65 protein-coding genes (2 of these 65 only partly in view) are annotated in these 52,576 nt (G+C 62.2%); 29 read left to right on the top strand and 36 right to left on the bottom strand.

Annotated features, from left to right (window positions below):
• Together GOX53_RS16170 and rpsU are read right to left on the bottom strand one after the other, a co-directional pair.
• Nucleotides 1-807, bottom strand: partial view of a M4 family metallopeptidase gene (locus GOX53_RS16170; protein WP_171178108.1) — the 5' portion only. Its footprint begins 282 nt before the window's first position; only the first 807 of its 1,089 coding nucleotides appear in the window; its start codon is at nucleotides 805-807; its stop codon lies off the left edge, out of view.
• 161 nt (nucleotides 808-968) lie between these two features.
• On the bottom strand, nucleotides 969-1,175 hold the full coding sequence (gene rpsU, locus GOX53_RS16165) for a 30S ribosomal protein S21 (protein WP_005614280.1): 207 nt from the start codon (nucleotides 1,173-1,175) through the stop codon (nucleotides 969-971).
• Between the two features lie 114 nt (nucleotides 1,176-1,289).
• On the opposite strand from rpsU, the gene GOX53_RS16160 reads away from it, so the two are divergent.
• Both GOX53_RS16160 and GOX53_RS16155 read left to right on the top strand, forming a co-directional pair.
• A complete protein-coding gene (locus GOX53_RS16160) occupies nucleotides 1,290-1,979 on the top strand; it encodes a COQ9 family protein (protein WP_171178106.1) in 690 nt (229 codons plus the stop codon).
• A gap of 65 nt (nucleotides 1,980-2,044) precedes the next feature.
• On the top strand, nucleotides 2,045-3,031 hold the full coding sequence (locus GOX53_RS16155) for an NAD(P)H-quinone oxidoreductase (RefSeq protein WP_171178104.1): 987 nt from the start codon (nucleotides 2,045-2,047) through the stop codon (nucleotides 3,029-3,031).
• Between the two features lie 75 nt (nucleotides 3,032-3,106).
• Here the strand turns inward: GOX53_RS16155 and GOX53_RS16150 are convergent, their stop codons facing one another.
• A complete protein-coding gene (locus GOX53_RS16150; RefSeq protein ID WP_171178102.1) occupies nucleotides 3,107-3,964 on the bottom strand; it encodes a DUF2189 domain-containing protein in 858 nt (285 codons plus the stop codon).
• 298 nt (nucleotides 3,965-4,262) lie between these two features.
• On the opposite strand from GOX53_RS16150, the gene GOX53_RS16145 reads away from it, so the two are divergent.
• Nucleotides 4,263-5,246 (top strand): quinone oxidoreductase, encoded by a 984-nt coding sequence (locus GOX53_RS16145; protein ID WP_171178100.1) that lies wholly within the window; start codon nucleotides 4,263-4,265, stop codon nucleotides 5,244-5,246.
• A gap of 47 nt (nucleotides 5,247-5,293) precedes the next feature.
• On the opposite strand, the gene GOX53_RS16140 is transcribed toward GOX53_RS16145, so the two are convergent.
• Together GOX53_RS16140 and GOX53_RS16135 are read right to left on the bottom strand one after the other, a co-directional pair.
• A complete protein-coding gene (locus GOX53_RS16140) occupies nucleotides 5,294-5,884 on the bottom strand; it encodes a GNAT family N-acetyltransferase (protein ID WP_171178098.1) in 591 nt (196 codons plus the stop codon).
• Between the two features lie 98 nt (nucleotides 5,885-5,982).
• Nucleotides 5,983-7,380, bottom strand: a complete 1,398-nt coding sequence (locus GOX53_RS16135; RefSeq protein ID WP_171178096.1) for an aspartate aminotransferase family protein — start codon at nucleotides 7,378-7,380, stop codon at nucleotides 5,983-5,985.
• Nucleotides 7,381-7,600: 220 nt separating this feature from the next.
• Here GOX53_RS16135 and GOX53_RS16130 point away from each other — a divergent pair, with 220 nt between their 5' ends.
• Entirely contained in the window at nucleotides 7,601-9,229 is a 1,629-nt protein-coding gene (locus GOX53_RS16130) for an acyl-CoA synthetase (protein ID WP_171178094.1), read from the top strand.
• Between the two features lie 175 nt (nucleotides 9,230-9,404).
• Here the strand turns inward: GOX53_RS16130 and GOX53_RS16125 are convergent, their stop codons facing one another.
• The 9 genes from GOX53_RS16125 to hmgA form a co-directional block, all read right to left on the bottom strand.
• Nucleotides 9,405-9,740, bottom strand: a complete 336-nt coding sequence (locus tag GOX53_RS16125) for a DOPA 4,5-dioxygenase family protein (RefSeq protein WP_171178092.1) — start codon at nucleotides 9,738-9,740, stop codon at nucleotides 9,405-9,407.
• Nucleotides 9,741-9,833: 93 nt separating this feature from the next.
• Nucleotides 9,834-10,472 carry a maleylacetoacetate isomerase gene (maiA, locus tag GOX53_RS16120; RefSeq protein ID WP_171178090.1) on the bottom strand — a complete coding sequence of 213 codons (639 nt, stop codon included), beginning with the start codon at nucleotides 10,470-10,472 and terminating at the stop codon, nucleotides 9,834-9,836.
• 68 nt (nucleotides 10,473-10,540) lie between these two features.
• The gene (locus tag GOX53_RS16115; RefSeq protein ID WP_171178088.1) at nucleotides 10,541-11,083 is read right to left on the bottom strand and encodes a VOC family protein; all 543 of its coding nucleotides are present in this window, start codon (nucleotides 11,081-11,083) and stop codon (nucleotides 10,541-10,543) included.
• Between the two features lie 5 nt (nucleotides 11,084-11,088).
• Entirely contained in the window at nucleotides 11,089-11,286 is a 198-nt protein-coding gene (locus GOX53_RS16110) for a DUF2783 domain-containing protein (protein ID WP_171178086.1), read from the bottom strand.
• Nucleotides 11,287-11,291: 5 nt separating this feature from the next.
• Nucleotides 11,292-12,902 carry an FAD-dependent oxidoreductase gene (locus GOX53_RS16105; protein ID WP_171178084.1) on the bottom strand — a complete coding sequence of 537 codons (1,611 nt, stop codon included), beginning with the start codon at nucleotides 12,900-12,902 and terminating at the stop codon, nucleotides 11,292-11,294.
• Between the two features lie 153 nt (nucleotides 12,903-13,055).
• On the bottom strand, nucleotides 13,056-14,006 hold the full coding sequence (locus tag GOX53_RS16100) for an MBL fold metallo-hydrolase (RefSeq protein ID WP_171178082.1): 951 nt from the start codon (nucleotides 14,004-14,006) through the stop codon (nucleotides 13,056-13,058).
• A complete protein-coding gene (locus GOX53_RS16095) occupies nucleotides 14,006-14,482 on the bottom strand; it encodes a DUF2059 domain-containing protein (RefSeq protein ID WP_171178080.1) in 477 nt (158 codons plus the stop codon). The genes GOX53_RS16100 and GOX53_RS16095 overlap by 1 nt, the downstream gene beginning before the upstream one ends.
• 37 nt (nucleotides 14,483-14,519) lie before the next feature.
• Nucleotides 14,520-15,776 carry a fumarylacetoacetase gene (gene fahA / locus GOX53_RS16090; RefSeq protein WP_171178078.1) on the bottom strand — a complete coding sequence of 419 codons (1,257 nt, stop codon included), beginning with the start codon at nucleotides 15,774-15,776 and terminating at the stop codon, nucleotides 14,520-14,522.
• Nucleotides 15,777-15,881: 105 nt separating this feature from the next.
• A complete protein-coding gene (gene hmgA / locus GOX53_RS16085) occupies nucleotides 15,882-17,237 on the bottom strand; it encodes a homogentisate 1,2-dioxygenase (protein WP_171178076.1) in 1,356 nt (451 codons plus the stop codon).
• Nucleotides 17,238-17,309: 72 nt separating this feature from the next.
• Between hmgA and GOX53_RS16080 the strand changes: the two genes are divergently transcribed.
• The 10 genes from GOX53_RS16080 to GOX53_RS16035 all read left to right on the top strand — a co-directional run bounded on the left by GOX53_RS16080 (nucleotide 17,310) and on the right by GOX53_RS16035 (nucleotide 28,022).
• Nucleotides 17,310-17,747, top strand: coding sequence for a MarR family winged helix-turn-helix transcriptional regulator (locus GOX53_RS16080; protein WP_171178073.1), 438 nt, complete (start codon nucleotides 17,310-17,312; stop codon nucleotides 17,745-17,747).
• 59 nt (nucleotides 17,748-17,806) lie between these two features.
• Nucleotides 17,807-19,042 carry an adenylate/guanylate cyclase domain-containing protein gene (locus GOX53_RS16075; protein WP_171178071.1) on the top strand — a complete coding sequence of 412 codons (1,236 nt, stop codon included), beginning with the start codon at nucleotides 17,807-17,809 and terminating at the stop codon, nucleotides 19,040-19,042.
• A 347-nt stretch (nucleotides 19,043-19,389) separates the two neighbouring features.
• Nucleotides 19,390-20,418, top strand: coding sequence for a GlxA family transcriptional regulator (locus GOX53_RS16070; protein ID WP_171178069.1), 1,029 nt, complete (start codon nucleotides 19,390-19,392; stop codon nucleotides 20,416-20,418).
• Between the two features lie 90 nt (nucleotides 20,419-20,508).
• Nucleotides 20,509-21,648 (top strand): SRPBCC family protein, encoded by a 1,140-nt coding sequence (locus GOX53_RS16065; RefSeq protein WP_171178067.1) that lies wholly within the window; start codon nucleotides 20,509-20,511, stop codon nucleotides 21,646-21,648.
• Nucleotides 21,645-23,186 (top strand): choline-sulfatase, encoded by a 1,542-nt coding sequence (gene betC, locus GOX53_RS16060; protein ID WP_171178065.1) that lies wholly within the window; start codon nucleotides 21,645-21,647, stop codon nucleotides 23,184-23,186. The genes GOX53_RS16065 and betC overlap by 4 nt, the downstream gene beginning before the upstream one ends.
• Entirely contained in the window at nucleotides 23,170-23,970 is an 801-nt protein-coding gene (locus tag GOX53_RS16055; protein ID WP_171178063.1) for an SDR family NAD(P)-dependent oxidoreductase, read from the top strand. The genes betC and GOX53_RS16055 overlap by 17 nt, the downstream gene beginning before the upstream one ends.
• 10 nt (nucleotides 23,971-23,980) lie before the next feature.
• Entirely contained in the window at nucleotides 23,981-24,916 is a 936-nt protein-coding gene (locus tag GOX53_RS16050) for a 3-keto-5-aminohexanoate cleavage protein (RefSeq protein WP_171178061.1), read from the top strand.
• A 12-nt stretch (nucleotides 24,917-24,928) separates the two neighbouring features.
• Nucleotides 24,929-26,347, top strand: coding sequence for an aminobutyraldehyde dehydrogenase (locus GOX53_RS16045; protein WP_171178059.1), 1,419 nt, complete (start codon nucleotides 24,929-24,931; stop codon nucleotides 26,345-26,347).
• Nucleotides 26,347-27,087 carry an SDR family NAD(P)-dependent oxidoreductase gene (locus GOX53_RS16040; protein WP_171178057.1) on the top strand — a complete coding sequence of 247 codons (741 nt, stop codon included), beginning with the start codon at nucleotides 26,347-26,349 and terminating at the stop codon, nucleotides 27,085-27,087. The genes GOX53_RS16045 and GOX53_RS16040 overlap by 1 nt, the downstream gene beginning before the upstream one ends.
• A complete protein-coding gene (locus tag GOX53_RS16035; RefSeq protein WP_171178055.1) occupies nucleotides 27,087-28,022 on the top strand; it encodes a 3-hydroxyacyl-CoA dehydrogenase NAD-binding domain-containing protein in 936 nt (311 codons plus the stop codon). The genes GOX53_RS16040 and GOX53_RS16035 overlap by 1 nt, the downstream gene beginning before the upstream one ends.
• Nucleotides 28,023-28,224: 202 nt before the next feature.
• Here the strand turns inward: GOX53_RS16035 and GOX53_RS16030 are convergent, their stop codons facing one another.
• A complete protein-coding gene (locus tag GOX53_RS16030; RefSeq protein WP_171178053.1) occupies nucleotides 28,225-29,034 on the bottom strand; it encodes a division plane positioning ATPase MipZ in 810 nt (269 codons plus the stop codon).
• A 295-nt stretch (nucleotides 29,035-29,329) separates the two neighbouring features.
• Here GOX53_RS16030 and GOX53_RS16025 point away from each other — a divergent pair, with 295 nt between their 5' ends.
• On the top strand, nucleotides 29,330-29,662 hold the full coding sequence (locus GOX53_RS16025; protein WP_171178050.1) for a YegP family protein: 333 nt from the start codon (nucleotides 29,330-29,332) through the stop codon (nucleotides 29,660-29,662).
• A 112-nt stretch (nucleotides 29,663-29,774) separates the two neighbouring features.
• Here GOX53_RS16025 and rpmE read toward each other — a convergent pair whose 3' ends face one another.
• Together rpmE and rplS are read right to left on the bottom strand one after the other, a co-directional pair.
• Nucleotides 29,775-29,996, bottom strand: coding sequence for a 50S ribosomal protein L31 (rpmE, locus tag GOX53_RS16020; protein WP_171178049.1), 222 nt, complete (start codon nucleotides 29,994-29,996; stop codon nucleotides 29,775-29,777).
• Nucleotides 29,997-30,007: 11 nt separating this feature from the next.
• Nucleotides 30,008-30,391, bottom strand: a complete 384-nt coding sequence (rplS, locus tag GOX53_RS16015) for a 50S ribosomal protein L19 (protein ID WP_171178047.1) — start codon at nucleotides 30,389-30,391, stop codon at nucleotides 30,008-30,010.
• A 409-nt stretch (nucleotides 30,392-30,800) separates the two neighbouring features.
• Here rplS and GOX53_RS16010 point away from each other — a divergent pair, with 409 nt between their 5' ends.
• On the top strand, nucleotides 30,801-31,607 hold the full coding sequence (locus GOX53_RS16010) for a glycoside hydrolase family 25 protein (RefSeq protein WP_171178046.1): 807 nt from the start codon (nucleotides 30,801-30,803) through the stop codon (nucleotides 31,605-31,607).
• A gap of 21 nt (nucleotides 31,608-31,628) precedes the next feature.
• Here GOX53_RS16010 and GOX53_RS16005 read toward each other — a convergent pair whose 3' ends face one another.
• From GOX53_RS16005 to GOX53_RS15935, 15 genes are all read right to left on the bottom strand, one after another.
• On the bottom strand, nucleotides 31,629-32,051 hold the full coding sequence (locus GOX53_RS16005) for a hypothetical protein (RefSeq protein ID WP_171178044.1): 423 nt from the start codon (nucleotides 32,049-32,051) through the stop codon (nucleotides 31,629-31,631).
• A gap of 172 nt (nucleotides 32,052-32,223) precedes the next feature.
• A complete protein-coding gene (gene trmD, locus GOX53_RS16000; RefSeq protein WP_171178042.1) occupies nucleotides 32,224-33,033 on the bottom strand; it encodes a tRNA (guanosine(37)-N1)-methyltransferase TrmD in 810 nt (269 codons plus the stop codon).
• Nucleotides 33,034-33,036: 3 nt separating this feature from the next.
• Nucleotides 33,037-33,540: a ribosome maturation factor RimM gene (rimM, locus tag GOX53_RS15995; protein ID WP_171178040.1), complete on the bottom strand. Its 504-nt coding sequence runs from the start codon at nucleotides 33,538-33,540 to the stop codon at nucleotides 33,037-33,039.
• On the bottom strand, nucleotides 33,537-33,680 hold the full coding sequence (locus tag GOX53_RS15990) for a hypothetical protein (RefSeq protein WP_171178038.1): 144 nt from the start codon (nucleotides 33,678-33,680) through the stop codon (nucleotides 33,537-33,539). The genes rimM and GOX53_RS15990 overlap by 4 nt, the downstream gene beginning before the upstream one ends.
• A gap of 6 nt (nucleotides 33,681-33,686) precedes the next feature.
• A complete protein-coding gene (bluB, locus tag GOX53_RS15985) occupies nucleotides 33,687-34,322 on the bottom strand; it encodes a 5,6-dimethylbenzimidazole synthase (RefSeq protein ID WP_171178036.1) in 636 nt (211 codons plus the stop codon).
• 11 nt (nucleotides 34,323-34,333) lie between these two features.
• Nucleotides 34,334-34,720: a 30S ribosomal protein S16 gene (rpsP, locus tag GOX53_RS15980; RefSeq protein ID WP_171178034.1), complete on the bottom strand. Its 387-nt coding sequence runs from the start codon at nucleotides 34,718-34,720 to the stop codon at nucleotides 34,334-34,336.
• A 40-nt stretch (nucleotides 34,721-34,760) separates the two neighbouring features.
• On the bottom strand, nucleotides 34,761-35,105 hold the full coding sequence (locus GOX53_RS15975; protein WP_171178032.1) for a chorismate mutase: 345 nt from the start codon (nucleotides 35,103-35,105) through the stop codon (nucleotides 34,761-34,763).
• Nucleotides 35,062-35,667 carry a GNAT family N-acetyltransferase gene (locus GOX53_RS15970; RefSeq protein ID WP_171178030.1) on the bottom strand — a complete coding sequence of 202 codons (606 nt, stop codon included), beginning with the start codon at nucleotides 35,665-35,667 and terminating at the stop codon, nucleotides 35,062-35,064. The genes GOX53_RS15975 and GOX53_RS15970 overlap by 44 nt, the downstream gene beginning before the upstream one ends.
• A gap of 1 nt (nucleotide 35,668) precedes the next feature.
• On the bottom strand, nucleotides 35,669-36,238 hold the full coding sequence (locus GOX53_RS15965; protein WP_171178028.1) for a GNAT family N-acetyltransferase: 570 nt from the start codon (nucleotides 36,236-36,238) through the stop codon (nucleotides 35,669-35,671).
• Nucleotides 36,235-36,774 carry a GNAT family N-acetyltransferase gene (locus GOX53_RS15960; RefSeq protein ID WP_171178026.1) on the bottom strand — a complete coding sequence of 180 codons (540 nt, stop codon included), beginning with the start codon at nucleotides 36,772-36,774 and terminating at the stop codon, nucleotides 36,235-36,237. The genes GOX53_RS15965 and GOX53_RS15960 overlap by 4 nt, the downstream gene beginning before the upstream one ends.
• Nucleotides 36,771-37,307, bottom strand: a complete 537-nt coding sequence (locus tag GOX53_RS15955) for a GNAT family N-acetyltransferase (RefSeq protein ID WP_171178024.1) — start codon at nucleotides 37,305-37,307, stop codon at nucleotides 36,771-36,773. Before GOX53_RS15955 ends, GOX53_RS15960 begins: the two co-directional genes overlap by 4 nt.
• Nucleotides 37,304-37,858, bottom strand: a complete 555-nt coding sequence (locus GOX53_RS15950; protein WP_171178022.1) for a GNAT family N-acetyltransferase — start codon at nucleotides 37,856-37,858, stop codon at nucleotides 37,304-37,306. Before GOX53_RS15950 ends, GOX53_RS15955 begins: the two co-directional genes overlap by 4 nt.
• Nucleotides 37,855-38,355, bottom strand: coding sequence for a GNAT family N-acetyltransferase (locus GOX53_RS15945; RefSeq protein ID WP_171178020.1), 501 nt, complete (start codon nucleotides 38,353-38,355; stop codon nucleotides 37,855-37,857). Before GOX53_RS15945 ends, GOX53_RS15950 begins: the two co-directional genes overlap by 4 nt.
• 36 nt (nucleotides 38,356-38,391) lie before the next feature.
• Nucleotides 38,392-39,912, bottom strand: a complete 1,521-nt coding sequence (ffh, locus tag GOX53_RS15940) for a signal recognition particle protein (RefSeq protein WP_171178018.1) — start codon at nucleotides 39,910-39,912, stop codon at nucleotides 38,392-38,394.
• Between the two features lie 162 nt (nucleotides 39,913-40,074).
• The gene (locus tag GOX53_RS15935) at nucleotides 40,075-40,635 is read right to left on the bottom strand and encodes a hypothetical protein (protein ID WP_171178016.1); all 561 of its coding nucleotides are present in this window, start codon (nucleotides 40,633-40,635) and stop codon (nucleotides 40,075-40,077) included.
• Between the two features lie 48 nt (nucleotides 40,636-40,683).
• Between GOX53_RS15935 and GOX53_RS15930 the strand changes: the two genes are divergently transcribed.
• Nucleotides 40,684-41,214, top strand: a complete 531-nt coding sequence (locus tag GOX53_RS15930) for a prolyl-tRNA synthetase associated domain-containing protein (RefSeq protein ID WP_171178014.1) — start codon at nucleotides 40,684-40,686, stop codon at nucleotides 41,212-41,214.
• A 71-nt stretch (nucleotides 41,215-41,285) separates the two neighbouring features.
• Here GOX53_RS15930 and GOX53_RS15925 read toward each other — a convergent pair whose 3' ends face one another.
• A complete protein-coding gene (locus GOX53_RS15925) occupies nucleotides 41,286-42,047 on the bottom strand; it encodes an aspartate/glutamate racemase family protein (RefSeq protein WP_171178012.1) in 762 nt (253 codons plus the stop codon).
• A 120-nt stretch (nucleotides 42,048-42,167) separates the two neighbouring features.
• Nucleotides 42,168-42,749: an FMN-dependent NADH-azoreductase gene (locus tag GOX53_RS15920; RefSeq protein ID WP_171178010.1), complete on the bottom strand. Its 582-nt coding sequence runs from the start codon at nucleotides 42,747-42,749 to the stop codon at nucleotides 42,168-42,170.
• 120 nt (nucleotides 42,750-42,869) lie between these two features.
• Here GOX53_RS15920 and GOX53_RS15915 point away from each other — a divergent pair, with 120 nt between their 5' ends.
• Nucleotides 42,870-43,748: a LysR family transcriptional regulator gene (locus tag GOX53_RS15915; protein WP_171178009.1), complete on the top strand. Its 879-nt coding sequence runs from the start codon at nucleotides 42,870-42,872 to the stop codon at nucleotides 43,746-43,748.
• Nucleotides 43,745-44,653 (top strand): DMT family transporter, encoded by a 909-nt coding sequence (locus GOX53_RS15910; protein ID WP_171178007.1) that lies wholly within the window; start codon nucleotides 43,745-43,747, stop codon nucleotides 44,651-44,653. Before GOX53_RS15915 ends, GOX53_RS15910 begins: the two co-directional genes overlap by 4 nt.
• Nucleotides 44,654-44,658: 5 nt before the next feature.
• On the opposite strand, the gene GOX53_RS15905 is transcribed toward GOX53_RS15910, so the two are convergent.
• Nucleotides 44,659-45,009 carry a helix-turn-helix transcriptional regulator gene (locus tag GOX53_RS15905; protein WP_171178005.1) on the bottom strand — a complete coding sequence of 117 codons (351 nt, stop codon included), beginning with the start codon at nucleotides 45,007-45,009 and terminating at the stop codon, nucleotides 44,659-44,661.
• 231 nt (nucleotides 45,010-45,240) lie between these two features.
• Between GOX53_RS15905 and GOX53_RS15900 the strand changes: the two genes are divergently transcribed.
• The 7 genes from GOX53_RS15900 to GOX53_RS15870 all read left to right on the top strand — a co-directional run bounded on the left by GOX53_RS15900 (nucleotide 45,241) and on the right by GOX53_RS15870 (nucleotide 49,536).
• Nucleotides 45,241-45,573 carry an AtpZ/AtpI family protein gene (locus GOX53_RS15900; protein ID WP_171178003.1) on the top strand — a complete coding sequence of 111 codons (333 nt, stop codon included), beginning with the start codon at nucleotides 45,241-45,243 and terminating at the stop codon, nucleotides 45,571-45,573.
• Nucleotides 45,574-45,575: 2 nt separating this feature from the next.
• Entirely contained in the window at nucleotides 45,576-46,355 is a 780-nt protein-coding gene (locus GOX53_RS15895) for a F0F1 ATP synthase subunit A (RefSeq protein WP_367936657.1), read from the top strand.
• A gap of 48 nt (nucleotides 46,356-46,403) precedes the next feature.
• A complete protein-coding gene (locus GOX53_RS15890; RefSeq protein ID WP_005981269.1) occupies nucleotides 46,404-46,628 on the top strand; it encodes a F0F1 ATP synthase subunit C in 225 nt (74 codons plus the stop codon).
• 86 nt (nucleotides 46,629-46,714) lie between these two features.
• Nucleotides 46,715-47,260 carry a F0F1 ATP synthase subunit B' gene (locus GOX53_RS15885; protein ID WP_171178001.1) on the top strand — a complete coding sequence of 182 codons (546 nt, stop codon included), beginning with the start codon at nucleotides 46,715-46,717 and terminating at the stop codon, nucleotides 47,258-47,260.
• 5 nt (nucleotides 47,261-47,265) lie between these two features.
• Nucleotides 47,266-47,826 (top strand): F0F1 ATP synthase subunit B, encoded by a 561-nt coding sequence (locus GOX53_RS15880; protein ID WP_171177999.1) that lies wholly within the window; start codon nucleotides 47,266-47,268, stop codon nucleotides 47,824-47,826.
• Between the two features lie 75 nt (nucleotides 47,827-47,901).
• Nucleotides 47,902-48,750: a hypothetical protein gene (locus GOX53_RS15875; RefSeq protein ID WP_171177997.1), complete on the top strand. Its 849-nt coding sequence runs from the start codon at nucleotides 47,902-47,904 to the stop codon at nucleotides 48,748-48,750.
• Nucleotides 48,751-48,753: 3 nt separating this feature from the next.
• Nucleotides 48,754-49,536, top strand: a complete 783-nt coding sequence (locus tag GOX53_RS15870; RefSeq protein ID WP_171177995.1) for a class I SAM-dependent methyltransferase — start codon at nucleotides 48,754-48,756, stop codon at nucleotides 49,534-49,536.
• 3 nt (nucleotides 49,537-49,539) lie between these two features.
• Here GOX53_RS15870 and GOX53_RS15865 read toward each other — a convergent pair whose 3' ends face one another.
• Entirely contained in the window at nucleotides 49,540-50,310 is a 771-nt protein-coding gene (locus GOX53_RS15865; protein WP_171177993.1) for a FadR/GntR family transcriptional regulator, read from the bottom strand.
• Between the two features lie 159 nt (nucleotides 50,311-50,469).
• On the opposite strand from GOX53_RS15865, the gene GOX53_RS15860 reads away from it, so the two are divergent.
• The 3 genes from GOX53_RS15860 to GOX53_RS15850 all read left to right on the top strand — a co-directional run.
• A complete protein-coding gene (locus tag GOX53_RS15860; protein ID WP_171177991.1) occupies nucleotides 50,470-51,693 on the top strand; it encodes a PLP-dependent aminotransferase family protein in 1,224 nt (407 codons plus the stop codon).
• 23 nt (nucleotides 51,694-51,716) lie between these two features.
• Entirely contained in the window at nucleotides 51,717-52,124 is a 408-nt protein-coding gene (locus GOX53_RS15855) for a hypothetical protein (protein WP_254446588.1), read from the top strand.
• 139 nt (nucleotides 52,125-52,263) lie between these two features.
• Nucleotides 52,264-52,576 carry the 5' end (the start) of a chromosome segregation SMC family protein gene (locus GOX53_RS15850; RefSeq protein WP_171177989.1) on the top strand. The gene runs 3,143 nt beyond the window's last position, so the window shows 313 of its 3,456 coding nt (coding positions 1-313); the start codon lies at nucleotides 52,264-52,266; the stop codon falls past the right edge of the window.

The raw sequence follows: 52,576 nt of genomic DNA, 5'->3' as shown, positions 1-52,576 counted from the left end.
CATGTGATAGGGCTGCGGGTCCTGACCCAGCAAGCCGTCGGAATAGGCGGTGCCCGGGGCCTTGAGGCTGCGCAGTGCGACACCGTTGACGCCTGAACCCAGGATGCCCTTGCCCACCAGCCAATCGGCCTCATACACATTCTGTCCCAGCTTGCGCTGAACCGTCATCGAGCCAAAGACATCGGCCACGCTTTCATTCAGTGCACCAGACTGCCCCTGATAGACCAGCCCGCCCGAGAACTGCACCACGCCATGGGCCATCTCATGCCCGATGACCGACAGTTCGGTGAAGGTCTGGAAAATCTGCCCATCCCCGTCGCCATAGGCCATCTGATTTCCATTCCAGAAGGCGTTGTTGTAGTTGCGGCGGTGATGCACGGTTGCGATCAGCGGCAGGCCCTGACCATCCAGCGAGTTGCGATTGAATTCGGTGGAAAACAGGTCGAAAACCTCGCCTGCCCCATCATAGGCCTCATCTGCGGCTGAATCGCCGGTGGCCGGGTCGCCCTCGGCCCTCACCAGAGTGCCGGGCAGCGCGGCTCTGTTGCCCCCGTCGTGGATGCGCCGGTCGCACACATGCGCGGCTGCGGCGGGTTGGGCCAGCGCCGAAGTGACAAAGGCCCCGACCCGGCCCTCGTTCGGCACCATCACGCCGGTGCTCTGGTCGGCACGGTCCTTCCGAACCTGCTTGTTCTGCTTCAGCATCGAGCGGGCCATTTTCTGAACGGAGGCATCGCCACGCATGGCCATGACGCGCAGCATGTGAGGTGGCACGATGCAGTTGATGGGGTTGTGAGAGGTACACATGATAAAATTCCTTCGTGTTAAAGAAGGAAATTATACCACAAAACGACAGATTCGGGCAGGCGCGGCACCGCTCTCGGCAATCCGGTCCCTAAACGACAAACCCCCGGGCGTGGCCTCGGGGGTCGTCAAATAGTGTCATCCAAAGCTGGACGAGCGAGATCTTAGAGCAGACCTTCGCGCTGGGCTTTCTTGCGTGCCAGCTTACGGGCACGGCGGATCGCTTCAGCTTTCTCGCGCGCTTTCTTCTCGGACGGCTTCTCGAAATGTTGCTTGAGCTTCATTTCACGGAACACGCCTTCGCGCTGCAGCTTCTTCTTCAGGGCACGGAGCGCCTGATCGACATTGTTGTCGCGAACACTAACCTGCATGTGGTTGTCACCACCTTTCTAAGTTTCGAGTTGCAAGGAAGTTTGCAGGAGTTGGCCGTATAGCAAAGCCCCGGTAAGTTGTCTAGTACTGGGGCCGAGATCGGGAGATTTGCCATGACGACGCCATACGAAGACGCCAAGGTTCAGTTGCTGGACGCCGCCCTTGCCCATGTTCCCTTTGACGGCTGGTCCGAGGCGACGTTCCGCGCGGCGATCACCGACAGCGATCTGGACGAGGGGCTGGCCCGCGCCGTCTGCCCGCGCGGCGCGGTCGATCTGGCGCTGGCCTATCACGCGCGCGGCGATGCGTTGATGCTGGAACGTTTGACCTCCGAGGACCTGTCGCATCTAAAATTCCGCGAAAAGGTCGCCACTGCCGTGCGCTTTCGGCTTGAGGCCGCCTGCGACCGCGAGGCGGTTCGGCGCGGCACCACGCTGTTTTCGCTGCCCGCCTATGCCGCTGACGGGATCAAGGCGATCTGGGGCACCTGCGATGCGATCTGGACCGCGCTGGGCGACACCTCGGACGATGTGAACTGGTACACCAAGCGGGCGACGCTGTCGGGGGTCTATTCTTCGACCGTGCTGTTCTGGCTGGGCGACGATTCGCCTGACCATCAGGCCACGTGGGACTTCCTCGACCGCCGGATCGAGAACGTGATGCAGTTCGAGAAGTTCAAGGCGGCGGTGCAGAAGAATCCGCTGCTGAAACCCTTCCTTGCCGGACCGAACTGGCTGGCCGGTCAGATTAAGGCGCCATCCGGCATGCCAGACCTGCCCGGGTCGCTTTCCCCACGCCGCTGACCGCGCCCGGGCTTTGCGCCTGGGAATGCACCTGCTAGGCATGGGGCACATCAACAGGAGGTCCCATGTCCCAGGAAATGCGCGCCGTCGAGATCAGCCAGCCCGGCGGACCCGAAATCCTGCAACTCACCACCCGTCCCGTGCCCGAGGCAGCCACCGGCCAGGTGGTGCTCAAGGTGGCCTATGCCGGGGTGAACCGCCCCGACGCGTTGCAGCGCGCAGGCGCCTATGATCCGCCGCCCGGTGCAAGCGATTTGCCGGGGCTGGAATGCTCGGGCGAGGTCGTGGCGGTCGGCGCCGGTGCCGAAGGGCTGTCGGTGGGCGACAAGGTTTGTGCCCTGCTGCCGGGCGGAGGTTATGCCGAATACGTCTCCACCCCCGCCGCGCATTGCCTGCCGGTGCCCAACGGGATGGGGATGAAACAGGCCGCCTGTCTGCCCGAGACCTTCTATACCGTCTGGTCCAATGTCTTCACTCGCGGCGGGTTGAAGGCGGGGGAGCGGTTTCTGGTTCATGGCGGTTCCAGCGGTATCGGCACCACGGCAATCCAGTTGGCCCATGCCTTTGGCGCGCGTGTCTTTGCCACCGCCGGATCGGATGAGAAATGTCAGGCCTGCCTCGATCTGGGGGCCGAAAAGGCGATCAATTATCGCGACGAGGATTTCGTCAAGGCGATGCGCGCCGAGGGCGGGGCGAACCTGATCCTCGATATGGTGGGCGGCGACTACATTCCGCGCAACGTCAAGGCGCTGGCCGAGGATGGGCGACTGGTGCAGATCGCCTTCCTTCAGGGTCCAGTGGTCGAACTGAACTTTGCCCTGATGATGGTCAAGCGCCTGACCCTCACGGGCAGCACCCTGCGCCCGCAGAGCGATCTGGCCAAGGCGCGGATCGCGCAGGATCTGCGCGAGGCGGTCTGGCCGCTGCTTGAGGCGGGCAAGGTTGCGCCGGTGATGGACAGTGAGTTCGAACTGGCGGATGCGGCGGCGGCCCATGCGCGGATGGAAAGCTCGGGCCATATAGGCAAGATCGTTCTGAAGGTTTCTGGCTGACGCGAAAAGCCCCGGGAACGAGCCCGGGGCTTTTTGAGTGGCGGCAATGGACCTCCAAGGATACTCGGGGATCTGTCAGGCGACGGCCCGGCGATAGAGATGCCAGGTTGCGTGCCCCAAAACCGGCACCACCACGATCAGCCCCAACAGCAGCGGTATGGAGCCTACGACCAGCAGACCCACCACGATGGCGCCCCAGCTCAGGATGACCACCGGATTGTGCCGCAGCACCCGTACCGAGGTCACCACCGCCACCGGCACCCCGACCTTGCGGTCGAGCAGCAGCGGAAAGCTGACAACGCTGATGGCCAGTGCGGCCAGAGCAAACAGGAACCCTACAAGAGTGCCGACAACAATCATGGTCCAGCCTGCGGGCGTGGTCAGCGTGTCCCGGACAAAGGCAGTGAGCGAAGCCGGCGGCTCGGGGCCGAGGGTCTGGACATAGACGCTCTGCGCCATCATCAGCCAGATCAGAAACAGCATCGTCAGGTAGAACCCCAGCACCAGGATTGCCCCGAACGAGGGTGATCGGAAAACGCCGAAGGCGTCCAGCCAAGACACTTCCGCCCCCTGTTCTCGACGGCGGCTGATCTCGTAGAGGCCAACTGCGGCGACGGGACCCAGCAGCGCGAACCCGGCCACCAGCGGCGCCAGCAGCGGGATCATGTCCATCTGCATGCTGAACCCGAACAAAACCAGCCCCGCCAGCGGATAGACGATTGCAATGAATATCGCGTCGGCACGGATTGCGAGAAAATCCTGATACCCCGCCCTCAGGCAGTCGGTCAGATCCTGCATCGTCAGCGTCTGCACCATCGGAAGCTCGCGCGTGTCCGAACTGCCGATCTGGCTGACACTATCCGAGACATGTTCGCCGGTGGCGCCCAGATTGCGGGCGGCCCACGAGATTGGGTTTCCGATTGTCTTTGCCATGGTCATTCCCTTCCTTGGCGTGAGCGGTGCGCCGCGGAACGGGTCCGGCATCCGGAAAGCGTCAGACCGGACCGACCGGCAACGCCTGAGCCAAGTATAGCACAGATCGGTAAATGGACGAATCACCTCTGTGCGACAGGGCATTGCGTAGCCGGACAGGATCGCTTCAGCCTTTCGAGAAATCGATGCGCCACGTCTATCGCAAATATCACGTGAACGCCGAAGCTACGGCAGGGTATTGGAGATTCAACTTTTACCCGAAACGCTATAGCTTGGCTGCAAACCGGAGGAGCACATCATGAGCGACACTGCACGTACCGTTGTCATTCACGAGGTTGGCGGGCCCGAGGTTCTGCGCCTTGAGGACCGCCCGTTGGGCGAGCCGGGGCCCGGCGAGGTCCGCATCCGCCATCACGCCTGCGGGCTGAACTTCATCGACATCTACCAGCGCACCGGTCTCTATCCGATGGAGCTGCCCCATGCGCTGGGCATGGAGGCGGCGGGCGTGATCGAGGCGGTGGGCGAGGGGGTCACTCACCTGCAACCCGGCGATCGTGCCGCCTATGCCGCAGCCCCATCTGGGGCCTATGCCGAGGCGCGGCTGATGCCCGGCGCGCAAGTCTGCCCGTTGCCCGAGGGGATCGAGTTCGAAACCGCCGCCGCCGCGATGCTCAAGGGGATGACTGTCGAGTATCTCTTTCACCGCACCACCTCGCTGCACCGGGGCGATACGGTGCTGTTCCACGCCGCGGCGGGCGGCGTCGGGCTGATCGCCTGCCAATGGGCGAAATCCGAGGGGATCAGGCTGATCGGCACGGCAGGCACGGATGAGAAATGCGATCTGGCGCTGGCTCATGGCGCCGCCCATTGCATCAACTATCAGACCGAGGATTTCACCGCGCGTGTGCGTGACCTGACCAAGGGCGAGGGTGTGGATGCGGTGATGGACGCGGTGGGGGCCGACACCTTCGAAGGCTCGCTCGACAGTCTCAAGCCGCTGGGCATGATGATCTCATTCGGCAATGCCTCGGGCCCGGTGCCGCCCGTCAATATCGGTATTCTGGGGCAGAAGGGTTCGCTCAAGATCACCCGGCCCACGCTGTTCACCCATATCTCCCGGCATGAGACCTGTCAGGCCATGGCACGGCGGCTGTTTGGTAAGATCACAGGCAGCGAGGTCAAGATCCGCATCGACCAGCGCTTCCCGCTTGAGGATGTGGCGGATGCTCACCGCGCGCTTGAGGCGCGGCAAACCACCGGCAGCACGGTGCTGACACCGTAAACGCAGACCAAGCTTTGAACCGAGCACCGAGCGCGTCGCCCGAACCCTCAGCCGCGCGGCTTCTCCAACTGCCATTGCAGATTTGCCTTCACCGTCGGCCATTCGGGCGTCGTGATCGAGTAGACCGCCGTATCACGCAGGGTGCCGTTGGCCATGATCATGTGCGTTCGCAGAACCCCATCCAGCTTGGCGCCAAGCCGTTCGATGGCGCGGCGGCTCTGGTGATTGATGAAATGGGTGCGGAACTCGACCGCAATGGCATCCAGTGTCTCGAAGGCATGGCGCAGCAAGAGCAGCTTGCACTCGGTATTGAGCGGCGTGCGCTGCACCGCCTTCCGGTACCAGGTTGAGCCTATCTCCAGCCGCCGGTTGGGGTGGTCGATATTCATGTAGGTGGTCATGCCAACCGCCTTGCCCGAGGCATCGAGCACCGCAAAAGGCACCATGCTACCGCTTTCCAGCAAGTCCAGACGTCGGGCGATTTCATCTTCGACGCCTTCTGGGGCAGGCACCGTCGTGTACCAAAGGCGGTGCAGCTCGCCATCGGCCGCCGCCTCGCGCAGCTCGCCCGCATGTGCAGAGGACAAGGGAACAGCGGCGCAGTGCTGGCCGGTCAGGGAAACGGATGTGGCCCACATGGAAAAACCCTCCACAAAAGACAGGACCGGCGCGGTGAGCGCGCCGGTCCCGGTAAACCTGTCATGATCGGGGAGAAACAGACAGGTAAATAAACAGCTTACCCGAACACGCGGCCCAGAGCGCCGTCCACGGCGTCGGTGATCTGGTCGATATCGTCGGGGGTCGCGATCAGCGCGGGTGAGAAGCACAGCGTGTTGTTGCGGCCCGGCAGCGAGCGGTTGGTCACGCCGATGATCACGCCCTGGTTCATACAGTCGGCCACGACCGCCTGCGCCAGTTTCTCGTCCACCGGTTCCTTGGTCGAACGGTCCGCAACCAGTTCGGCGCCCAGGAACAGACCCTTGCCACGTACGTCGCCCACGACCTTGTGCTTTTCCATCAGAGCCTGCAGATTGCCCATCATCCGCTCGCCCATTGCGGTGCAGTTACCCAACAGGTTCTCATCCTCGATGATCCGCATGTTCTCGATCGCCGCAGCCGGACCGGCGGTGCAGCCGCCAAAGGTCGAGATGTCGCGGAAATAATTCAGCGGGTCCGAGGTGTCGTCCTTGAACATCTCAAAGACCTCCTCGGTGGTCACCATGCAGGCAATTGCCGCATAGCCCGAGGCGACACCCTTGGCCATGGTCACGAAGTCCGGCTTGATGCCATATTGCTGATAGCCGAACCAGGTGCCGGTCCGGCCCACCCCGCAGACAACCTCGTCGATATGCAGCAGCACGTCGTATTTCTTGCAGATCTCCTGCACCCGCTCCCAATAGCCGGCGGGTGCCTCGATCACGCCGCCGCCTGCGGTTACTGGCTCAAGGCACAGCGCGCCGACGGTTTCGGGACCTTCGCGCAGGATCACCTCTTCGATGGCGTCGGCTGCGGCCTGACCGAAGGCTTCGCCCGACAGGTCCTCCTTGCCCAGCTCATGCTTGCGGTATTCCATGCAATGCGGCACGCGCACGAAATCGGGCGCAAAGGGGCCGTACTGCGCGTTGCGCTCGTCCTGACCGCCTGCCGACATGGTGGCAAGGGTCGAGCCGTGATAGTCGCGGTCGCGATAGAGGATCTTGGTCTTCTTGCCGCCATAGCGCTTATGCGCGATCTGGCGGACCATCTTGAAGGCCTTCTCGTTCGCCTCGGAGCCCGAGTTGGTGTAGTAGACCCGGCTCATGCCCGGCATCTTGTCGATCAGCATCTCGGCAAAGTTCGAGCCTGGGATCGAGCCTGCGGTATTGGCGAAATAGCACAGCTTCATCAGCTGGTCGTAAACCGCCTTGGCAATGGATTCGCGGCCATAGCCGACGTTGACGGTCCAGACACCGCCCGAGACGGCATCCAGATGTTCCTTGCCCTTCTGATCCCAGACGCGCATGCCCTTGCCCTCGACAATGATGCGCGGATCGTTGGTTTCAAAGGGTTTGTGCTGGATCAGGTGATGCCAGATATGGGCGCGGTCGGCCTCGACCACACGGGAAAGATCGTTTTCGTTGAACGTGCCGTCCATGACATGCCCTTTCAGAGTGAAGCGGTGCGCGGGAATCGGGATTGGTCCCGTCCGGGCAGGTTGTTTTCCATGTTTCAGATCAGCGCGAAAGGGCCATGTTAGATAGGGCCAGTTCGCCCGGTCGCGTATCGCCAGTCTTGCAGCCTTGGTATTTTCACGGGTTTGTCAGAGCGGTGCCTTTGTGCTCAAACTCGGATCGAAGACCAGGGAGGAATGGCAGATGACATCGACGAATATATACGAGCGCCATCTGGATCAAAACCGTGCCAATCACACACCTCTGTCGCCGCTGAGTTATATCGAGCGGACAGCGGCGGTGTATCCTGACTATCCGTCGGTGGTTTACGGAGATCGGCGCTATAGCTGGGCCGAGACCTATGCGCGGTGCCGCCGGCTGGCCAGCGCGCTTGTGGCGCGTGGGATCGGGCGCGGCGACACGGTGTCGATCATCGCCGCCAATATCCCCGAGTTGTACGAGGCGCATTTCGGCGTGCCGATGGCCGGTGCGGTGCTGAACGCGATCAACACCCGTCTGGACGCGCCGGTCATCGCCTTCATCCTAAACCATGGCGAGGCCAAGGTGCTGATGGTGGACCCGGAGTTTTCAGGTGTGGTGAAAGAGGCGCTGCAACAGGTCGAGCGCCCGGACCTGCTGGTGATCGACATCGAGGACCCGAGTTATGACGGCGGCGAGAGGTTGGGCGCGCTGACCTATGACGCGCTGCTGGCCGAGGGTGATGCGGATTCCGACTGGTCGCTGCCGGGTGACGAGTGGGACGCGATCACGCTGAACTACACGTCGGGGACCACAGGCAACCCCAAGGGGGTGGTTTATCACCACCGGGGCGCGGCGCTGAACGCGACCTCGAATATTCTGACCTGGGGCATGCCGCAGCATTCAGTCTATCTGTGGACGCTGCCGATGTTTCACTGCAACGGCTGGTGTTTCCCCTGGACCATGGCCGCCAATGCGGGCGTGTCGGTCTGCCTGCGCGCGGTGCGGGACGAGCCGATCTATCGCGCCTTCCGCGAGGAGAAGGTTACCCATTTCTGCGGCGCGCCTATTGTTCTGAACATGCTGGCCAACGCGCCGGATGCGCTCAAGGATTTCGATCACGAGATCAAAGTGATGACCGCGGGTGCCCCGCCGCCCGCCGCGGTGATCGAGAAGATGGAAGGGATGGGGGTCGAGGTGACCCATGTCTATGGTCTGACCGAAACCTACGGCCCTTCGGTCGTGTGCGCCTGGAAAGGGGAGTGGGACGACCAGGATGCCGAGCAGCGCGTCGCGCTGAAGGTCCGTCAGGGGGTCAAATACGTGGCGCTTTCGGGCCTGATGGTGGCCGACCCTGAGACGATGGCACCTGTGCCCGCCGATGGCGAGACCATGGGTGAGATTTTCATGCAGGGCAACATCGTGATGAAAGGGTACCTGAAGAATCCCGATGCCACGGACAAGGCGTTCAAGGGCGGCTGGTTCGCTTCGGGCGATCTGGGGGTGATGCATCCTGACGGCTACATCGCGCTCAAGGACCGGTCCAAGGACATCATCATCTCGGGCGGTGAGAATATCTCGTCGGTGGAGGTCGAGGGCATCCTCTACAAGCATCCGGCCGTGATGGAGGCGGCCGTGGTGGCGCGGCCGGACGAGAAATGGGGTGAGACCCCTTGCGCCTTTGTCGAGTTGAAGCCGGGGGTGGAGGCCAGCGAGGCCGAACTGATCGCCTTTTGTCGGGACAACATGGCCCATTTCAAGGCGCCCAAGACGGTGGTCTTCGGGGCGTTGCCCAAGACCTCGACCGGGAAGATCCAGAAATTCGTGCTGCGCGATCAGGCCCGATCGTTGTGAACGGTTGGAGCGGGGTCAAATTTCTTCGAAGAAATTTGGGCGCCGGCCGGATCGGTTACGCGACAGTCTTGATCGGGACATCAGGCTGAAATCAGCGCGGGGAAAGGCGTTTGAAAACGCCTTGGGAAGCGGTTTTAACCGCTTGCAAGCCGCTTCGAAGCGGCTTTTCCCCGGCTCACGCCTGATCGAAGATCGAAAGATCCAGTTGCAGCACCTCTCCCATCCAGATCGCCCGGTCACGGTGGTCAGCCAGGTGATCCCCGGTCTCGGGATGGGTGAAGATCGTCAGCCCCTGCCGGTTCAGCATCAGCCATGGCATCACCCGGGCGAATGCATCGGCGGCAAAGCCCAGCTGGCAACTCCAGCGCGGGTGAGGGCCCACGTTGCGGGCATGCATCCGGCCCATCTGCACCGGGAACAGGCGTGCGGCATCCTCGCAGACCTGCTGCGCGGTCTCCTGCGTGTCGGCGTCGAAATAGACATGGGCGTGATAGCCGGTGATTTCGGGCATCGGGACCTCTTTGAGCGCATGCCCTCAAACTAGGGCGTGCGGGTAGTGGTGAACACCCGCAACCGCACACAGATTCTGTGCATGAAGGAGAAGCTATGCAGGCGCGTTTGCATCCGGATGTGCCGCGGCAAAGGCCGGGTGTTCGGCGCAGGCGGCCTCGGCCCCCAGCAGGCGCGGCATGTCCGACAGGTCCACTTCCCACCGGCGCGCGTTGTAGAGCTGTGGCATCAGGCAGATATCGGCCAGCCCCGGCGCGTCGCCGCAGCAATAGGAGCTCTGATCGAACCCGCCCAGCAGGCGTTCAAAGGCCAGCAGGCCGGGGCGGATGAAATGCCGCATCCAGTCGCCCGGCATCCCCTCGGCCCCGCCGCTCAGCGCCGTTGCGTGTTTGGCGACCTGCAGGTTGCAGACCGGGTGGATGTCGACCGCAATAGCGTGGGCCAGCGCCAGTACCCGCGCGCGCGCGGCAGGCGTGGAGGGCAACAGGCGCATACCCCGGGTCTGATCCAGATAGTCGAGGATCGCCAGTGACTGCGTCAGCCGAAGCCCGTCGATCTCGAGCACCGGCACGAAGCCTTGCGGGTTGCGCGCCAGATGCTCCGGCGATTTCTGCGCGCCCTTGGTCAGATCGACCATGACCGGGCGATAGGCGATCCCCGCCAGATTCAACGCGATCCGCACCCGGTAGCTGGCCGATGATCGCCAGTAGTCATAGAGCACAACGTCGCTCATCCCGTTCCTCCCAAACGCAAGGCAACCGGCGCGGGGCCGATTGCCTCTGTCGCACGGATCACCTGTGGTCAGACGTTACCCAGTTCCTTGGCATGCAGCCAGTCCGCGTGTTTGGGCGCCTTCTTGGTCTTCGACCACTCTTCCAGCATCTCCCATTTCACCGTATCCAGCTTGGCCAGCATCGCCTCTTCCTCCGGATCCGGGCAGGCCAGTTCGATGCGGTGCCCGCTCGGATCGAAGAAGTAGATCGAGTGAAAGATCGAGTGGTCGGTCACACCCAGAACCTCGACACCATTGGCCTCGAGATGGTCCTTGAATGCGATCAATTCTTCACGGTCTTTTACCTTGAATGCGATGTGCTGCACCCATTTCGGCGTATTCGGATCGCGGCCCATCTCGGGCTTAGTCGGCAGTTCGAAAAACGCCAGCACGTTGCCGTTCCCGGCATCCAGGAACAGATGCATGTAAGGATCGGGCTCGTGGGTCGAGGGGACGTGATCCTCGGCAATCGCCAGGATGAAGTCCATGTTCAGCATCTTGCCGTACCACTCGACGGTTTCCTTAGCGTCCTTGCAGCGATAGGCAACGTGGTGGATCTGTTCGATTTTCATGGGGGTCACTCCTGTTTCAGGGCGGCGGCCTTGAGCGCCTGGTCCAGCACTGCGCGGTCGCCGATATGGTTGGCCAGCACCAGCACAAGACGTGCGCTCAGTGCATCGCTGGCGGATTTGTCGAGGCCTTCATGCGCGGCCAGAAGATCGGCATAGAAATCGTCTGCGCCGTCGATATTCGGGGTCAGGATCAGATCGGTCATGTCGCTTACTCCTTGCCGGTGGCCCGGCGGATCGCGTGCCGGAACATGTTTTCGTCAAAGCTGGGACGGCGGGCGGCCACGTGCTGATCGGGGCGGATCAGGTAGACGGCGCTGTCATTGTCGCCCAGATAGCGGCGTTTCAGCTCCAGCGTCGGGTCGTCCTTGACCGAAAGCGCGAGGCGGGTGACTTCGACCCCGTCCTCTTCGATCACATCCGGCGCATCTGCGTCGATGGTCAGCAGGGTGAACTTGCCGCCCAGTTTCGGCAGCAGGAACTCGTCCTTCAGTGGCGCGTCGGGGCAGGGTGAGCCCGGACGGGTGCGCGCCGGTCCATCCAGCGCGTCCGCCGAATTGAGCGGCGAGCCATCATAGGTGCAGGGCACGCTCAGGCGGCCGGAATTCACCAGGGGTCGCGCGAATTCATAGTGCTCGCTCAGATCCAGCACCGCATCGCGCAGGGTGCGGGACATCTCGGACTTGGGCGTGATGAAATCGGTCGACCGGGTCGAGTTCAGGATATTCTCGTCCGCGCCGTGAATGCGCTCGATGTCATAGCTGTCCAGCAGCGCCTCCGGCGCCTTGCCGTCAAGCACCAGTTTCAGCTTCCAGCACAGGTTATCGGTATCCTGCAGGCCCGAATTGGCCCCGCGCGCACCGAAGGGTGAGACCTGGTGCGCCGAGTCACCGGCAAAGATCACCCGGTCGTGGCGGAACTGTTCCATCCGTCGGCACTGGAAGGTGTAGATCGACACCCATTCCAGATCGAATTTCACATCCTGGCCCAGCATCGCCTTGAGGCGCGGGATGACGTTCTCGGGGCGCTTCTCGCGTTCCTTGTCGATGTCCCAGCCCAGTTGCAGGTCGATGCGCCAGACGCCATCGGGTTGCTTGTGCAGCAGCGCCGACTGGCCCTTGTTGAAGGGCGGGTCGAACCAGAACCAGCGCTCGGTGGGGAAATCGGCCTCCATGATCACGTCGGCAATCAGGAAATTGTCCTCGAACACGCGTCCGACAAAGTCCTTGCCCAGCATCGCCCGGATGGGCGAGCCCGCGCCGTCGCACGCGATCAGCCAGTCGGCCTCGACCGTGTAAGAGCCTTCGGGCGTTTCCACCTCAAGCTTCACATGATCGGGATGAGTGCCGATGGCCTCGACCTTGTTGCGGCCCCGGATTTCGATGGGTGCGCCCTCGGCCTGCAACTCGCGAACGCGGTTCACCAGGTATTCTTCGAAGTAATACTGTTGCAGGTTGATGAAGGCCGGGCGCCGGTGCCCCTCCTCGGGCAGCAGGTTGAACTCATAGACCTGCCGGTCGTCGAAAAAGACCTTGCCGACGTCCCACTCGACACCCTTGTCCACCATCGGCTGGCCACAGCCCAGACGGTCGAGGATCTCCAGCGGGCGCTTGGCGAAACAGATGGCACGGCTGCCGAAGCTGACCTTGTCATTGTCGTCAAGAACCACCACTTCAACACCCTGCTGGGCAAGGTCGATGGCCGCGCCAAGCCCGATGGGGCCGGCGCCGACGACGATCACCTTGTGGCGTACCGGAACGGGCGCGTCCTGATCGGGACTGCGCTCGTAGGCATAGAGTGGAACTTCGAAAATCTTGTTCATGGGCTCTCCCCCCAATGGCTGTGCGTCCGAACTGGATGCAGGACACAAATCTCCTGTCCTCCGCCACGATGGCGCCGGAGGTCTTGGCTCATGGTCACATCGTTTTTCCCGGGGCGACACGATCTGGATCAAGGTCGCCCCGCGATTTGTGGGTCAACCTTGCAGGGCTTCCCACATTTCCAGATCGCGCTGGGCGGTCCAGATGCGCGGCGTGTCAATGCCGCGTGCTTCGTCATAGGCGCGGGCCACGTTGAACGGCAGGCAGTGTTCATAGATCGCGTAGTCGGCGAACTTGGGATCGCACTCGGTGCGTACCGCGTCCCACGCCTCTTTCAATGTGCCGTTGCGGGCGGCCACGCGGGCGGCGGGGCGATAGGTGCTTTCAACGAAATCGCGGGTGTTTTCGATGGCGGCGTTCACCATCTCTTTCCCGACCAGCGCATCGCCGCGGCCCGGTGCGATGGCATCCACGTCGAAGGCCCTGATGTTGTCGAGCGTATCGCCCCAATCCCCAAAATGCCCGTCACCGCAATAGCAGGCCGAGTGATATTCCACGATATCGCCGGTGAACATCACGTTCTGATCCGGCACATGGATCACGATATCGCCCGCCGTATGAGCACGGCCCAGATGCATCAGGTCCACCCGGCGGTTGCCGAGATAGACGGTCATGTCCTCAGAGAAGGTCGTGGTCGGGTAGGTCAGGCCGGGGATGCTCTCGTGCCCCTCGAACAGACGCGGGAAGCGTTGGAACTCGCTGTCCCAGTCCTCTTGCCCGCGTTCCACGACCATGGCACGAGCGGTGTCGCCCATGATGGTCTGGTTCGCGCCGAACGCGCTGGCTCCCAGCACGCGGACGGCATGGTAATGGGTCAGCACCACATGGGTGATCGGCTTGTCGGTGACCGAGCGCACGCATTCGATCACCTTGTTTGCCAGGCGCGGGGTTGCCTGAGCCTCGACGATCATCACGCTGTCATCGCCGATGATGACGCCCGAGTTGGGGTCACCCTCGGCGGTAAAGGCATAAAGCCCCTCGCCCACTTCGGTGAACGAGATCTTCTTTTCGGTCATGTCGCCTTGGGAGGCGAAAGCTTTAGCCATCAGCTTTTCTCCTGAAGAATTTTCACCAGTTCTGGTGTGATTTCCATTTGGATTTTTTGCATGTCGGCAGCGAGTTCGGCCATGGTGCGTTGCATGAATGGCTGCATTTTGGCCATGATCGCGGCCCCGTGTTCTGAGCTATAGAAGTCAATCAATGCGGTAAGCTCATCAGTGGTAAAGGTTTCCGCGCTTCCTTTGATCATCAACGCCGTCATCTTCGGACGCAGGTCATTCATTGCATCGGACATCAACGTTCCGATCCGCTGCTTTTGGCTGTCCGTCAGTTGGATATTAGCCGGCAGGCTTGCTGCTACCTGATTGGCCATGCTCTCCGGAGAAAACATGTCTGTCATCATCTGCTGGATTTCTGGCATGTTTACATATTGTTCAGCCAGCGCTTGGGTATCATCCGCAAACGCCGGTGCCGAAAGTCCGAACACCAGAATTGCTGAGGCAATTAGGGATTTTGTTTTCATGGGATTTCCAGTCGATAAGATGTCAAAAATTGCGCTTTTAGCGTGCGTATGGGTCATCGAGGGCGGGCAGGACCGTGCCGCCGCAGTCGCCGAAGCCGATGGTATAGCCATCACCTTTGGCGGCGCCCTTTAGGGTTAGCGTATCGCCATCCTCGATGAAGGAGCGAGTTTCGCCCGTGTCCAGCGTCAGAGGCTCTTTTCCGCCCCAGCTCAGTTCCAGCAGCGAGCCGCGCTCGGGTTTTGCGGCGCCCGAGATGGTGCCCGATCCCAGCAGGTCGCCCGCATTCATCGGGCAGCCCGATGTCGTGTGATGTGCCAGCTGCTGCGCGGCGGAGTAGTACATTTCCTTGTAATTGGTCCGCGCAATGGTGGTGGCGTCCTTGCCTTCGGGCGCCATCGTCACCTCCAACTCGATGTCGTAGAGCATCGGGCCGCAATCCTTGAGGTGGTCCAGCAGTTCAAACTCGCGTGTGGGCGTGTCGCAGCGGAACGGCTCCAACGCGGCCTTGGTGACGATCCAGGGGGAGATCGAGGTGGCAGTGGCCTTGGCCTGGAAGGGGCCGAGCGGCTGATACTCCCAGGCCTGGATGTCGCGCGCCGACCAGTCGTTCAGCAGAACGTAGCCGAAGATGTGATCATCGGCCTCCTGCACCGTGATCGGGCCGTCCGAGGGCGCGCCCACGATGGCGCCCATTTCCAGCTCGATATCGAAGCGGCGGCAGGGCAGGAAGGCGGGTCGGTCGTGGTCGGGAGACTTGAGTTGGCCCCAGGGGCGGCGGATATCGCTGCCCGACACCACGACCGAGGAGGCGCGGCCATTGTAGCCGATCGGGATATGCAGCCAGTTGGGCGGCAGCGCGTTTTCCGGGCCGCGGAACATGGTGCCCACGTTGAAAGCATGGTTCCGGCCCGCGTAGAAGTCGGTGTATTCGCTGACGGCGAAGGGCATATGCAACTCGGCCTCATCCATCGGCACCAGCAGCGGTTCGACCTTGTCCTGCTCGGCAGAGCCCTCGGCCAGCAACGCGATCAGCCGCTCGCGCAGGGCGGTCCATACGGCGGGGCCTTCCTCCATCAACTCGTTCCAGAACGGCACGTCGAACAGAGGTACATCGGTCAGGGCGATGATCCCCTCGGCCTCGGCTGCGCTCACGTCAAGGATCATGTCGCCGATGGCCACGCCGCAGCGCGGGTCCGACCCTTCGGTCGAAAACACGCCGTAGGGCAGGTTGTTCAGCGGAAACGGGTGGTTGGCGTCGTTGGCCGAAGCCACCCAGCTTTTCTTAAGTGTCATCCGGATCGTCCTCGTCATCCATTGGGTCACCGGTCAGGTGCAGATACAGCCCGTAACCGATGAGCGCGGCGATCACTACGCAGAGGATGATCGCCGCAAGTGTCGTCATTTCTTGCCGGGGGTGCCGTCGAACTTCTTGTCGATGTCGGTCCAGCAGTCGATATAGTCATCCTGCAACGGCGCCTCATCCGCGGCAAATGCGGTCAGATGCTGCGGGAAGCGGGTTTCGAACATGAAGGACATGGTGTTGTCCAGCTTGTCGGGGCCAAGATTGGCGTTCGACGCCTTTTCAAAGGCCTCTTTGTCCGGCCCGTGCGGCAGCATCATGTTGTGCAGGCTCATCCCGCCGGGGACAAAGCCCTGCGGCTTGGCGTCGTACTGGCCGTAGATGTTGCCCATCAGCTCGGACATGATGTTCTTGTGATACCAGGGCGGGCGGAACGTGTCCTCCATCACCATCCAGCGTTCGCGGAACAGGACAAAGTCGATATTGGCCGTGCCGGGATGGCCCGAGGGCGCGGTCAGCACGGTAAAGATCGACGGGTCCGGGTGGTCGAACAGGATGGCGCCGACCGGGCAGTAGTTGCGCAGGTCGTATTTGTAGGGCGCGTAGTTGCCGTGCCACGCGACCACGTCCAGCGGCGACTGGCCGATCTTGCTGGTGTGGAACTGGCCACACCATTTGATGGTGATGGTCGAGGGTACTTCACGATCCTCGAAGGCTGCCACGGGCGCCTTGAAATCGCGCGGGTTGGCCATGCAGTTGGCGCCGATGGGGCCGCGACCGGGCAACTCAAATTTCTGGCCGTAGTTCTCGCAGACAAAGCCGCGGCAGGGGCCCTCCAGAACCTCGACACGATAGACCAGACCGCGCGGGATAATGGCGATCTCCTTGGGTTCCAGATCGATGATGCCCAGCTCGGTGGCAAAGCGCAGGCGACCCTCTTGCGGGACCACCAGCAGCTCGGAATCGGCCGAGTAGAAATAGTCGTTCACCATCGATTCGGTGACCAGATAGATATGGCTGGCCATGCCCACCTGCGTGTTGACGTCACCTGCGGTGGTCATGGTGCGCATGCCGGTCAGCCACGTCAGCCCCTGATCCGAATGCGGCACCGGGTCCCAGCGGTACTGGCCCAGGCTAATCACGTCCGGGTCCACGCAAGGCGCGGATTTCCAGTAGGGCAGGTCGAGTTTTTCATAGCGGTGCGAGTGCTTCACCGACGGGCGGATACGGTAGCACCAGGTGCGCTCAGGCGGGTTGGCGGTGAAGGCGGTCCCGCTCAGTTGCTCGCCATAAAGGCCATAGTTACATTTCTGCGGGCTGTTCATGCCCTGCGGCACGGCGCCGGGCAGCGCCTCGGTCTCAAAGTCATTGCCGAAGCCGGGCATATAGCCCTCGACAGTGCCGACAGGCGTGCCTGCCTGGGTCATTTCATGCGGATCAGTCGGACGATTCATGGCGCGTTCCTCCGTTTGGTGCTTGTCGAATAATAGTTGATTTTGTAACTAACAAGGACAGGAGACGCGAAAATGACAGAAAAAGATGACTTTGATCTGCGAAATTTCCTGCCCTTCCTGCTGAATCAGGCGGCTGAGCAAAGCTCGCTCGAGTTTCAGCGGGTCTATAAGAATCGCTACGGGATGCTCAGAACCGAATGGCGAGTGCTGTTTCATCTGGGCAACTACGGCGAGATGACCGCCAAAGAGATCGGTGAGCGGGCGATCATCCACAAGACCAAGGTCAGCCGCGCCGTCGCCAAGCTGGGCCAGCGCCGATACCTGAGCCGGACCCGTGATGAAAGGGATCGCCGGGTTGAACGCCTGACTCTGACCCCGGCGGGCCTGGCCGTTTATCGTGAGCTGCGCGGCATTGCCGAGCACTATGACGCCAAACTGGCCGCGCATTTCACCAAGGGCGAGGCGGCATTGTTGCGAATGATGCTGCGGCGGCTGGCAGGTATGGATTAGCGTACTGGCAATTTCGGGTCACAGACCCCAGATCGGGCAGGTATGAATTGGAGCCTCCAATGACCAGGATCGACACCCCTTTGCCCGCGTCTCACCAACTGATCGGCTGGCTGTTGGAGCGGGGGCTCGAAGGGGCCGGGCAGCAGGAGCTGCTCGAGGGCTATTGCGACCAGCTGATCGCGCTCGGTATTCCCCTCATGCGCTTTCATGCGGCGCAGAACGCGTTTCACCCCAACTATGGCGGCACCGGGTTCAGCTGGACCCGGGACCAAGGGGTGCTGGTCGAAAACTACGAATACAGCGACACGCCGAAAGAGCGGTGGGTGCAAAGCCCGCTTTATGCCTTGCTGGGCAGTGACACCGATACGTTGCGCGAACGGCTGGTGGAGCAGAATGAGGCCAGCCGATTCCCCTTTCTCAACGAGCTGCGCCAGCGGGGCGCCACGGACTATCTGGCGATGGCGTTGCTTTTGGAGAAATACGACCCGGATCGACCGGTTGACCCCGACAACGCGCCCGAGGGCGTCCTGCTGTCCTGGGCAAGCGACGCGCCGGACGGGTTCTGCGACGCCCATCTTTCGTTGATCCGCGAGGCGCTGCCACATCTCGGATTGGCGCTGAAATCGGCGGCCAACCGGCAAATGGCCAAGGACCTGCTTGGGGTCTATCTGGGCCGGGATGCCGGGCATCGGGTGTTGTCAGGAGAAATCCGGCGCGGATCGTTGCAACAGATCGACGCGGTGATCTGGAACTTCGATCTGGAAGGGTTCACCAGCCTGTCCGAGCAGATCCCGGGCCTTGAGATGATCGCGATGCTCAACGACTATCTCGCGGTTGCAGTGGGGGTCGTGCATGATTGCGGCGGCAACATCCTGAAATTCATGGGCGACGGGCTGATGGCAATGTTCGACGTGGGCGAGATCGACGCGGATGCCCGTGCCGCATTAGCCGCGGTGGAAGAATTGCAGACAAGGATGGCCGAGCGGAATGCCGAGCGGGCCGCGGCAGGGCTGCCGGTGGCCGAGTTCACGCTGGCCCTGCATGCCGGTGAAATCCTCTATGGCAATATCGGCGCCGAGAACAGGCTGGATTTCACCGTGATCGGCCCGGCGGTAAACCAGGCCGCCCGCATCGCCGGAATGCACCGTTCATTGGGTCAGCGCATCCTGCTATCGGACGAAGTCGCCCGCGCCGCCGAGCCCTGCGACTATGACCTGATTTCTCTGGGCCGGTACATGCTGCGCGGGGTGGCCGAACCGAAGGAGTTGTTCACGGTGTACAGACCAGGCGAATAGAAAACGTTCTCGTGCTCCTGGCCCGGGATGAGCTTGCAGCCGCCCTTGCCAAGGTCCGGCCTTTTCTATCGCAGCTTAGCGCGGCCGAAACAGTCGCAGGTTGCGAGTGCGCTGAGGCGCTAAAGCGGACCGTCACCCAAACGCGGTGCTGAGACGGATGCAAACAACAATCCAGATGCTCATGAGTGTCGTTTCAATTCCTGCAGCTTGGCCACTGAGATGGGTCAAGGCTCGGAAATGCAATGCTTTGCCGCAGTCGTTACTTTCCGCAAAGGCCACAGTGTCTTTGGCGGGAGAAGCATCCCACCTCGCTCGCCGTGCTTCCCGGAATCCGCTACGTTGTGGCCATGCAGAACAAGAATGAGACCACCGAGATTTTGGTTCTGGTCACGCCGCACTTCAATCTCGCGGCGACAACAACGTTTCTGGATCCGTTCCGGGCAGCAAACTACCTCGGCGGAAAACAGCTTTTTCAATGGTGCATCGCGAGCGAGGCAGGTGAGATGTGCCGAGCCAGCAATGGCCTTGAGATTGCCGTCAAACCACTGGACGCGCTTAGGCAAACACAGCCTGACATCGTCGTCGTCTCAAGCAGCTGGACGCCCGAAGCCTTCACAAGTGAACCGCTGTTGTCTGCCATAAGGAAGTTTGCGAGGACGGGTAGTTACATTGCTGGCATTGATACCGCGGCCTTCATCCTGGCCGAGGCAGGCTTGCTGCAGGGACGGCGTGCAACCGTTCATTATGAGCATATCGATGCCTTTGGCGAAAAGTACCCGCAAACTGAGATTTGTGAGGATCTGTTTCTGCATGAAGGCAGCCTTGGAACATGCTGCGGGGGCGCCGCAACGGGAGAGTTCGCCCTGTTCCTGCTGCGCGGCATCATGGGCGACGCGCTGACCAATGACTGCGCCAAGTACTTGTTCTACAGAAATCTGCGCGGGCCGGGCGCGCACCAAACCGATGATCATCTCGAGCCTTTGGGGAATACTGCGCCGCCCAAGGTCCGGAAGGCCATTGAGATCATGGAGCGCCATCTGGAAACACTGATCAGCATTCCTGAACTTTGCAAACTGGCAGGGGTTTCTCAGCGCCAGTTGAACCGTCTGTTCCAGGAATATGTAAAAACCAGCCCGCAGCTATACTACCGGGATATCCGGCTTGACCGGTCGCGAGGACTGGTCACGCAAACCGAGCTTCCCATCTCCGAAGTTGCCCTTGCGTGCGGGTTTCCCAGTCATGTGCACTTTGCGCGGGCCTACAAACGGCGTTTTGGACTGCCGCCCAGCCGGGACCGGATCGAGGGCCGCGTGCCGTTCGAGTTCCGAGCCTGGCCGATGTACCGCCCGGCGTCACTCCTGCAAAATGGCGAATGAGGTTTAGTGGAGGGCGATTTGAATATCGTTCGTTCAGAGGTTTTTGGCTGATCATACCTTTGCAACCCAGCAGGCGAGGGAGTGTTCGGCATGTCAGACCTACCGACCAGTGCTCAGTTCTCGGCGATCGGCGAGGGATATTCAGCGGATGCAGGCAATTCGCAATCGCTGAAGGCTGACGCTTATGTCCGGCAGGAGTGGTTTGCGGCCGATCAGCGTGAGATCATCGCCAAGTCCTGGCAGTGGGTCTGCCACGTGGAAAAGCTGCGCGCTCCCGGGTCGTTCTTCACCGTCGAAATTGCCGGACAGCCAATTGCCGTGGTCCGGGATCGCGAGGGTAGGCTGCGGGCCTTTTACAATGTCTGCAAGCACCGCGCGCATGAGCTGCTGAAAGGAGAGGGAAGCACCACCCGCATCATGTGCCCGTACCATGCCTGGGTGTATAAGCTGGATGGCCAGTTGGTGCGTGCGCCGGAAACCGAGCATCTGGACAACTTCAGCACCGGCGAGATCTGCCTCGACCAGGTGCAGGTCGAGGAGTTTGCCGGTTTTGTCTACGTCAACCTGGACCCATCTGCCGCGTCCCTGGCGGAACAGTCCGGCAATCTGGAAACCGAAATCCGGCATTGGGCCCCGGATATCGACCAACTGACCTTTGGCCATCGGCTGACCTATGACATCAAGTCGAACTGGAAGAACGTCGTCGACAATTTCCTGGAATGCTATCACTGCCCGACGGCGCACAAGGACTTCTGCGATCTGGTGGACATGGACACCTACAAGGTGACCACGCACGGGATTTATTCCAGCCACATGGCGGATGCAGGGAAATCCGCGAACTCCGCTTACGATGTCTCCAATGCGACCGTGCGCACCCATGCGGTCTGGTGGTTATGGCCGACGACCTGCCTGATGCGGTATCCGGGGCGATCCAGCATGATTGTTCTGAACATCATTCCCGTCGGCCCGGCCCGGACTCTCGAAACCTATGACTTTTTCCTGGAAACGCCCGAGCCCAACGAAGCCGAGCTGGATGCGATCCGTTATCTGGACGAGGTTCTGCAGGTCGAAGACATCAGCCTGGTAGAGAGCGTACAGCGCGGCATGAATACACCCGCCTTCACCCAAGGGCGTATCGTGAACGACCCAACCGGGTCGGGCAAATCCGAGCACGCGGTGCACCACTTTCACGGCTTGGTTCTCGAGGCCTATGCCGGGGCTGGCAGATGACGCGACCCAACATCGTTGTCATCATGGCCGATCAACTGGCGCCGCATTGGACAGGCGCCTATGGCCATTCGGTGGTCAAGACGCCGCATATCGACGCTTTGGCGGCGCGCGGCATGCGGTTCGATGCGGCCTATTGCAACTCACCGCTCTGTGCGCCCTCGCGCTTTGCCTTCATGTCCGCGCAACTGATCAGCCGCATTGCCGCCTATGACAATGCCAGCGAGTTCCGTGCATCGGTGCCGACCTTTGCGCATTACCTCACGGCGCTTGGCTACCGCACTTGCCTGTCCGGCAAGATGCATTTTGTCGGACCCGACCAGAAGCATGGATTTCAGGACCGCGTCACCACCGACATCTACCCGGCCGATTTCGCCTGGACCCCGGATTGGGAGGCCCCGGATGAGCGGATCGACAAGTGGTACCACAATATGGAAACAGTCAAGGAGAGCGGTGTCGCTGTTGCCACCTTCCAGACCGACTATGACGATGAGGTGGGATTTGCCGCGCGCCGGTGGCTGATAGACCGGGGCCGCGCGCGGGCGGCGAGGGATGAAACGCCCTTTTGCCTGGTGGCGAGCTTCATCCATCCGCACGACCCTTATGTCGCGACACCTGAGTGGTGGGATCTTTACGACGGTGAAGACATCCCCATGCCCGAATATATTCCTGGACTTGAGGAACAGGATCCGTTCTCGCGCCGTGTCATGGCCGGGATTGAAGCCGACATTGTCCCTTTGAGCGAAGAAGAGGTGCGCCGCGCCCGCCGCGCCTATCTGGCCAATGTCAGCTACTTCGACAGCAAGGTCGGCGAAATCGTTAAAACAATTGATGACATCGGTGAAAGTGAAAACACGGTCGTCATCGTGACGGCTGACCACGGCGACATGCTGGGTGAGCGCGGGCTGTGGTACAAGATGAATTTCTTCGAACACTCCGCCCGGGTGCCCCTCGTGATGGCCGGTGCAGGCATAGCGCAAGGCTCGGCATCCAATGCCTGCTCACTGCTCGACCTGCTGCCCACCTTCATTGAGCTTGCTGGGGGCGACATGGCCATCCTTGGCGAGCCGATAGATGGTCGGTCGCTGCTGCCGTTGGCCCGAGGCGAAGCCAACCCGGTGGACGAAGCGATTGGCGAATACTGTGCTGAGATGACGCCCTATCCTGTTTTCATGATCCGGCGCGGGCCGCTCAAATACATCCATTGTGACCCCGATCCGCCGCAACTCTATGATCTGACGAAGGATCCACTGGAGACCAGAAACCTTGCCGCTGATCCGGCCTACAAGGACGCCGCCGTCTCCTTTGCGGCTGAGGTGGCCGAGCGGTGGGATAGCGAAAATCTCCGCCGCAACGTCATCGCCACCCAAAAGTCCCGCCGCGCCCTGCAGGCAGCGATGGATGCCGGGGCCGGAGAGCATTGGGATTACAACCCGCCCTCTGACGCCAGCCAGCAATATGTGCGCAACCACATGGACTGGACCGTGGCCGCTGAACATTACCGTCTGAACCCGAGGAACCCCGATGACAGGAAGTCTTGAAGGCAAAACCGCACTGGTCGCCGGCGGCCGCGGAGGCATTGGCCGCGCAATTGTCGCGCGTTTCCTGCGCGAGGGTGCCCGGGTGTATGCCGCCGACCTCACACCGCAAGGCTCTCTGGCAGCGCACGATGAGGATGGCAGTATCTTCGTCAAGCTGGACGTTACCCAAGAGGCAGATGCAATCGCTGCGATGGAGCAGGTCAAATCCGAGGCCGGTAAGCTGGACATTCTGGTCAATGCTGCCGGGATCGAGATTGAAAAGACCATTGAGGATACCTCGCTTGAGGAATGGAACCGCAGCTTTGCCGTGAACTGCACCGGCACGTTCCTGACCTCGAAATACGCGCTGCCGCTGATGCGTGCTGCCGCTCAGTCGGGACATTCGGCTTCGATCATCAACTTCGGGTCTTATGATGGGTTCATCGCCGACCCCGGCCTCGCGGCCTATTGCGCCACCAAGGGGGCGGTGCATGCGCTGACTCGTGCGATGGCCTGCGATCATGGCCCCGAGGGCATCCGCGTCAATGCCATCTGCCCCGGCTACATCGACACGCCGATGCTGCAAAGCTTCTTCACGGGCGATGGTTCCGGCGGTGGCGGGAAGACCATTGACCAATTGCAGCAGGCGGTGCGCGATGTCCACCCGATGCGCACCTATGGCACGCCGGATGACATCGCCAATCTGGTCAACTGGCTGGCCTCGGATGAGGCACGCTATGCCTCGGGCCAGCTGTGGGTACTGGACGGCGGCCTGTCGGCGCAAGTCCAGCAGATGAAGCTCTGAGGATAGTGCCATGCCCAAGCAGAAGTCTGTGATCATCACCTGCGCGCCGACAGGCGGAATTCACACGCCCACCATGTCCGAGCACCTGCCCATCACGCCAAGCGAGATCGCGGCGGCCTCGATTGAGGCCGCCGAGGCCGGCGCCTCGATCATCCACCTGCACGCGCGGGACCCGGAAACCGGCAAGCCCGATCCGAACCCGGACCTGTTCATGGAGTTCCTTCCACGTATCAAACAGGCAACCGATGCGGTGATGAATGTCTCAACCGGCGGCGGGCTGGGCATGACGCGTGAGGAACGCCTGCGTGCTGCCACCAAAGCCTCGCCTGAAATGGCGAGCATGAACATCGGTTCGATGAATTTCGGTATCTTCCCGATGAAGGACAAATACTCAAACTGGAAACACGCGTGGGAGCCCGAGTTTCTCGACATGACCCGCGACTTCATCTTTCGCAATACCTTCGCGGACATTGAATATTGCATAAAGGAACTGGGTCAGGGTCACGGTACCCGATTTGAATTCGAATGCTATGACCTCGGCCACCTCTATAACCTTGCCTGGATCCGCGATCAGGGTTGGATCGATGGCCCGATCTTTGTGCAAATGGTGTTCGGGATTCTGGGGGGCGTTGGTGCCGATCTCGACAATCTGATGCATATGCACACTATCGCCAACAAGCTGTTTGGTGACGATTACGAATGGTCGGTTCTGGCCGCCGGACGATTCCAGATGCCCTTTACCACCCAAAGCGCCTTGCTGGGCGGCAACGTTCGCGTCGGGATGGAGGACAGCCTGTATATCGGGCCGGGGGAAAAGGCGGTGTCCAGCGCCCAGCAGGTCAGGAAGATCCGCAACATCATCGAAAACCTGGGCCTCAAAGTGGCCAGCCCAGCCGAGGCGCGCCTGCGGCTCGGACTGAAGGGCGGCGATCAGGTTGCATTCTGAAGGGGGGAAAACATGCAGACAAACATGCTGATCAATGGCGAACCGGTTGCCGGAGACGGCGCAGCGTTGCCGATTATGGACCCGGCCACCGGGTCCGAGATCGCCCAGGTGCATGAAGCCAGCCCGGAACAGGTTGAGGCTGCTGTGCGTTCCTCTGAGGAAGCCTTCGAAGGCTTCTCGCGTAGTACCCCTGCGGAACGGTCTGCGTTGCTGCTGGCGGTCTCGGATTGCCTGGAGGCAAATCAGGATGAACTGGCCGAACTCGAAAGCCTGGACGCGGGAAAACCATGGCCCTCGGCCCGCGACGATGAAATGCCGCTGACGATCGACACGTTCCGTTTCTTTGCCGGCGCGGCACGGACCATGTCAGGTTCCGCCGCAGGGGAATACGTCGCAGGCCATACCAGCATGATCCGCCGGGACCCTGTTGGACCCGTTGCGGCCATTGCTCCCTGGAACTATCCGCTGATGATGGCGGCTTGGAAATTGGCGGCACCGATTGCAGCGGGCTGTACGGTTGTGCTGAAACCCTCCGAACTCACGCCGCTGTCGACTTTGCGGGCTGCAGAACTGCTGAACGAAATTCTGCCCAAGGGCGTTCTGAATGTGATCCACGGCGCTGGCCCGACCATCGGCGATCAATTGATCAACAGCCCGCAGATGGAGGCCATCACTGTGACAGGAAGCTCCGCGACCGGCATGGCGGCAATGCGGGCTGCGGGCAATCAGATCCGCCATGTGCATCTGGAACTGGGCGGCAAGGCCCCGGTAATCGTCTTTGACGATGCAGACATAGATGCCGTTGCCGAAACCATACGCTATGGCAGCTTTTTCAACGCCGGTCAGGACTGCGCCCAGCCCTGCCGCGTGCTGGCCCAGGACGGGGTGTATGACAGGCTGGTCGCCGCGATCGAGGCACAGGTCAACCAGATCAAGACCGGCGCGCAAAAGGCCGAGGGCACGGAAATGGGGCCGGTCATCTCGGCCAGCCAGCGCGCTCGCGTTGCAGGCTTCGTCGACCGCGCCCGAGCATCCTGCGAGGTTGTGACGGGTGGCACAGCGGGCGAGGGCGCCGGATATTTCTACCACCCGACCGTGCTGGCAAATGTCGACAACGACGCCGAAGTTGCCACACGGGAGGTCTTCGGCCCTGTCGTCTCCGTCTCCCGCTTCCGCGACGCCGAAGATGCCCTGCGCATCGCCAATACAGGCCGGTACGGTCTGGCTTCTTCTGTCTGGACCGCCAATGTCGGCCGCGCGATGGAGATGACCAGTCGCCTGCGCTACGGTTTTGCATGGGTCAACACCCACGGCGTGGGCACGCCGGAAATGCCCTGGGCCGCGATGAAGGGCTCCGGCACCGGCTGCGATATGAGCGTCTATGCGCTGGACGCCTATACCTCGGTCCGACATGTCATGGTGGCGCACTAATGCGGCTCGCGGGGAAAAAAGCGCTGATCACCGGCGGCCGTCAGGGCATCGGGCGCGGCATTGTCGAGGCTTTCATGGCCGAAGGCGCAGCCGTCAGTACCTGTGGACGCGGGGATCGGCCGGAAAGTCTGCCGGAGGCTGTCGCCTGGCACAGCTCGGACGTTGCGGATGCAGAGCGGGTCATGGAACTGGCGCTGGCCGTCGGTCCCGTCGATGTCCTGGTGAACAACGCCGGGGTTCAGGTGGAAAAGACTGTTGTGGACAGCACTGACGCCGATTGGAATCTGATTATCGGAGCCAATTGCCGCGGCGTGTTCAACATGTGCCGGGCGTTCATCCCTGTCATGCCTCAGGGGGCGTCGATCATCAATATCGGGTCGATATCCGGCAAGGTCGCGGACCCCTCGATGGCGCTCTACAACGCGTCAAAGGCCTTTGTGCATGGGCTGACACGCTCCATCGCGGTGGATCATGGCCCCAGTGTCCGCTGCAATGCGATCTGTCCGGGGTGGATCGAAACCGGCATGCTGGAGGCGGGCTTTGATCTGTCGGATGATCCGCACGCGGCACGACAGGACGCGCTGGCACGCCACGCGACCCGCCGCTTCGGCCAGCCCGCCGACATCGCCGCCATGGCGGTCTGGCTGGCCTCGGACGAGGCGGGTTTCGCTACGGGGCAGCTGTTCACCATCGACGGCGGCATGACCGCCGCATCGCCAATCAACACGGGTCTGTTCTGATGGCTGATATCACACACACTGCCGTGCTGGGGGCCGGGACCATCGGCTCCAGCTGGACGGCGCTGTTCCTGGCCTCCGGCCGTTCGGTTGCGGTTTACGACCCGGCCGAAGGCGCACAGGACGCCGTGCGTGCCTATATCGATCAGGCTTGGGACACCATGAGCGAGTTGGGCCTGACATCAAGAGGCAGTCCGGATCGGGTCACCTTTGTGCGTTGGGCGCGCGAGGCTGCTGAAGGTGCAAGCTTCATTCAGGAAAACGTCCCGGAACGCTTGCCAATCAAACACGCCATCTTTGCGGAGATAGAACCTGCTGTCGAACCGGATGCCGTCGTGGCAAGCTCGGCCTCTGGCCTGACGCTAGGCCAGATGCAGGCCGGATGGGGAAACCCCCGGCGTTTCATTCTGGGCCACCCTTTCAATCCCCCGCATCTGATCCCCCTGGTCGAGGTGATGGGAAATGACCTTACGGATCCAGGCGTGGTTTCCGCAGCCGAGGCATTCTACAAGGATATCGGCAAGGTCACCATTCGCGTGAACAAAGAAGTCCCGGGCCACGTGGCAAACCGTCTCCAGGCCGCCGTCTGGCGCGAGGCGATCCATCTGGTGCAATCCGGTGTGGCCAGCGTAGGAGATGTCGACAAAGCCATGTCCGCAGGCCCCGGGCTTCGGTGGGCGGCAATGGGGCCGACGACGCTCTTTAGTCTTGGTGCCGGATCAGGCGGTTTGGCTGCTTTCTGTGACCATTTTTCCGATACGTTCAACGGCTGGTGGGATGATCTCGGTACTCCACAACTCACGCCCGAAGTGTCTGAAATGCTCGCTGAGGGTCTTGGCGAAGCCATAGGCGATATGTCCATCGAAAAACTGGCCGCCCTGCGCGACTCGAAAATCGTGAAGCTGCAAATGGCTTTGGCAAATGTGGAAAAGGAATAGCCACGCGCGCAGGGCTATTGCGGGATTCGAAGTTGGGGATTGCCCCCTCCTGAGTGCCAAGCCGCGCTAACGTCCGCTTGCGAAACTACAGCATTTGCCCAGGCGCGCTTTCTGCGCTTGTTGCAGCTCGGTTCTCGCCCACGCATCGGTCGCAGCGAAGGTGTGGAAGACCCGCAAATCAGATAAACAAATCTGCCAAAGCTCAGAAATCGATCTCCACCCCGGGCAGGCTGAGCGCTTTCATCATGTCGCGCAATTCCTGCCGGGCTGCGATGTTCGAGATGTTGAGCTGCTTGACCCCGATATCCTTGAGGTCCAACAGCGTCAGGCCGCGCGGAAACAGCTCGCGAAAGATCACCCGTTCGGAAAAGCCGGGTGCGGTGCGGAACCCGATACGCTTGGACAGCATGTCGATGGCGCGCTGCATCTTTTCTTTGTTGACCATCCGCTGGGTGCCGACGCGGTTGCGGACCACGATCCAGTCGATCGGCTTCAGCCCGGCCTGCGCCCGCAACTGGCGGGCGTTCCACACCATCTCGGAATAGACTGAGGGGCCAAGGATCTTTTCGCCCTTGGCGTCGATCCGGGCCAGCAGGTCGAAGTCGATGAAACTGTCGTTGAGCGGCGTGATCAGCGTATCGGCCAGCGAATGCGCCACCTGGCTGAGCCGCGTGTGCGATCCGGGGCAGTCGATCAGGATGAAGTCGCTGTCGCTTTCCAGCGTGGCAACAGCGGCGGACAGGCGGTGGTCATAGATATTCTCACCGGGTTTCAGCGAGGCCGGGTCGATCTCGGGCAGGTCATGATGGTCGGGGCTGGGCAGGTTCAGGTCCGAGCCGTTCATGAAGGTGCGACGGTTCTCGAAGTAACGCCCCAGGCTGCGCTGGCGCAGATCCAGATCGAGCGAGCTGACCTTGTGCCCCAGCCGGGCCAGTGCGGTGCCCACATGCATCGAGACCGTGGATTTCCCGGCGCCGCCTTTTTCGTTTCCGACCACAATGATATGTGCCATGCCTGTGTCCCCAGCCTTCGCGCGATTGCCTGCGCGTTGTTGCCGGACACTATATGTTGTGCGCCAAAGGAAGGGAAGCGGTGAGACGCCGATCTTACCCACCAAAAAAGGGCAATGCGGCGCTAAGGGAACAGTGACGGGGCGGAAAGTGGATTTCGCCAGGGCAGGTACGGATGCCCTGCCGTCGCCGGGCAAAGGCGCGATTTCGCGCGCCCGGAAACGGTCGGTGATTGCCAACAGCGAAATGCTGGGTAAGGTTCACACATCATGACAGTGAAAAGAAAGGTGGTGCTTCATGGCTGGGAAATTCGAGCTTTACAAGGACAAGGCCGGCGAATTCCGGTTCCGTCTCAAGGCCGGTAACGGTCAGATCATTCTGGCGAGTGAGGGCTACAAGCAGCGCGCCAGTGCCGAGAACGGCATCGAGTCCGTGCGCAAGAACGCTCCGGAAGACGGGCGCTACGAGCGCAAGGACACCAGCAGCGGAAAGCCGATGTTCAATCTCAAGGCGACGAATGGGCAGGTGATCGGCACCAGCGAAACCTACGAAAGCACGGCATCGCGCGAAAACGGCATCGAGTCCGTGAAGAAAAACGCACCGGACGCCAAGATGGAAGATCTCACCTGAGCCTGCCGCCCATCGAAACCAGATAACGTGCCGCGACGCTGTTTGCCGGTGGTACAAAAAAGAAAAGGCCGTCCCACCGGGACGGCCTTGTATCTTCCGAAGGGGGCGGGGATCAGAAGCCCAGACCTTCGTATTTCTTCTTGAACTTCGACACGCGGCCGCCGGTGTCCATCAGGCGGGTGCCGCCGCCGGTCCAGGCCGGATGCGAGGACGGGTCGATTTCCAGGGCCAGCTGGTCGCCTTCTGCGCCCCAGGTGGATTTCATCTGAACCACGGTGCCATCGGTCATCTTGACGTCGATGAGGTGATAATCGGGATGGATGTCTTTTTTCATCTTTCCGCTCCTTACGCCTCGGCGCCAGCCTTGGGCTTGTAGTTGGTAACCTCTGCGATACGCGCGGACTTACCACGGCGCGAGCGCAGGTAGTACAGTTTGGCGCGACGGACGCGGCCACGGCGGACAACGGTGATGCTGTCGATGTTGGTCGAATACAGCGGGAACACACGCTCCACGCCTTCGCCGAACGAGATTTTGCGGACGGTGAACGATCCGGCGATGCCGTCGCCGTTCTTGCGCGCGATGCAGACGCCTTCGTAGTTCTGCACACGGGTGCGCGACCCTTCGGTCACCTTATAGCCGACACGGATGGTGTCACCGGCTTTGAAGTCGGGGATGTTCTTCCCCAGGGCGGCAATCTGTTCCGCCTCGAGCTGTGCGATCAGGTCCATCGCAGTTTCTCCTGTTTGCTCGCGGTTGATCCACGAAGTTGCGCGCGGCCTGAGAGCTCTTGGTCTTCACCGGGTCCCGCATGTGGCGGCCCGCCAGAGGTCAGATCGTCTGTTCCTTTGCGTCGATCCGCTGGCGCGCGCCGGGTGCCGAAGAAAGCAGGGCAGGCAGTTGCGCAACAGATCAAAGACCCGGAGTCGCGGCAGGCGATTCCAGACCGGCCTCGTTTAGGGAATTTGCGGTCGGGGATCAAGCCCTCAACAGGCTGTTGTTCGGGTTCCTGCGCAAAAATTCGGACCGGGCGGCGGAAATCCGGCAAGCCGGGTCATGGCCGATTGTCTTTCGGTGCCAAACACGCATTCTGGACATCGAGGGGGAAAGCGATTTGTCAAAGACGTTTGGAGTGATTTGATGCGTTTGGTTTTGTCCCTTCTTCTGATGATGGCTGTTCTTGTTTCTTGCGGCCGCCGCGCTCCTGAACCGAGACCAACCGTGCAACCCGCGACCGCGGCATCCGGGTCTCTGTTCACCTATCCGAGGTTCGGCGATGCCGATCCGCATGAATGGGAAGGCCGCGCGCCCGGGTCCTATCCGGTCCATGGCATCGACATATCGCGCTGGCAGGGGGATATCGACTGGCGGACGGCCCGTGCCTCGGGCGTCAGTTTCGCGTTCATCAAGGCGACCGAAGGCGGCGATCTGGCCGACCCGATGTTCGAGAACCACCGCCGTGGCGCTCGTTCAGCAGGGGTGCCTTGGGGCGCATACCATTATTTTTACTTCTGCCGTCCTGCTGATGTGCAGGCGCGATGGTTCATCCAGCACGTGCCCAAGGGCTCTGACCTGCCGCATGTGCTGGACATGGAATGGAACCCGCGCTCCCGCACCTGCCGCAAGCGCCCCGACGGCGCCACGGTCCGCGCCGAGGCCAGGCGGTTCCTGGATATTCTCGAACGGCATTACGGGCGGCGGCCCATTGTCTACACGACGGTCGATTTCTATCAGGAAACCGGCATCGGACGCCTGCGCGGCACCGAGTTCTGGCTGCGCTCTGTGGCCGGGCACCCGCGTGAGGTCTATCCCGGCGCGCCCTGGACCTTTTGGCAATATACCGGCACCGGTCTGGTGCCCGGTATCAGTGGCCGGGTGGACATCAACGTCTTCCGTGGCGGCCCAGACAGCTGGTCGCGCTGGGTCTCAGGCGCGCCTGCCCCATAAGGGCGCCACGTGGTTCCGGGCTTAAACCGAGGGCAGACCAAACGTGTCGATATTGCCGCCGCCGACGAGGTGGTCGAGAATCCGCTCGCGCTGCTCCGGCGTGCTGTTGCTCAGCCGGGCGACCTCGTTCGAAGTCAGATCACGCCGTTCGAACCCGCGCTTGGACAGACAGCGGTCCACTCCGTCCACCTCACCATGCGCTCGAATGTTGCGCTGGTTCGAGGCGACGACGATCGGTCCGACAATCACACCGGCCAGAATGATGCTGCTGACATACCCGCCAACAACGGCACTTTTCCCGCCTCGGTCTGCATGGGCCGAACACGCCTGCACGGCGGCGCGGGCGGAATGCAGGTTATGACCGGATTGCATCGGAATCGACGGGCCGGGCAGCCGCCCGCACGCCGTTATGAGCACCAAAGCTCCTAACAATATCTTTTTCATCCATTCCCCTTCGGACCGCTTTCGAATCGCGCGGCCTTTAAAAGTTCAAGATGTGTTATCGCGGCTTTGGCACAACTTGAAGCAGCATATGCCGAGAATCCCGGACTCCGTAGCGTCCAGTCCACATGAAGCGTGAAAATGGACCGGGATTCCTGTGTGGGTTGGCAAAACCTCAGTCGGTTTCGCCATCCTTCGACTGCTGGTGCCGCGCCCACAGGTCGGGCCTGCGGGCCTTGGTGATCTCTTCCGACATCTGGTGCCGCCAGTCGGCGATGCGTCCGTGATGGCCGGACATCAGAACCTCGGGGATCGGGCGGCCCTGCCATTCGGCGGGGCGGGTGTATTGCGGATGTTCCAGCAGGCCCGAGGAAAAGCTCTCCTCCTCAGCCGAGGCTTGATTGCCCAGAACCCCGGGGATCAGCCGCACAGTGGCGTCGATAAGCGCCTGTGCCGCGATCTCGCCGCCGGTCATGACGAAATCGCCCAGACTGACCTCCTGGACGCCGTAATGCTCCAGCACCCGCTCGTCGACACCTTCGAACCGGCCACAGAGCAGGGTGACACCGTCGCAGCGGGCGAGGTTCTGCATCAGCGTCTGGTCCATCGGCCTGCCGCGTGGGCTGAGGTAGATCAGCGGCCAGTTTCCTTGCACCCCGACCATCGCCTGCTCGATTGCCGCGCCCAGCACGTCGGCGCGCAATACCATGCCCGCGCCGCCGCCCGCAGGCGTGTCATCCACATTGCGGTGCTTGCCGATACCGAACTCGCGCAGATCGATGGTCTCAAGCTGCCACAGCCCCTCCTGCAGCGCCTTGCCGGTCAGGCTTTCGCCCAGCACGCCGGGAAAGGCGGTGGGAAACAGGGTGACGATCTTGGCCTTCCAAACGTCCACCAGGTCCGGCGTCGGTGTCATCAGTTCGCGCGGTTTCAACGTGGGGCGGATCGCCTTGCGTCCGTGGGATTTGGCGGGCGTGTCGGACATGATTCAGAACAGCCCCTCGGGCGGGTCGGCAATGATGCGGCCCTTGCCCAGATCGACGGTCGGCACGGCGGCCAATGTAAACGGCAGCAGCACGGTCGATTTCAGCCCCGGCCCCTGGATCTCCAGCAGATCCGAGGCGCCGTGGTTCTGCACCGCCTTGACATGGCCGATTAGTGTGCCGCCGGTGTCATAGACCTCGAGCCCGATCAGATCGGCATGGTAGTATTCGTTATCCGGCAGCGAGGGCAACTGATCGCGCCGGGCATAAAGGCGCAGGCCCTTGATCGCGTCGGCCTGTTCCTTGGTCTCGATCCCTCCCAGCCGCGCGGCAAAGCCGTTCTTGACCGCACGGGTCAGGATGACCGGATAGCTGTCCTTGCCGGTTTCATCGGTCAGGGGCGAGTAGGCCTCGATATCCTCCGGCACGGCGCAGAAGCTTTTCAGCCGCACCTCGCCGCGCACCCCGAACGACCCGGCGACGGCACCGACGCAGACAAGATCGCTCATCTCTGTCCTCCTTCACACAGGTTGGACACGACCCGGCCACCGGCCTCGGCGCAGCGCTCGCCGTGGGCGTTGCGCTCATAGAACACGCCGACGATAAAGGCGATTGCGATCAGCAGGACAAATCGGATCGGTCTGAACATCTGCCCTCACCGTGTCTCGATCAACAGGGTTTTGTCACGCATTTCCCAGCCCTCGGTTTCAAGTTCCGGCGTCTCAGAGACCTCCTGCGGCCAGCCAACGCAGAAATACCCGATCAGGCGCCAGCCTTGGGGTACGTCCAGATCGCGGGCCAGTTGCTCGGGGTCGAGGATCGACACCCAGCCCAGTCCCAGCCCCTCCGCCCGCAGGCTGAGCCAGAAAAGCGTGACGGCGGTCACCACCGAATAACGGCGCATCTCGGGCATGGTCTTGGCGCCCAGCCCGTGGCCCTTGCCGGTGGCGTCATCGCAAAAGACGGCCAGTTGCACCGGGGCGTCCTGCATTCCCGACAACTTCAGCCGGCTGTACTGCCGCGCGCGGTCGCCGCAATAGCCCGACAGCGCCTGCGCATTGGCAGTCTGATAATTCTTCAAAGCGGCAGCGCGGGCCGCATCGCTTGCGACGCGGAGCACGCGCCAGGGTTCGCTCAGCCCCACCGAAGGGGCCAGGCGAAAGGTGTCGAGGCAGCGCGTCAACACCGCCTCGTCCACCGGATCGGTGCGGAACCGGCGCACATCGCGCCGGAGCCGCATCAGCAGATCGAACTGCGTGCGGAAATCGTCACTGAAAGCCTGATCCTGCACGCAGGCCCCGCTTATTCTTCGGCGGCTTCTTCTGCCGGGGCAGCTGCGGCCTCGGCGGCATCAGCAGCCTTGGCGGCTTTCTCTTCAGCGCGTTCCTGGGCCTTCTTGCCCGGGGTGCCCTTGTTGGGGTTGCTGCGCTCGGCCTTTTCGCGAACACCGGCAGCTTCCAGCATGCGGGCGATCCGGTCGGTGGGCTGTGCGCCCTGATCCAGCCAGTACTGAATGCGCTCCATGTTCATCTTCACACGCTCTTCGCTGTCTTTCGGCAGCAGCGGGTTGTAGGTACCCAGCTTTTCGATGAAACGGCCGTCGCGCGGCATGCGGCTGTCGGCAGCTACGATGCGGTAGAAGGGACGCTTTTTCGAGCCGCCACGGGCCAAACGGATTTTCATTGCCATGGTGTTTCTCCTTTGATGGCGTTGACCGGGTATGAGCCGGTTATTCCTGGTGTTTCTTATGGTGTCGGATGACTTCCTGAATGATGAAGTTCAGGAAAGCCTTGGCGAAATCGGGATCCAGGTCGGCCTTTTTCGCCAGGTCTTCTAGCCGTGCGATCTGCGCCGCTTCGCGCGCGGGATCGGACGGGGGAAGGTCGTGTGCCGCTTTCAGCCTGCCCACCGACTGGGTGTGCTTGAACCGTTCGCCCAGGGTGTAGACAAGGATCGCGTCCAGCCGGTCGATGCTGTCGCGGTGCTCGGCCAGCAGTTTGGCGGCGCGGGCCACGGGATCGGACTTGTGTTCAGTCAAGGGCCCATCCTTTCGGTTTGAAGAGCGGGTCGGCATAGTGCGAGATCTCCATCTCGATCCCGTCGCCAAGCTGGGTTCCGGTCAGTTCGGCGGGTGTGGGATGGCGGTAGACTGCGTCACTGCCGTCGATGGTGGCGGCGTCATGGTCCTTTTTGGCCCCCAGCCGTTCGGCCAGCCGGATCGAGTCCAGATTCTTGGGGTCGATATAGCTGACGGCGCAGTCCCAGCCGAGCGTGCCGTAGAAATAGGCGCGCGCCGCGTGGGTGGCCTCAAGCGCATAGCCCTTGCCTGCTGCCTCAGGCCAGATCACCCAGGCGATCTCGGCCTCGGGCCAGCCTGCGGGTTTCCAGCCGCCGGCCATGCCATAGGTTTCGTCCGTGGCCTTGTCGTGGATCATCCACATACCATAGCCGCGGATCTGCCAGTGGCCGATCTCGGCGGCGTAGAGCATCCACGATTCATAAGTATTCAGCGGCCCGCCCATGAAACGCGCGCGGTAGCTGGTGAAGGTGGCCTTGAAATCCGGATAGTCCTGCGGCTCGGGGCCGCGCAGGATCAGGCGCCGGGTTTCGAGGGTGGGGATGTTCTGTGCGCTCATCTCACACCTCCCCCGGCAGAGGGTGGCGAAAGATGAAGGCCTCGGGTTCGCCCGCCTCACGGATCACACCGTCCTGATACGCGCCCAGCCGTTTGGCCAGCGCGATCGAGCGGGCGTTGTCGGCGTCGATATAGCTGACAAGCGAGGGCAGCTTCAGCGTGCCGAAGGCGAAATCGCGCGCGGCGCGCGCGGCCTCGGCGGCATAGCCGTGCCCTTCACCCGCTTTGGTCATCACAAAGCCCAGTTCGGGTTCCTCGTCGCCGGGTTCGAACCCGATCACGACAAAGCCCAGCAGGACGCCGTCATGGGTTTCAACGGACCACAACCCATGCCCGCGCAGCAGCCACCCAGCCACCGTGTTGGCGAAATCATACCACGCGTCCTTGCGCGACGAGACGCCCAGATACGCGCCGCGGGGGCTGCAGGCGATCTCGGCATAGGCCGGGAAATCCGTCAGCACGGGCGCGCGCAGGCGCAGACGCTTGGTCTCCAGCACCGGGATTTGCGCGGCCATCGCAGCGGCGCGGTCGGCGGCTGGCCCCTTGATGGGGAGTTCGCAGGCAAAGCTCATGCCGCACCTCCTGCGATCGGGCGCGGATGCCGGTAGACCAGGCACGGTGTGTCGATCTTCGGTTGAGGCGCATCCGGATCGAGCGTTGCGCCCAGCCGTTCGGCCAGAGCAATCGATCGCGCATTGTCGGCATCGATATAGCTGACCGCCGTTTCCCATCCCAGCACATCAAACGCGTGCAGTATCGCGGCCTGCGCCGCATCGAAGGCAATACCTTTGCCTTCGGCCTCGGGCAGAACCAGCCAACCGATTTCATTCTCCGGCCAGTCCGCCGGACACCACGGACCGACCATGCCCAGGATCTGGTCATCGTCTTTGGCGGTCACGGCCCACATGCCAAATCCAAGAATGTCCCAGTGGCCGATTTCAGAGGCAAAGTGCCGCCAGGCGCGTCCCAGCGAATAGGGCCCGCCAATATGAACCGCTCGGTCGCTCTGAAAGAGTTGCAGCATCGCGTCGGTGTCGCGCCCGGCAGGTTTGCGCAGGATCAGACGCTCGGTTTCGAGGGTCGGGTTTGACGGAGAAAAGCCGGTCATGCCTCCCCCTCCGCCAGCTGTTCCGGGCCGGGGTGGCGATAAACCATCTCGGTGCCGTGGGTGACGTTTTCGTAGCTGCGCTCGAACCATGCCCCCATGCGTTCGGCCAACGCGACCGAGCGGTCATTGCCCGGGAAGATATTCGAGCTGAGCGTGTCGAAGCCCAGCACCTCATAGGCAAAGCGGCGCACCTCTTCGGCGGCCTCGCGGGCATAGCCCTTGCCCTCGGCGCCCTCGAACATGACCCAGCCCAGCTCCGGTTCCGGCCAACCCTCGGGGGCCCAGATGCCGACAAAGCCCACAGGCTGGCCGTCACGGGTTTCAGCCATCCAGAAGCCGTAGCCATGCAGAACCCAATGGCCGATCATGCTGGCGTACCACCGCCACGCCTCGTTGCGGCCCAGCGGCCCGCCAAAGCCCCAGCTACGGTCCTTGTCAGCAAAGAACGCGGCAACATTGTCGAAATCGCGCGCCTCGGGGCCACGCAGGATCAGGCGGTCGGTTTTCAGGGTGGGGATCTGGAGGTCGATCATGCGTAGGCCTCCATCCCGCCATTCACCAGATCGCCCGGGTCGGGGTGGCGCCAGACCTGCATGGTGCCGAACGCAGGGTGTTCATAGGTGTAGTCGAAGGTCGCGCCCAGCCGCTCGGCCACCGCCCGGCTGGCAGTGTTCGCCGGGTCGATCAGCGAGATCGCAGTTTCCCATCCCAGCACGTCATAGGCATGGGCGCGCGCGGCCAGCGCGGCCTCGGTCGCGTACCCCTTACCGGTCGCGGTGTTCATCAGGGTCCAGCCAATTTCCGGCTCGGGCCAGCTATGCGGGAACCATAGGCCGACATGGCCGGCATAAGTGCCAGTGTCCTTCTCCTCGACCCCCCAGAACCCATAGCCGCGCAGGGCCCAATGGCCGAGCAACATCGCAATCGAGCGCCAGGTCTCATCCGGGCGCTTCGGCCCGCCGACAAACTTCGAGGCATCCGAGGCAAAGAACTCGGCCTCAGCATCCAGATCCGCCTCGCAGGGCGCGCGCAGGATCAGACGCTCGGTCTCGAGCCGTGGGATGTTCAGGGACAGGCCGGTCATGCACAGGCCTCCACTCGGCCCCGGGCCGCATGCCGGTAGACGATTGTTTCGTCCCGCGTTTCCCCGGTGGGCAGTGGGGCCTTGGGGTCCGGCTCGGCGCCAAGCCGTTCGGCGACTGCGACCGAGCGGTTGTTGCCCGGCGTGATGTAGCTGACGATGGTCTTGACCGGCAGTTCGGCCCAGGCCCAATCCAGAGCGGCGAGTGCGGCCTCGGTCGCGTAACCATGGCCCTCGAAACCGTCGAGCAATACCCATCCGATTTCGACTTCCGGGAAATGTGCGGGCCTGTTGATGCCGACCTGCCCGACCAGGGCACTGTCCGCGCGCCGTTCAATCGCCCAGCTGCCATGGCCCAGCAAGGACCAGCTGCCAACCTCGGCGGCGACCATGTACCAGCTGTCCTTAGCCGAAAACGGCCCTCCCATGAACTGCGCACGCCGACTGGCCATCAGGTCACTCAGCGGCTCAAAGTCCGACATGACGTGATGGCGCAGCATAAGGCGCTCAGTCGTTATATTGGGAGCTCGATTCACTTACTTTTTCTTCCCGAACCCGCTCAGACCCGGAGGCAGGGCCATGCCGCCGCCGAGGCCGGGCAGGCCACCGGGCAGGCCTTTGCCGCCACCTATCGCCTTTGCCGCCTGTTCCAGCGCCTTGGGGTCCATGCCTTGGGCCATCTCGGCCATATCCGCGGGCGCACCACCCTTGCCGAACATGCCCTTCATGGCCTGTTTCAGCATCTTGCCTTTACCCATCTTGCCCATCTTCTTCATCATGTCCGACATCTGCCGGTGCATCTTCAGAAGCTTGTTAAGGTCGCTGACCTCCATGCCTGAACCCGCCGCGATCCGCTTCTTGCGGCTGGCCTGCAGCAAGGCAGGGTTGGCGCGTTCACGCTTGGTCATCGACTGGATCATGGCGATCTGACGGCGCAGGACCTTGTCGTCCATGCCCGCATCCTCGATCTGCTTGGCCATCTTGCCCATGCCCGGCATCATGCCCATCATGCCCTGCATGCCGCCCATCTGGATCATCTGTTCCAGCTGCATCTTCAGGTCATTCATGTTGAACTGACCCTTGACCATGCGCTTCATCATGCGCTCGGCCTGTTCGGCCTCGATGGTCTCCTGCGCCTTTTCGACCAGCGCGACGATGTCGCCCATGCCGAGGATGCGGCCCGCGATCCGGTCGGGCTCAAAGGTCTCCAGCGCGTCCATCTTCTCGCCCAGACCGACGAAGCGGATCGGCTTGCCAGTGACCGCGCGCATCGACAGTGCCGCACCGCCGCGCCCGTCGCCGTCCATCCGGGTCAGAACCACGCCCGAGATGCCGATCTTGGCGTCGAACTCCTCGGCCACCTCGACGGCAACCTGGCCGGTTAGGCCGTCGACCACCAGCAGCGTCTCGCGCGGCTCGACCACGTTGCGGACGTCCTCGACCTCTTGCATCAGCACTTCGTCGATATGCAGACGGCCCGCAGTATCCAGCATGTAGACGTCGTAGCCGCCCAGAGCTGCCTGCTGCTTGGCGCGTTTGGCGATGTCCACGGGTTTCTGGCCGGGCACGATGGGCAGCGTGTCGACACCGATCTGGGTGCCAAGCACCGCCAGCTGATCCATCGCCGCCGGGCGGTAGACGTCGAGCGAGGCCATCAGGACCCGTTTACCCTCTTTCTCCTTCAGCCGTTTGGCGAGCTTGCCGGTGGTGGTGGTCTTACCGCCACCCTGCAGGCCGACCATCAGGATCGGCGCGGGCGGGTTGTCGATCTTGAGCTTGCCGGGGTCTTCCTCGCCCCGCAGCACATCGACCAGCGCGTCATGGACGATCTTGACCACCTGCTGGCCGGGGGTGACCGACTTGGTCACGGCTTGACCGGTGGCCTGCTCCTGCACCTTCTTGATGAAGTCGCGGGCGACCGGCAGCGAAACGTCGGCTTCCAGAAGCGCCACGCGGACTTCGCGCAGGGCGGTTTTTACATCCTCTTCGGACAGGGCACCTTGCTTGGTCAGCCGATCGAAGACGCCAGAGAGGCGTTCGGATAGATTTTCAAACATGCCTGCGGCCTCCTTCGCCGGTTTGCTGTTGGCGCCCCATACTTAGGGGCGGACGGGTCAATGCACAAACGCCCCCACGGGCGTAACACGCTGGTGGGGGGCGATCCCTGAACGACTCAAGGGACCGGAAGGTGTGACGCTTCCGGATGATTGGCGGTCTCGTTACGTTGTATCGGCCGCCGAGTCAACTGGATGGGCTTGGTGCCATTCGTTCATCGCGTCCACCGCTCGGTGCATACGACCGGACCAATTGCTGTAGCCGGTGAAGAGCGGAACAATACTCGTGCCGTCGACATGAACGAAATACAGCACCGGTCGATAGTTTTTATTGTGCCCACCGGAACGCGACGGCTGCATTTCACTGCATCTGAAGTCCGAAAGTTTGAAAGAGTTCACCTGATGACCCATCAGCGTACGGCGGCGTATTGTTAGTTTGTCGTTTGGTCGATCCATTATTATCTGTATTCGCTGCACCAAACCCCAGAACAAAATGCCGAACACAACGACCGGCACAAGCAGTGCATACGCAATCTCGGCGATTTTTTTGTCAGCCTTGCTGAGTTCCGATAGGCCCGCTGCAAGAAACACAATCAGAATGCCGATCAGGAATAAGCCGGTCAGCCATGGCACGTATGACAGGATCAGTTGTTCAGGTGTGTTTCTGATGATCTTCATGAACGCGACGATAACATCAGGTCGCGGGCGAAGATCAAGCGGTTGCATCGCGCGCGCCGTTGCGTCATGAGCGATCCGCGACTTCAGGAGGATCTCATGGACGCATCTTCGGCCTTTCAGGACAGTCTGCCGGTCAGCTCGGATGCGCTTCTGGCGCATCTCACCGAATGGGGGCTGGACTATCGCCTGCATGAACATGTGCCGCTGCGCACTGTCGAGGAGTCGAAAGCGGTCGAGGATCAGTTCATGGTGCCCTGCGAAAAGGCGCTGCGGGTCAAGAACCTGTATCTGCGGGACAAGAAGAAACGGAACTATCTGGTCACGCTGGAGCAGAACCGCGAGATCGACCTCAAAGGCTTGGGCGCCGCGCTTGGGGTGGGGAACCTGTCCTTTGGCTCGCCCGACCGGCTGATGCAGAACCTCGGTATCCGCCCCGGTGCGGTCAGCCCGCTGGCGATGCTCAACGGCGTGAACAACAACGTGCGCTTTTTCATGGATGCCGCCGCGCAAGAGGCCGAGGTCATCTATATGCACCCGCTGGTCAACGACCGGACCGTGGCGATGGCGCAGACGGATGTGATGGCGTTTTTTGAGCGGATCGGGTGTGAGGTGACCTGGCTGCCCTGAGCATGAATATGTGCCTGAGGGCGCATGCCTCCGGCGGGGATGTTTCTTGCAAGAGGAAGAGCAGGGTGTGCTCAGCCGGGGTGCTTCGTGGGCTCGTCCCATAAGGCTTCACTCAGGGCGGCAGCGACGTGGGCGGCTGAGGGGTTGACGAACAGGTGCTCGTCGGCCTCAAAACTCACCGCGTCGAGATGTTCGGGGAAGGCAAGCGGCAATTCGGTGCAGGCGAGCAGGATGGCAGTGCCGGGCTCGGCGTGTGCGTTGCAGAACTCCAGCAGACGGGCGCGGGCGCGGTTCGAGGCGCCGCCATAGAAATCCTCGTCGATCATGGCCTGCATCTCTGCAATCTCGCTGTCCGGCAGGGTGTCGTTGGCGGTGATCCCGTGCGTCGAGAGGGTCTCGGCATAGTTGCGCGCCTGCATGGTCACTGTGGTGCCGAGGACCAGCGCCTGCGTCGCGCCGGTGGCGGCAGTCGCCCGGGCGGTTTCGTCGAAGATGCTGAGGATCGGCAGGGTCACGCCCTGCCGGATCGCGTGCAGCCTAGCGTGGGGCGTGTTCGATGCGATGATGGCGAAATCGCAACCGGCTTTCTCCAGCGTCAGCAATGCCTCGCGAAAGACGGCGTCAAATGCGGCCCAACTCACTTCATCGTCGGGATTGCCACGCAGAGCGCGAGTTTTGGCCTGGGTCACGGATTCGATGGTCATTGGCGGGACCGGCAGGGGCGAGCCATGGCCACGTTCGGCAAAGAACCGGCCTGCGCCTTCGGCTATCGCGCGGTAATAATCCACGGTCGAGGCCCAGCCGACGCCGCCGAGAATGCCGATCTTTTTCATTTTATGTGGGTCCCGTCTGCGGTTCCGTCCAAGGGCGCAGTTTGACCGGTTCCCGGAGTGTTGACCAGAGGTGGCATGCCGCCGACCCGGAAACGGCCGGCGGCAGTGAGTGGTGGCGGATCAGGCGGCCAGCTGCGCCACGGCGGCGCGCGCGCCTTCCAACGCTGCCTCGGGGTCCAGCGCCATGCGGTCGGCGGCGATCACCTCGACCTCTGTGATGCCGACAAAGCCCAGAACATGACGGGTATAGGTGGTGGCAAAGTCGATTTCGGAGTCTACGGCGGTGCCGCCCGAGGCCACGGCCAGGATGGCACGCTTGCCCTCAAGCAACCCTTTGGGGCCGGTCTCGCTATAGGCAAAGGTCTCACCCACGCGGGCGACAAGGTCGATCCAGGCCTTAAACGCGGCGGGCACCGAGAAGTTGTAGATGGGCAGGCCTATCACGATGGTGTCTGCCTCCTTCAACTCGGACACCAGTTCGTCCGACAGCGACAGCAGATCGCGCTGCACCGCGTCGCGCTGGTCCGCAGGGGTGAAGTTGGCGTTGACCCAATCCTCGGTCAGCAGCGGCAGCGGCGTGGCCAGATCGCGGCGGATGATGCGGCTGGCGCCCAGATGCTTGACGATCTGGCCGGACAGTTCGCGGGTGGTTGACCCGGCGCGGCGGGCCGAGGCGTCGATATGCAGGATGGTATGCGGCATTTTGCGGTTCCTCATAAGGGAGTCTCTTGCGGTGTCTGAAAATTGGTTATTGCACCAGCGAACGCAACGCCGATATATCAACAAGAAGTGTTGGATTTTGCACATTGAGGGCGACCCGATATGGACAACTGGGACGAGGTGCGCACCGCCTATCAGGTGGCGCGGATGGGAACGGTCAGCGGCGCGGCTGAGGTGCTGGGCGTGCACCACGCCACCGTCATCCGCCATATCGACGCCATCGAGGCCCGGCTGGGCGTCAAACTGTTCCAACGCCACGCGCGCGGCTACACGCCGACCGAGGCCGGGGACGACCTGTTGCGGGTGGCGCAGGCGACCGAGGATCAGTTCAATCAACTGGTCGGGCGGCTCAAGGGCAAGGGCGACGATGTGTCGGGCGAGTTGGTGGTGACCTCTCTGGCCTCGCTGGCGCCGCTGGTCGTGCCTGCATTGACCGAGTTCCAGCAGTCGCATCCGGGCCTGATCGTGCGCTACCTAACCGGCGACCGCCTGTTCCGGCTGGAATATGGCGAGGCCCATGTGGCGATCCGCGCCGGTGCCGCGCCAGATCAGCCGGACAATGTGGTGCAGCCCTTCGTGGCGCAGGAGGTTGGGCTCTATGCCAGCAAATCCTATATCGCCCGGTATGGCCGCCCCTCGGGCATCGAGGATTTCGCCAACCATTTCTTCATCGGCAATGACGACGAAAACAGCCGCGCGCCTTTCTCCCGCTGGCTGCGCGCCACTGCGCCCGCCGAGGCGCTCACCTTCCGCTGCACCAACAACTTCACCATGCGCGAGGCCGTGCGCGCCGGGGCCGGGATCGGCTTCATGGCCCGGTGGGAAGCCGCCCGAGATGACAATCTGGTCGAGGTCATGGACCCGCTGCCCGACTGGTCGGGCAAGCTGTGGCTGGTCACCCATGTGGACCTGCACCGCACCACCAAGGTCCAGGCCTTCCTGAAATTCATCAAGGAACAGTCCAAGGGCTGGTCGGTGTGAGCCCCGAGGCCCGTGGCCATCTGGCCATGCTCACATTCTCGGCGCTGGTCGCGGGCAGTTTCTCGCTGGGCTCGATGATCGCCAACGAGATCACGCCTGCCGCCCTGAACGCCGCCCGCTTTGCCATTGCATCGATCGTGATCGGAATTGCCGCAGTGGCAACCACCGGCCTGTCCCGCAGCGCCTTCCGCGCCCCGTGGCGGTATTTCGTGCTGGGCGGTCTGTTCGCCACCTATTTCGTGCTAATGTTCGAGGGGCTGAAAACCGCCCCGCCGGTCAGTGCCGCTGCAGTCTTCACTCTGACCCCGGTTATGGCTGCACTTGCGGGGTGGATGCTGCTGCGGCAGATCACGACGCTGCGCATGGCCGCGGCTCTTGCGGTGGGCGCCGTCGGAGCGCTCTGGGTGATCTTTCGCGCCGATTGGGCTGCCTTGCGCGCCTTTCAGATCGGGAGCGGCGAGGTCATCTACTTCTGGGGCTGCGTGGCCCACGCGATCTATGCGCCGATGGTCCGCAGGCTGAACCGGGGCGAGCCTGCGGTGGTCTTCACCTTCGGCATGCTGCTGGCCGGATGTGTGATGCTCATCTTATACGGCTGGTCCGATCTGAGGGCGACCGACTGGCTGAACCTGCCCGCCATCGTGTGGATCGGGCTGCTTTATGTGGCCATCTTTGCCAGTGCGGCCACCTTCGTACTGTTGCAATACGCCGCGCTCTATCTGCCGTCAGCCAAGGTCATGGCCTACACATATCTCACCCCAAGCTGGGTGATCCTGTGGGAGACCGCGCTGGGCAACGGCGCGCCAACCGGCCTCGTCCTGATAGGCATCGCCCTGACCGTCGTGGCGCTGCTGATGCTGCTGAAACCCGAGGATCAGGCCGCGCCGGCCCACCGCCGGCCCTAGTCGGATCAGGCGCTTTCGGTCCCAGTGCCCTCGGCTTCGGTCAACTCGGTCTCCAGAAACCGCTCGAACGCATCCAGGTTCACTGGCTCGAACTGGCCAAATCCCTGCATCCATACGGTGGCCGTGCGCATCGCGTCCGGTTCCAGCTTGCACCACTTGACCCGCCCGCGCTTTTCCTGCGCGATCAGCCCCGCCCGCGTCAGGATCACCAGATGTTTCGAGATCGCAGCCAGCGACATCTCGAAGGGTTCAGCCACATCCGTCACCGCCATGTCATCCTCAAGCAGCATCGCCAGAATGGCGCGCCGCGTGGGGTCGGCAAGGGCCGCAAAGACAGCGTCGAGATCGTCGGACATGTCCCGGCAGAACCATAACCCCGATCAATCGTCAACCATTTGGTTGAATATGCGATTTCGTCTCATTTGGCCTACGCACCCGCCGTGGCACGTGTGCGCCTCTGCCTCTTCTTGCTGAAAATACGCAATATAACAACAGGTTACACAGGCGCGACGCGCGACATCTGAGCCGTTGACTCTACGCCTTCTCCCCCTTAGCACCATGGCCAAGAAAGCGTGAGGGTGACGCCGTTGACCGAAGACGACCAAAAGCAGCGCCTGTCGCAGCTTGAGGAGCGGATCGAAGCGGCGAAAAAGGCCAAACAGCCCAAGCCCCGCGCGGATGCTGACATATCCGGGGGCGAGCTTGCCTGGCGGATGGTCATCGAAATGGTATCCGGTCTGGCGATCGGATTTGGCATCGGATACGGGCTGGACCGCCTGTTCGGGACGATCCCGATCTTTCTGGTGCTGTTCACATTGCTGGGCCTTGTCGCGGGCGTGAAGGTTATGCTCCGCAGCGCGAAAGAGGTTCAAGAGAAACAGACGGCGGCAAACGCGGCCGAGAAGGACGAGAGGGACTGAACGTGGCAGGCGACGCGAAAACCGCGGAACACGGCGCAGAAGCAGCAGAAGGCAGCAGCCTGGTTTTCCACCCGATGGACCAGTTCATCGTCAAGCCGCTGTTCGGTGACGGCCCGATTGCCTGGTACACGCCGACCAACGTGACCCTGTGGCTGTTCCTTGCCATCCTTGCCATCATCGGCCTGCTGGTCCTCAGCACCTCCAAGCGCGCCATCGTGCCGACCCGGATGCAGTCGATCGCCGAACTGGCCTATGGTTTCATCTACAAGATGCTCGAGGACATCTGCGGCAAGGAAGGCGTCAAGTTCTTCCCCTATGTCATGACCCTGTTCATGTTCATCGTGACCGCGAACTTCCTGGGCCTGATCCCGACGTCGTTTACGACCACGTCGCATTTCGCCGTCACCATCCCGCTGGCGCTGGCCGTGTTCCTGACCGTGACCATTCTGGGCTTCGTCAAGAACGGTGCCAGCTTCTTGGGTCTGTTCTGGGTGTCGAGCGCCCCGCTGGCGCTGCGCCCCATTCTGGCGATCATCGAGCTGATCTCGTACTTCGTGCGCCCGGTCAGCCACTCCATTCGTCTTGCCGGTAACGTCATGGCAGGCCACGCGGTTATCAAGGTGTTCGCAGGCTTCGCCGCGATCGCCGTGATCTCGCCCGTGTCGGTTCTGGCGATCACCGCAATGTACGGCCTCGAGGTCCTGGTGGCCTTCATTCAGGCCTACGTCTTCACCATTCTGACCTGTGTTTACCTGAAGGATGCGCTGCATCCGTCGCACTAAGGTCCGATACCCCAACATCGAAACTTCCAATTCGTAAGGAGATACATCATGGAAGGCGATCTCGCACACATCGGCGCAGGCCTGGCAGCAATCGGTTCCGGCGCAGCCGCAATCGGGGTGGGCAACGTTGCAGGCAACTTCCTGGCCGGCGCCCTGCGCAACCCTTCGGCGGCTGCTTCGCAGACCGCAACCCTGTTCATCGGTATCGCATTCGCAGAAGCCTTGGGGATCTTCGCATTCCTGGTCTCGCTGCTGCTGATGTTCGCCGTCTAATCTGCGGAACCTGATCCTTACGCGCAGGTGGGCCCAGGCCATAGCGGCCCACCTGTTGTAAAGACAACGTTCCGACGGAGGACATCATGGCGACTGAAACAACCGGAGCAGTAAGTACCTGCGTCGACTCCCATGGCTCAGCCATCGGGATGCCGCAGCTTTGCTTCGACTGGTTCCCGAACCAGATCTTCTGGCTCGTCGTTACACTGGTCGTCGTCTTTCTGGTCCTGTCGCGCGTGGCTCTGCCCCGCATCGCGGCGATCCTGGCCGAACGGACAGGGACCATTACCAACGACCTCGCCGCAGCCGAAGACCTGAAGGCCAAGGCGGTCGAGGCCGAGGAAGCCTATAACAAGGCGCTGGCCGATGCCCGTGCCGAAGCGCAGCGTATCGCGGCCGAGGCCCGTGCGGAAATCCAGGCCGATCTGGACGACGCCATCGCCAAGGCGGACGCGGAAATCGCTGCCAAAGCCGCTGAATCGGAACAGGCGATTGCCGAGATCCGTGCCGGCGCGCTGGACAGCATTCAGGTGGTTGCCAAGGACACGGCGGCCGAACTCGTCACCGCGCTGGGCGGTCAGGCCGATGCCGACGCCGTTGCAGGCGCCGTTGACGCCCGGATGAAAGGATAAGCGACATGCGCAATATTCTCGCCCTTATCCTGACCGCAGGCACCGCCAGCCCGGCACTGGCCGCAAGCGGCCCGTTCTTCTCGCTGGGCAACACCGACTTTGTCGTGCTGCTGGGGTTCATCGTGTTCATCGCGGTGCTCTTCTACTTCAAGGTGCCCGGCCTGATCGGCGGCGCCCTGGACAAGCGGGCCGAGGGCATCCAGTCCGAACTGGACGAGGCCCGCGCCCTGCGCGAAGAGGCACAGACCCTGCTGGCCTCGTATGAACGCAAGCAGCGCGAAGTGCAGGAACAGGCCAGCGCCATCGTCGCTGCCGCCAAGGAAGATGCCGGACTGGCCGCCGAGCAGGCCAAGGCGGATCTGGAGACCTCGATCGCCCGCCGTTTGGCAGCGGCCCAGGACCAGATCGCATCGGCCGAGGCTTCGGCGGTGAAAGAAGTGCGCGATCAGGCGATCTCGGTTGCCGTTGCCGCCGCGAAAGCGGTTCTGGCCAAGCAGATGACCGCCACCCAGGCCAACCAGCTGATCGACGCGGCCATCGCCGACGTGGACGCCAAGCTGCACTGATCAATCGGAAACGGCCTGCGGGCCGTTTCTTTTTCGGATGCCATCCGGCCCATCCCGATCCCCGGCAGGCAAGACATGCCATCCCAATCTCTCAATATCTTAGGCGTGGTCCGTAACGGCGGCACGGCTTTGGCCGAGTCCCTCGGTTGCATCGAGCGGCTACGCCAAGAGCTTGCCGAGAGCCGCGTGATCATCGCGACAAACGACAACACCGATGACACGGATCGGATCCTTGGTGATTTCGCGGCCGGATCAAACGGCGTCGATGTTCTGACGATGGATGGGTTGTCCGCGACCTGTCCCGACCGGGTGGACCGCATATGCCACGCGCGAAACGAAGTGCTGGGACACCTGTTCGCTACTGGGCCTCTTTACCCAATGACGCTGATCCTGGACCTCGACGGCCCCAACACGGCGTTGAACAGCCAGGCTGTCCTTGGCGCGATGTCGCGCCGGGTTCCGCATTGGGACGCCGTGTTTGGAAACCCGCAGCCGTCCTATTACGACCTGTACGCCCTGCGCTGCGAAGGATGGTGTGACGAAGATGTCTGGCAGCGCATCCATTCGGAGAGCAAGCCGCTCTTCTTTCGGAAACGCTGGCGGCAGAATTTGCTGCAAAGGCTCATCTATGATCGCCAGTATCACATCCCGACGGATGCCCCGCTGATACCGGTAAAAAGCGCCTTTGCCGGCCTGGGCCTCTATCGAACCAGCTCTCTGGACGGGTTGAGATATTCCAGCAAGGACGACGACGGCAGTCGCGTCTGTGAACATGTTCTTTTGCACAGGCAGATGCGCGCGGGTGGGGCCAGGCTGTTCATCGATCCGGGATTGACGACGCTCGCCCCCTCTGAGCATCTGGGAGTGGCCGGCGGTGCACCGCTGCCAAAGCATCTGTATGGTGAATCGACGTCGATAGGATGAGAAATGTCCCAGTCCCCGCTGACCGGTCAGGCAGGAAGACTTCTGTTCGAGCACAAGGTCATAGGCCGTCACAACGCCGCGTACTACCTGGATGAAAGCTGCGGCTACATCTGGGTCGACGCGCCCCACTGGCTGGATGAGGCCTATAGCGATGCGATTGCACTGACCGACACAGGGATTCTGGCGCGCAACCTGAACAACATCCGTATTGTCTCCATGGCGATGCGCGCCAACGGACTGGCCCAGGCGCGGGGGATCGATCTGGGTGCGGGCTACGGCCTGCTGGTACGCGGCCTGCGGGACGTCGGAATCGACTTCCACTGGTCGGACCCCTTTGCGGACAACCTGCTGGCGCGCGGGTTCGAAGCTGACGAAGGCCCATATGAGGTTGCAGCCGCCTTCGAGGTTCTGGAACATTTGCCGGATCCGCTGGGGCATCTGAAAACCGCACGCGCGCAGTTCGGTTATGAGACGCTGTTTTTCTCGGCCACCTGTTTCGACCCCGGCGACATCCCCGGTCCGGACTGGTGGTACTGGGCCTTTGAAACCGGCCAGCACATCAGCTTTTTCTCTGAACAGTGCCTGGACTTCATGGCGCATGAGTTGGGGATGCGCAAAGTGCATCTCAAAGGGGACGTCTACGCCTTTACCACCCTGTCAGACCTGAGTTGGCCCGGCGGATGGACCCGTCGCAGGCTGGAAAGAAAGGCCCGCAAGGCCAGCCTTGCTGAACAGGATTACGCTGCAATGAAGCAGCGCGTGCTCGCTGCACAACGCGACTCCTGATCGTCAGCCCTGACCGGTTTCATGCTCCAGCCGCTGCCGGGCGATGGCCTCGTTGCGCTCGGCTTTCTGCTGGTCGGCTAGACACTGCTTTACATAGCTCAGATGCGCCTCGACAGCGGCGCGGGCGCCGTCGGGGTTACGTTCCTGAAGGGCCGTGTTGATCGCCCGGTGCTGGTCCAGGATGGCGGTGCGGGTGGTGCGCTGGTGGAACATGATCCGGCGGTTATAGAACACGCCCTGCCGCAGCAGCTCGAACATCGACCGCATCATGTGCAGCATCACCACGTTGTGGCTGGCCTCGATGATCGCCATGTGGAACTGCGCATCCAGTTGCGCCTCGTCATCGGCGGCGCGGCGGCTGTGGGCCGTCTCCATCTTGTCATAGATCGTCTGGATCACCTTCAGATCGCTGTCCGACCCCAGCCGCGCGGCGCGTTCGGCGGCCAGCCCCTCCATGTCGCGCCGGAACGACAGGTAATCGAACACCGCCTCGTCATGGGTGCCGAACAACCGAATCAGGGCCGGGGAAAATGCCGACCCCAGCACCTCGGCCACAAAGATGCCGGACCCCGCCTTGGCGGTCAGCAGCCCCTGTTCCTGCAACTCGGCAATCGCGTCCCGCAGCGACGGGCGCGACACGCCCAGCCGTTCGGACAGTTCCCGCTCGGACGGCAACCGCTCACCCGGCCGCAGGATACCGCGCAGGATCAGTTCCTCGATCTGGCGGACAACGGCGGTCGAGAGCTTCTCGGATTGGACTTTCTGGAAGGGCATCCTGCGCTCATTCAGATTGGTCAAAACATATGACCACGTAAGCGCGGCAGCCGCAAGCTCTGGGCACACGATCACAAGCGCTGTAACATTAGGTCAGCATTGTTGACTTTAATGCGCTCCACAATAGGCTCCCCCGGTCACAGGCCCGAGGAGGACCCCATGTCGCTGGACCAGATATTCGCCACCCGCGCATCCCGGATGAAAGCCTCCGAGATTCGCGAGTTGCTCAAGCTGCTGGACCAGCCCGGCATCATCTCCTTCGCCGGCGGCATCCCGGACCCGGCGTTGTTTCCGGCGGATGAGTTTGCCGAGGCGTTTGCCGCCGCCCTTGAGCCCTCGCACCAGGCGCAGGCGCTGCAATATTCGGTGAGCGAGGGGTATCTGCCCCTGCGCCGATGGATCGTGGACCAGATGGCCGGGATCGGGATCGCGTGCGGGGTCGAGAACGTGCTGATCACCTCGGGCTCGCAACAGGCGCTGGATTATCTGGGCAAGCTGTTCCTGTCGCCCGGCGACACCGCGCTGGTCGGCTGGCCCACCTATCTGGGCGCGCTGGCGGCGTTCAACGCCTACGAGCCGCGCTACGATCAACTCAGCATCAACGGCAACCGCCCGGCGGCGGATTACGCGGACGCTGCGGCGATCAGCGGGCGGGTCAAGTTCGCCTATCTCTCCGCTGATTTCGCCAACCCGACCGGCGAGACGGTGGACAGGCGCGGGCGCGAGGCGCTGCTGGATTTGGCCGAGGAGCTGGATTGCGCGGTGATCGAGGACGCCGCTTATCAGGCTCTGCGCTACGACGGTGAGGCGGTGCCGCCGATCCTGTCGCTCGAAATCGCACGCAAGGGCTCCGTCGAGGCCTGCCGCACGGTTTACTGTGGCAGCTTCTCGAAAACCCTGTCCCCGGGTCTGCGCGTCGGCTGGGTGGTGGCCGCACAACCGATCATCGCGCAGATGGTACTGCTGAAGCAGGCCGCCGACCTGCATTCCTCGACCATCAATCAGATGGCGATTGCGCGTGTGGCCGAGCGCAGCTTCGACACCCATATCCCCAAGCTCCGCGCCGTCTATCAGCGGCGGCGCGACGCGATGCTGGCGGCGCTGTCCCGGCACATGCCCGAGGGTGTGCAGTGGACCCGGCCCGAGGGTGGCATGTTCGTCTGGCTCATCCTGCCGCCGGGGATGGACGGTGGCGCCTTGCTGGAGCGCTCGCTGGACACGGTCCGGGTCGCCTTCGTGCCCGGACAGGCCTTCTTTGCCGACGGCTCCGGTGCCAACACGCTGCGGCTGAGCTTTTCCTGCACCGACGAGGCGGTGATCGAGGACGGCATCCGGCGGCTGGGCGAGTTGCTGCGGTCGCAGCAGCCGGAAAGGGTCTGTTAACCAATTCCTGTCAGTGCTGGCGCATGTTCCGCTGGTTGCCCCTTTTCCTGCTGGCCGCATGTGCCACGGTAACCCCGCATTTCCGCGGGGTGCCCGCAACGCGGGTCAAGGTCGAGGACAGCATCTTCGACGTCCGTGTGCGCGGCAATCTGGCCGAGGCGATCCGGATAAACATGCAATACGCCCCACGTCTGGGACCTATTCGAGAGCGGGCCGGGGTCGCCATGGCGCAGGTTTCGGGTTGCGAGGTGATCGAGGTTCTGGGCGATGCAGCCGTCACCACCGGGGTTCTGGGCTGCGACCGCGAGGCGGGCGAATGGCTGCTGAAAACCGCCATCGCCACCCCCCGCTATGACTGCATTGAAAACTCGGCCTGGGTGAACGAAGGGCCGGGCCCGAACTACGCCGAATTTGAGTGTTACCCTTACTGATCACCCGCGATCCAATAGTGAAAGCGGCAAGGTATTGTGGATAAGTCGCCTCAATCGGCCATATCCTGCGGGTATCCGTTGACTCCGACCCGTTCCATTGCGCAGACTCCTAGATCACAGGAATCATGGATAACCACCATTGCGCTTTAGCAAGCTCAGACTGACCGGCTTCAAAAGCTTCGTTGACCCGACCGACCTTATCATCGCGGACGGGCTGACTGGTGTGGTGGGTCCGAATGGCTGCGGCAAGTCCAACCTGCTGGAGGCCTTGCGCTGGGTGATGGGTGAAAACCGTCCCAAGGCGATGCGCGGCGGCGGGATGGAGGATGTGATCTTTGCCGGCGCCGCCACCCGGCCCGCCCGCAACTTTGCCGAAGTGGCGCTGACCCTGGACAATTCCGAGCGGCTGGCGCCCTCGGGCTTCAACGAAAGCGACACGTTGGAGATCGTGC

It is taken from the genome of Ruegeria sp. HKCCD8929, from assembly GCF_013031405.1.
Lineage (GTDB): Bacteria > Pseudomonadota > Alphaproteobacteria > Rhodobacterales > Rhodobacteraceae > Ruegeria.
This window is presented reverse-complemented; position numbering and strand designations above follow the sequence as displayed.

Coding starts and splice junctions, on each gene's coding strand:
- rpsU (WP_005614280.1), bottom strand. CDS start 1,175: ATGCAGGTTAGTGTTCGCGACAACAATGTCGATCAGGCGCTCCGTGCC.
- GOX53_RS16160 (WP_171178106.1), top strand. CDS start 1,290: ATGACGACGCCATACGAAGACGCCAAGGTTCAGTTGCTGGACGCCGCC.
- GOX53_RS16155 (WP_171178104.1), top strand. CDS start 2,045: ATGTCCCAGGAAATGCGCGCCGTCGAGATCAGCCAGCCCGGCGGACCC.
- GOX53_RS16150 (WP_171178102.1), bottom strand. CDS start 3,964: ATGGCAAAGACAATCGGAAACCCAATCTCGTGGGCCGCCCGCAATCTG.
- GOX53_RS16145 (WP_171178100.1), top strand. CDS start 4,263: ATGAGCGACACTGCACGTACCGTTGTCATTCACGAGGTTGGCGGGCCC.
- GOX53_RS16140 (WP_171178098.1), bottom strand. CDS start 5,884: ATGTGGGCCACATCCGTTTCCCTGACCGGCCAGCACTGCGCCGCTGTT.
- GOX53_RS16135 (WP_171178096.1), bottom strand. CDS start 7,380: ATGGACGGCACGTTCAACGAAAACGATCTTTCCCGTGTGGTCGAGGCC.
- GOX53_RS16130 (WP_171178094.1), top strand. CDS start 7,601: ATGACATCGACGAATATATACGAGCGCCATCTGGATCAAAACCGTGCC.
- GOX53_RS16125 (WP_171178092.1), bottom strand. CDS start 9,740: ATGCCCGAAATCACCGGCTATCACGCCCATGTCTATTTCGACGCCGAC.
- maiA (WP_171178090.1), bottom strand. CDS start 10,472: ATGAGCGACGTTGTGCTCTATGACTACTGGCGATCATCGGCCAGCTAC.
- GOX53_RS16115 (WP_171178088.1), bottom strand. CDS start 11,083: ATGAAAATCGAACAGATCCACCACGTTGCCTATCGCTGCAAGGACGCT.
- GOX53_RS16110 (WP_171178086.1), bottom strand. CDS start 11,286: ATGACCGATCTGATCCTGACCCCGAATATCGACGGCGCAGACGATTTC.
- GOX53_RS16105 (WP_171178084.1), bottom strand. CDS start 12,902: ATGAACAAGATTTTCGAAGTTCCACTCTATGCCTACGAGCGCAGTCCC.
- GOX53_RS16100 (WP_171178082.1), bottom strand. CDS start 14,006: ATGGCTAAAGCTTTCGCCTCCCAAGGCGACATGACCGAAAAGAAGATC.
- GOX53_RS16095 (WP_171178080.1), bottom strand. CDS start 14,482: ATGAAAACAAAATCCCTAATTGCCTCAGCAATTCTGGTGTTCGGACTT.
- fahA (WP_171178078.1), bottom strand. CDS start 15,776: ATGACACTTAAGAAAAGCTGGGTGGCTTCGGCCAACGACGCCAACCAC.
- hmgA (WP_171178076.1), bottom strand. CDS start 17,237: ATGAATCGTCCGACTGATCCGCATGAAATGACCCAGGCAGGCACGCCT.
- GOX53_RS16080 (WP_171178073.1), top strand. CDS start 17,310: ATGACAGAAAAAGATGACTTTGATCTGCGAAATTTCCTGCCCTTCCTG.
- GOX53_RS16075 (WP_171178071.1), top strand. CDS start 17,807: ATGACCAGGATCGACACCCCTTTGCCCGCGTCTCACCAACTGATCGGC.
- GOX53_RS16070 (WP_171178069.1), top strand. CDS start 19,390: ATGCAGAACAAGAATGAGACCACCGAGATTTTGGTTCTGGTCACGCCG.
- GOX53_RS16065 (WP_171178067.1), top strand. CDS start 20,509: ATGTCAGACCTACCGACCAGTGCTCAGTTCTCGGCGATCGGCGAGGGA.
- betC (WP_171178065.1), top strand. CDS start 21,645: ATGACGCGACCCAACATCGTTGTCATCATGGCCGATCAACTGGCGCCG.
- GOX53_RS16055 (WP_171178063.1), top strand. CDS start 23,170: ATGACAGGAAGTCTTGAAGGCAAAACCGCACTGGTCGCCGGCGGCCGC.
- GOX53_RS16050 (WP_171178061.1), top strand. CDS start 23,981: ATGCCCAAGCAGAAGTCTGTGATCATCACCTGCGCGCCGACAGGCGGA.
- GOX53_RS16045 (WP_171178059.1), top strand. CDS start 24,929: ATGCAGACAAACATGCTGATCAATGGCGAACCGGTTGCCGGAGACGGC.
- GOX53_RS16040 (WP_171178057.1), top strand. CDS start 26,347: ATGCGGCTCGCGGGGAAAAAAGCGCTGATCACCGGCGGCCGTCAGGGC.
- GOX53_RS16035 (WP_171178055.1), top strand. CDS start 27,087: ATGGCTGATATCACACACACTGCCGTGCTGGGGGCCGGGACCATCGGC.
- GOX53_RS16030 (WP_171178053.1), bottom strand. CDS start 29,034: ATGGCACATATCATTGTGGTCGGAAACGAAAAAGGCGGCGCCGGGAAA.
- GOX53_RS16025 (WP_171178050.1), top strand. CDS start 29,330: ATGGCTGGGAAATTCGAGCTTTACAAGGACAAGGCCGGCGAATTCCGG.
- rpmE (WP_171178049.1), bottom strand. CDS start 29,996: ATGAAAAAAGACATCCATCCCGATTATCACCTCATCGACGTCAAGATG.
- rplS (WP_171178047.1), bottom strand. CDS start 30,391: ATGGACCTGATCGCACAGCTCGAGGCGGAACAGATTGCCGCCCTGGGG.
- GOX53_RS16010 (WP_171178046.1), top strand. CDS start 30,801: ATGCGTTTGGTTTTGTCCCTTCTTCTGATGATGGCTGTTCTTGTTTCT.
- GOX53_RS16005 (WP_171178044.1), bottom strand. CDS start 32,051: ATGAAAAAGATATTGTTAGGAGCTTTGGTGCTCATAACGGCGTGCGGG.
- trmD (WP_171178042.1), bottom strand. CDS start 33,033: ATGTCCGACACGCCCGCCAAATCCCACGGACGCAAGGCGATCCGCCCC.
- rimM (WP_171178040.1), bottom strand. CDS start 33,540: ATGAGCGATCTTGTCTGCGTCGGTGCCGTCGCCGGGTCGTTCGGGGTG.
- GOX53_RS15990 (WP_171178038.1), bottom strand. CDS start 33,680: ATGTTCAGACCGATCCGATTTGTCCTGCTGATCGCAATCGCCTTTATC.
- rpsP (WP_171178034.1), bottom strand. CDS start 34,720: ATGGCAATGAAAATCCGTTTGGCCCGTGGCGGCTCGAAAAAGCGTCCC.
- GOX53_RS15975 (WP_171178032.1), bottom strand. CDS start 35,105: ATGCCGACCCGCTCTTCAAACCGAAAGGATGGGCCCTTGACTGAACAC.
- GOX53_RS15970 (WP_171178030.1), bottom strand. CDS start 35,667: ATGAGCGCACAGAACATCCCCACCCTCGAAACCCGGCGCCTGATCCTG.
- GOX53_RS15965 (WP_171178028.1), bottom strand. CDS start 36,238: ATGAGCTTTGCCTGCGAACTCCCCATCAAGGGGCCAGCCGCCGACCGC.
- GOX53_RS15960 (WP_171178026.1), bottom strand. CDS start 36,774: ATGACCGGCTTTTCTCCGTCAAACCCGACCCTCGAAACCGAGCGTCTG.
- GOX53_RS15955 (WP_171178024.1), bottom strand. CDS start 37,307: ATGATCGACCTCCAGATCCCCACCCTGAAAACCGACCGCCTGATCCTG.
- GOX53_RS15950 (WP_171178022.1), bottom strand. CDS start 37,858: ATGACCGGCCTGTCCCTGAACATCCCACGGCTCGAGACCGAGCGTCTG.
- GOX53_RS15945 (WP_171178020.1), bottom strand. CDS start 38,355: ATGCTGCGCCATCACGTCATGTCGGACTTTGAGCCGCTGAGTGACCTG.
- ffh (WP_171178018.1), bottom strand. CDS start 39,912: ATGTTTGAAAATCTATCCGAACGCCTCTCTGGCGTCTTCGATCGGCTG.
- GOX53_RS15935 (WP_171178016.1), bottom strand. CDS start 40,635: ATGCAACCGCTTGATCTTCGCCCGCGACCTGATGTTATCGTCGCGTTC.
- GOX53_RS15930 (WP_171178014.1), top strand. CDS start 40,684: ATGGACGCATCTTCGGCCTTTCAGGACAGTCTGCCGGTCAGCTCGGAT.
- GOX53_RS15925 (WP_171178012.1), bottom strand. CDS start 42,047: ATGAAAAAGATCGGCATTCTCGGCGGCGTCGGCTGGGCCTCGACCGTG.
- GOX53_RS15920 (WP_171178010.1), bottom strand. CDS start 42,749: ATGCCGCATACCATCCTGCATATCGACGCCTCGGCCCGCCGCGCCGGG.
- GOX53_RS15915 (WP_171178009.1), top strand. CDS start 42,870: ATGGACAACTGGGACGAGGTGCGCACCGCCTATCAGGTGGCGCGGATG.
- GOX53_RS15905 (WP_171178005.1), bottom strand. CDS start 45,009: ATGTCCGACGATCTCGACGCTGTCTTTGCGGCCCTTGCCGACCCCACG.
- GOX53_RS15890 (WP_005981269.1), top strand. CDS start 46,404: ATGGAAGGCGATCTCGCACACATCGGCGCAGGCCTGGCAGCAATCGGT.
- GOX53_RS15885 (WP_171178001.1), top strand. CDS start 46,715: ATGGCGACTGAAACAACCGGAGCAGTAAGTACCTGCGTCGACTCCCAT.
- GOX53_RS15880 (WP_171177999.1), top strand. CDS start 47,266: ATGCGCAATATTCTCGCCCTTATCCTGACCGCAGGCACCGCCAGCCCG.
- GOX53_RS15875 (WP_171177997.1), top strand. CDS start 47,902: ATGCCATCCCAATCTCTCAATATCTTAGGCGTGGTCCGTAACGGCGGC.
- GOX53_RS15870 (WP_171177995.1), top strand. CDS start 48,754: ATGTCCCAGTCCCCGCTGACCGGTCAGGCAGGAAGACTTCTGTTCGAG.
- GOX53_RS15865 (WP_171177993.1), bottom strand. CDS start 50,310: ATGCCCTTCCAGAAAGTCCAATCCGAGAAGCTCTCGACCGCCGTTGTC.
- GOX53_RS15860 (WP_171177991.1), top strand. CDS start 50,470: ATGTCGCTGGACCAGATATTCGCCACCCGCGCATCCCGGATGAAAGCC.
- GOX53_RS15855 (WP_254446588.1), top strand. CDS start 51,717: ATGTTCCGCTGGTTGCCCCTTTTCCTGCTGGCCGCATGTGCCACGGTA.